General features: G+C 39.3%; 48 protein-coding genes, 4 tRNA genes and 2 pseudogenes (2 of these 54 running past the window's edge). 3 read left to right on the plus strand and 51 right to left on the minus strand.

All coding sequences use genetic code 11. From position 1 onward, the window contains the following. Together J1899_RS21900 and J1899_RS21905 are read right to left on the minus strand one after the other, a co-directional pair. Nucleotides 1-496 carry the 5' portion of a sucrose-specific PTS transporter subunit IIBC gene (locus tag J1899_RS21900; RefSeq protein ID WP_214476749.1) on the minus strand. Its footprint begins 914 nt before the window's first position, so 496 of the gene's 1,410 nt are visible here — the first part of the coding sequence; it begins with the start codon at nucleotides 494-496; the stop codon falls past the left edge of the window. A gap of 151 nt (nucleotides 497-647) precedes the next feature. Continuing rightward, the gene (locus tag J1899_RS21905) at nucleotides 648-1,637 is read right to left on the minus strand and encodes a LacI family DNA-binding transcriptional regulator (protein ID WP_066442005.1); all 990 of its coding nucleotides are present in this window, start codon (nucleotides 1,635-1,637) and stop codon (nucleotides 648-650) included. A 171-nt stretch (nucleotides 1,638-1,808) separates the two neighbouring features. On the opposite strand from J1899_RS21905, the gene J1899_RS21910 reads away from it, so the two are divergent. After that, nucleotides 1,809-2,291, plus strand: a complete 483-nt coding sequence (locus J1899_RS21910) for a YusW family protein (protein ID WP_214476751.1) — start codon at nucleotides 1,809-1,811, stop codon at nucleotides 2,289-2,291. A 123-nt stretch (nucleotides 2,292-2,414) separates the two neighbouring features. On the opposite strand, the gene J1899_RS21915 is transcribed toward J1899_RS21910, so the two are convergent. The 6 genes from J1899_RS21915 to J1899_RS21940 form a co-directional block, all read right to left on the minus strand. Continuing rightward, entirely contained in the window at nucleotides 2,415-7,964 is a 5,550-nt protein-coding gene (locus tag J1899_RS21915; protein WP_214476753.1) for a pullulanase, read from the minus strand. 513 nt (nucleotides 7,965-8,477) lie between these two features. Continuing rightward, nucleotides 8,478-9,311, minus strand: a complete 834-nt coding sequence (locus J1899_RS21920) for a hypothetical protein (protein ID WP_214476755.1) — start codon at nucleotides 9,309-9,311, stop codon at nucleotides 8,478-8,480. Nucleotide 9,312: 1 nt separating this feature from the next. Further along, nucleotides 9,313-10,716 carry a glycosyltransferase family 2 protein gene (locus J1899_RS21925; RefSeq protein WP_214476757.1) on the minus strand — a complete coding sequence of 468 codons (1,404 nt, stop codon included), beginning with the start codon at nucleotides 10,714-10,716 and terminating at the stop codon, nucleotides 9,313-9,315. Then, on the minus strand, nucleotides 10,709-11,530 hold the full coding sequence (locus J1899_RS21930) for a hypothetical protein (RefSeq protein ID WP_214476760.1): 822 nt from the start codon (nucleotides 11,528-11,530) through the stop codon (nucleotides 10,709-10,711). The genes J1899_RS21925 and J1899_RS21930 overlap by 8 nt, the downstream gene beginning before the upstream one ends. A gap of 301 nt (nucleotides 11,531-11,831) precedes the next feature. Beyond that, on the minus strand, nucleotides 11,832-12,821 hold the full coding sequence (gene galE, locus J1899_RS21935; protein ID WP_214476762.1) for a UDP-glucose 4-epimerase GalE: 990 nt from the start codon (nucleotides 12,819-12,821) through the stop codon (nucleotides 11,832-11,834). 570 nt (nucleotides 12,822-13,391) lie between these two features. Further along, a complete protein-coding gene (locus J1899_RS21940; RefSeq protein ID WP_214476765.1) occupies nucleotides 13,392-14,228 on the minus strand; it encodes a DMT family transporter in 837 nt (278 codons plus the stop codon). Between the two features lie 389 nt (nucleotides 14,229-14,617). Between J1899_RS21940 and J1899_RS21945 the strand changes: the two genes are divergently transcribed. Further along, on the plus strand, nucleotides 14,618-14,989 hold the full coding sequence (locus tag J1899_RS21945) for a VOC family protein (protein ID WP_246586544.1): 372 nt from the start codon (nucleotides 14,618-14,620) through the stop codon (nucleotides 14,987-14,989). A 121-nt stretch (nucleotides 14,990-15,110) separates the two neighbouring features. Here the strand turns inward: J1899_RS21945 and J1899_RS21950 are convergent, their stop codons facing one another. From J1899_RS21950 to J1899_RS22110, 32 genes and pseudogenes are all read right to left on the minus strand, one after another. Next, nucleotides 15,111-16,526 carry a reverse transcriptase domain-containing protein gene (locus J1899_RS21950; protein WP_214476771.1) on the minus strand — a complete coding sequence of 472 codons (1,416 nt, stop codon included), beginning with the start codon at nucleotides 16,524-16,526 and terminating at the stop codon, nucleotides 15,111-15,113. A 15-nt stretch (nucleotides 16,527-16,541) separates the two neighbouring features. Beyond that, nucleotides 16,542-17,171: an SLATT domain-containing protein gene (locus J1899_RS21955; RefSeq protein WP_214476774.1), complete on the minus strand. Its 630-nt coding sequence runs from the start codon at nucleotides 17,169-17,171 to the stop codon at nucleotides 16,542-16,544. A 97-nt stretch (nucleotides 17,172-17,268) separates the two neighbouring features. Then, nucleotides 17,269-17,748, minus strand: a complete 480-nt coding sequence (rlmH, locus tag J1899_RS21960) for a 23S rRNA (pseudouridine(1915)-N(3))-methyltransferase RlmH (protein ID WP_214476776.1) — start codon at nucleotides 17,746-17,748, stop codon at nucleotides 17,269-17,271. Between the two features lie 66 nt (nucleotides 17,749-17,814). Beyond that, nucleotides 17,815-19,146, minus strand: coding sequence for a right-handed parallel beta-helix repeat-containing protein (locus tag J1899_RS21965; RefSeq protein WP_214476779.1), 1,332 nt, complete (start codon nucleotides 19,144-19,146; stop codon nucleotides 17,815-17,817). Nucleotides 19,147-19,170: 24 nt separating this feature from the next. After that, entirely contained in the window at nucleotides 19,171-19,512 is a 342-nt protein-coding gene (locus J1899_RS21970; RefSeq protein WP_214476783.1) for a zinc ribbon domain-containing protein YjdM, read from the minus strand. 177 nt (nucleotides 19,513-19,689) lie between these two features. After that, entirely contained in the window at nucleotides 19,690-21,222 is a 1,533-nt protein-coding gene (gene dacB / locus J1899_RS21975) for a D-alanyl-D-alanine carboxypeptidase/D-alanyl-D-alanine endopeptidase (RefSeq protein WP_214476786.1), read from the minus strand. Between the two features lie 205 nt (nucleotides 21,223-21,427). Further along, the gene (locus J1899_RS21980) at nucleotides 21,428-21,592 is read right to left on the minus strand and encodes a CxxH/CxxC protein (protein ID WP_371806952.1); all 165 of its coding nucleotides are present in this window, start codon (nucleotides 21,590-21,592) and stop codon (nucleotides 21,428-21,430) included. Nucleotides 21,593-21,822: 230 nt separating this feature from the next. Further along, entirely contained in the window at nucleotides 21,823-23,037 is a 1,215-nt protein-coding gene (locus tag J1899_RS21985; RefSeq protein ID WP_066441936.1) for a S1C family serine protease, read from the minus strand. Nucleotides 23,038-23,277: 240 nt separating this feature from the next. After that, on the minus strand, nucleotides 23,278-24,072 hold the full coding sequence (locus J1899_RS21990) for an MBL fold metallo-hydrolase (protein WP_066441934.1): 795 nt from the start codon (nucleotides 24,070-24,072) through the stop codon (nucleotides 23,278-23,280). A 13-nt stretch (nucleotides 24,073-24,085) separates the two neighbouring features. Further along, nucleotides 24,086-24,874, minus strand: coding sequence for a two-component system regulatory protein YycI (locus tag J1899_RS21995; RefSeq protein WP_066441932.1), 789 nt, complete (start codon nucleotides 24,872-24,874; stop codon nucleotides 24,086-24,088). Further along, complete coding sequence (locus J1899_RS22000) at nucleotides 24,861-26,192, minus strand: YycH family regulatory protein (protein WP_214476789.1); 1,332 nt, start codon at nucleotides 26,190-26,192, stop codon at nucleotides 24,861-24,863. Before J1899_RS22000 ends, J1899_RS21995 begins: the two co-directional genes overlap by 14 nt. Continuing rightward, complete coding sequence (gene walK / locus J1899_RS22005) at nucleotides 26,189-28,021, minus strand: cell wall metabolism sensor histidine kinase WalK (protein ID WP_066451237.1); 1,833 nt, start codon at nucleotides 28,019-28,021, stop codon at nucleotides 26,189-26,191. Before walK ends, J1899_RS22000 begins: the two co-directional genes overlap by 4 nt. Nucleotides 28,022-28,030: 9 nt before the next feature. After that, nucleotides 28,031-28,741 carry a response regulator YycF gene (gene yycF / locus J1899_RS22010; protein WP_066441928.1) on the minus strand — a complete coding sequence of 237 codons (711 nt, stop codon included), beginning with the start codon at nucleotides 28,739-28,741 and terminating at the stop codon, nucleotides 28,031-28,033. A gap of 341 nt (nucleotides 28,742-29,082) precedes the next feature. Further along, entirely contained in the window at nucleotides 29,083-30,555 is a 1,473-nt protein-coding gene (locus tag J1899_RS22015) for a peptidoglycan DD-metalloendopeptidase family protein (protein WP_214476791.1), read from the minus strand. Nucleotides 30,556-30,874: 319 nt separating this feature from the next. Then, nucleotides 30,875-30,947: transfer RNA gene (locus J1899_RS22020), tRNA-Phe, on the minus strand. Nucleotides 30,948-31,099: 152 nt separating this feature from the next. Continuing rightward, a tRNA-Asp gene (locus J1899_RS22025) sits at nucleotides 31,100-31,176 on the minus strand. Nucleotides 31,177-31,245: 69 nt separating this feature from the next. Further along, nucleotides 31,246-31,317 (minus strand) — tRNA-Glu (locus J1899_RS22030). 16 nt (nucleotides 31,318-31,333) lie between these two features. Continuing rightward, nucleotides 31,334-31,409, minus strand: a tRNA-Lys gene (locus J1899_RS22035). A 473-nt stretch (nucleotides 31,410-31,882) separates the two neighbouring features. After that, nucleotides 31,883-33,175 (minus strand): annotated as a pseudogene (locus tag J1899_RS22040) (adenylosuccinate synthase). Between the two features lie 170 nt (nucleotides 33,176-33,345). After that, nucleotides 33,346-34,710, minus strand: a complete 1,365-nt coding sequence (gene dnaB, locus J1899_RS22045; protein ID WP_066441924.1) for a replicative DNA helicase — start codon at nucleotides 34,708-34,710, stop codon at nucleotides 33,346-33,348. A 200-nt stretch (nucleotides 34,711-34,910) separates the two neighbouring features. Next, nucleotides 34,911-35,360, minus strand: coding sequence for a 50S ribosomal protein L9 (rplI, locus tag J1899_RS22050; RefSeq protein WP_066441922.1), 450 nt, complete (start codon nucleotides 35,358-35,360; stop codon nucleotides 34,911-34,913). Further along, nucleotides 35,357-37,330, minus strand: coding sequence for a DHH family phosphoesterase (locus J1899_RS22055; RefSeq protein ID WP_214476794.1), 1,974 nt, complete (start codon nucleotides 37,328-37,330; stop codon nucleotides 35,357-35,359). Before J1899_RS22055 ends, rplI begins: the two co-directional genes overlap by 4 nt. A gap of 11 nt (nucleotides 37,331-37,341) precedes the next feature. Further along, the gene (locus J1899_RS22060; RefSeq protein WP_214476795.1) at nucleotides 37,342-38,283 is read right to left on the minus strand and encodes a YybS family protein; all 942 of its coding nucleotides are present in this window, start codon (nucleotides 38,281-38,283) and stop codon (nucleotides 37,342-37,344) included. A gap of 170 nt (nucleotides 38,284-38,453) precedes the next feature. Beyond that, on the minus strand, nucleotides 38,454-40,460 hold the full coding sequence (locus J1899_RS22065; RefSeq protein WP_214476797.1) for a methyl-accepting chemotaxis protein: 2,007 nt from the start codon (nucleotides 40,458-40,460) through the stop codon (nucleotides 38,454-38,456). A gap of 212 nt (nucleotides 40,461-40,672) precedes the next feature. After that, complete coding sequence (gene rpsR, locus J1899_RS22070; protein WP_066188608.1) at nucleotides 40,673-40,912, minus strand: 30S ribosomal protein S18; 240 nt, start codon at nucleotides 40,910-40,912, stop codon at nucleotides 40,673-40,675. Nucleotides 40,913-40,960: 48 nt separating this feature from the next. Next, nucleotides 40,961-41,488, minus strand: a complete 528-nt coding sequence (gene ssb / locus J1899_RS22075; protein ID WP_066441915.1) for a single-stranded DNA-binding protein — start codon at nucleotides 41,486-41,488, stop codon at nucleotides 40,961-40,963. 37 nt (nucleotides 41,489-41,525) lie between these two features. Further along, on the minus strand, nucleotides 41,526-41,813 hold the full coding sequence (rpsF, locus tag J1899_RS22080; RefSeq protein ID WP_066441913.1) for a 30S ribosomal protein S6: 288 nt from the start codon (nucleotides 41,811-41,813) through the stop codon (nucleotides 41,526-41,528). Nucleotides 41,814-41,946: 133 nt separating this feature from the next. Beyond that, a complete protein-coding gene (locus tag J1899_RS22085) occupies nucleotides 41,947-42,843 on the minus strand; it encodes an ABC transporter permease (protein ID WP_214476799.1) in 897 nt (298 codons plus the stop codon). Nucleotides 42,844-42,856: 13 nt separating this feature from the next. Next, nucleotides 42,857-43,776 (minus strand): annotated as a pseudogene (locus J1899_RS22095) (ABC transporter permease subunit). A 154-nt stretch (nucleotides 43,777-43,930) separates the two neighbouring features. Continuing rightward, nucleotides 43,931-45,031 carry a redox-regulated ATPase YchF gene (gene ychF, locus J1899_RS22100; protein WP_214476804.1) on the minus strand — a complete coding sequence of 367 codons (1,101 nt, stop codon included), beginning with the start codon at nucleotides 45,029-45,031 and terminating at the stop codon, nucleotides 43,931-43,933. Nucleotides 45,032-45,276: 245 nt separating this feature from the next. Continuing rightward, on the minus strand, nucleotides 45,277-45,462 hold the full coding sequence (locus J1899_RS22105; protein WP_066441904.1) for a DUF951 domain-containing protein: 186 nt from the start codon (nucleotides 45,460-45,462) through the stop codon (nucleotides 45,277-45,279). A gap of 2 nt (nucleotides 45,463-45,464) precedes the next feature. Next, the gene (locus J1899_RS22110; protein ID WP_214476806.1) at nucleotides 45,465-46,358 is read right to left on the minus strand and encodes a mechanosensitive ion channel family protein; all 894 of its coding nucleotides are present in this window, start codon (nucleotides 46,356-46,358) and stop codon (nucleotides 45,465-45,467) included. A gap of 341 nt (nucleotides 46,359-46,699) precedes the next feature. Here J1899_RS22110 and yyaC point away from each other — a divergent pair, with 341 nt between their 5' ends. Continuing rightward, nucleotides 46,700-47,329, plus strand: a complete 630-nt coding sequence (yyaC, locus tag J1899_RS22115) for a spore protease YyaC (protein WP_214476808.1) — start codon at nucleotides 46,700-46,702, stop codon at nucleotides 47,327-47,329. A 108-nt stretch (nucleotides 47,330-47,437) separates the two neighbouring features. Here the strand turns inward: yyaC and J1899_RS22120 are convergent, their stop codons facing one another. The 11 genes from J1899_RS22120 to jag all read right to left on the minus strand — a co-directional run. Then, nucleotides 47,438-48,142 (minus strand): DUF554 domain-containing protein, encoded by a 705-nt coding sequence (locus J1899_RS22120; protein ID WP_214476809.1) that lies wholly within the window; start codon nucleotides 48,140-48,142, stop codon nucleotides 47,438-47,440. Nucleotides 48,143-48,210: 68 nt separating this feature from the next. After that, the gene (locus J1899_RS22125) at nucleotides 48,211-49,071 is read right to left on the minus strand and encodes a ParB/RepB/Spo0J family partition protein (RefSeq protein WP_066441898.1); all 861 of its coding nucleotides are present in this window, start codon (nucleotides 49,069-49,071) and stop codon (nucleotides 48,211-48,213) included. After that, nucleotides 49,064-49,825 (minus strand): ParA family protein, encoded by a 762-nt coding sequence (locus tag J1899_RS22130; protein ID WP_066441896.1) that lies wholly within the window; start codon nucleotides 49,823-49,825, stop codon nucleotides 49,064-49,066. The genes J1899_RS22125 and J1899_RS22130 overlap by 8 nt, the downstream gene beginning before the upstream one ends. Before the next feature lie 425 nt (nucleotides 49,826-50,250). Then, nucleotides 50,251-51,075, minus strand: a complete 825-nt coding sequence (locus tag J1899_RS22135; protein ID WP_214476811.1) for a DUF817 domain-containing protein — start codon at nucleotides 51,073-51,075, stop codon at nucleotides 50,251-50,253. Nucleotides 51,076-51,112: 37 nt separating this feature from the next. Beyond that, nucleotides 51,113-51,340, minus strand: a complete 228-nt coding sequence (locus tag J1899_RS22140) for a helix-turn-helix domain-containing protein (protein WP_066441889.1) — start codon at nucleotides 51,338-51,340, stop codon at nucleotides 51,113-51,115. 10 nt (nucleotides 51,341-51,350) lie between these two features. Beyond that, the gene (locus tag J1899_RS22145; protein WP_066441887.1) at nucleotides 51,351-51,833 is read right to left on the minus strand and encodes a DUF2975 domain-containing protein; all 483 of its coding nucleotides are present in this window, start codon (nucleotides 51,831-51,833) and stop codon (nucleotides 51,351-51,353) included. A 209-nt stretch (nucleotides 51,834-52,042) separates the two neighbouring features. Then, nucleotides 52,043-52,912 carry a nucleoid occlusion protein gene (gene noc, locus J1899_RS22150; RefSeq protein WP_066441881.1) on the minus strand — a complete coding sequence of 290 codons (870 nt, stop codon included), beginning with the start codon at nucleotides 52,910-52,912 and terminating at the stop codon, nucleotides 52,043-52,045. Nucleotides 52,913-53,043: 131 nt separating this feature from the next. After that, nucleotides 53,044-53,760: a 16S rRNA (guanine(527)-N(7))-methyltransferase RsmG gene (rsmG, locus tag J1899_RS22155; protein WP_066441880.1), complete on the minus strand. Its 717-nt coding sequence runs from the start codon at nucleotides 53,758-53,760 to the stop codon at nucleotides 53,044-53,046. Nucleotides 53,761-53,788: 28 nt separating this feature from the next. After that, the gene (gene mnmG, locus J1899_RS22160) at nucleotides 53,789-55,678 is read right to left on the minus strand and encodes a tRNA uridine-5-carboxymethylaminomethyl(34) synthesis enzyme MnmG (RefSeq protein ID WP_214476813.1); all 1,890 of its coding nucleotides are present in this window, start codon (nucleotides 55,676-55,678) and stop codon (nucleotides 53,789-53,791) included. Between the two features lie 112 nt (nucleotides 55,679-55,790). Continuing rightward, nucleotides 55,791-57,176 (minus strand): tRNA uridine-5-carboxymethylaminomethyl(34) synthesis GTPase MnmE, encoded by a 1,386-nt coding sequence (mnmE, locus tag J1899_RS22165; RefSeq protein ID WP_066441877.1) that lies wholly within the window; start codon nucleotides 57,174-57,176, stop codon nucleotides 55,791-55,793. Between the two features lie 349 nt (nucleotides 57,177-57,525). Continuing rightward, nucleotides 57,526-57,671 carry the 3' end of an RNA-binding cell elongation regulator Jag/EloR gene (jag, locus tag J1899_RS22170; RefSeq protein ID WP_214476815.1) on the minus strand. It continues 481 nt past the right edge of the window, so the window shows 146 of its 627 coding nt (coding positions 482-627); its start codon lies beyond the right edge, outside the window; it ends in the stop codon at nucleotides 57,526-57,528.

Genomic DNA, 57,671 nt, shown 5'->3' on the forward strand with positions numbered 1-57,671 from the left:
CAAATGCTGTATCTGTTAAAACCTGTGTGAACAGCAAAAAGTTTTCTGAGATATCATCCGGCTGCATGCCAAAGAGGTCTAATATTTGTTCTTGCATAACCAAGCCGCGGATCCCCATAAATAATCCGGTTGCGACTAACACAGGAATAATGGGTACAAAAACATCTCCAAAAGTACGGATTGCCCGTTGAAATTTCGATCCGCTTTTGATTGCTTCTTGTTTCTGTTCGGAAGCAGATGTCGTATCAAGCCCCAAACTTGTTATCTCTTCATAAATTCGATTAACTGTGCCAGTGCCAAAGATAATCTGGTATTGACCAGAGTTATAGAACGCTCCTTTTACTTTATTGATTTGTTCTACTTGTTCCTGATCAACTTTTTCCTTATCGATGACCATAATTCTTAATCTTGTTGCACAATGGGCTACTGATTGAATATTATCCTTGCCGCCAACAGCCTCCATTACATCTTGTGCAATTTTGCGATTTTCCGACATTTTAATCACCCCTGTTTGTTTGTGGAATCGATTCCATATAACTAAGAGTACACTAACTTTTTAGAATATTCAACTTTATGGTATCGATTCCATGTTTGACAAAAATAAAGTGTAATCAAAATCCGCAATAATGAAATCGATTACACCGTCATTATATACTTGAACGTTCAATAAGTCTATATTCTACTTTCCTGATTTTTTCATGAGTATTTCTACCATTTATTTGATCTAATAATAAATCAGCTGCTTCAAGTCCCACTTCTTCCATTGAGAAATCAATGGTCGTTAAGGACGGAGAAACGAATCTGGATAGTTCTGATGCCCCCATTCCTGCTACGGCGATATCATCTGGTATGGATAAACCTGCTTCTTTAATATATTGCATAGCGCCAATAGCAAGCCGGTCTGTTACAGCAAGCACCGCATCAGGCTTTTGTTTAGAATTTTTGACGATTTCTCTCATTGAATGATAGCCAGAGTCCACATCAAAAATCCCCTGTTGAACCCAGCAGTCTTCAATCGGCAGGTTAATTTCTTTCATTGCATCCAAGTAGCCAGCTTTTCTTAAATAGCCAACCGAGCGGTCCTCTTCGTGTACGCCTATAAACGCAATATGCTTGTACCCTTTTTTAATCATAAGGTTAACCAAATCTTTAGAGGCCTGATAATCATCAAAAAGCACATTGGAAATTTTCGATATCTGCTGCCCTACTGTTACAAATGGGATTTTCAGCTGGCTGATTTCCTCAACTAAAGGCTGATTAATAATTGTCGTAGATAAAATAATTCCATCCACATGCCTGCTTTTCAATAGCCTTAAATACTCGATCTCCTTTTCAGGAACAAGATTTGTATTGGTTAAAAGAATCTGATAGCCTTCTTTTGCAAACACTTCGTCCAAACCTTTTACAAGACGGCTCGATGTTTCAGTGCTGATTTTAGGAAGAATAACACCAATCACCTTCGTTTTTTTCGTCCGTAAAGATTTAGCATTTTCGCTGGGTATATACCCTGTCTCCTTGATTACCTTTAAAACTCTCTTCTTAACATCTTCACTCACGTAACCATTATTATTGAGAACTCTTGAAACGGTTGTGCGCGAAACACTTGCCCTTTCAGCTATTTCTTTAATCGTTATCATGAATAGACCTCCTGGGCACCAAATAACCGTATAGTTTGTCATATGTATTTTAACAAAAAATATCTGGAGATTAAAATTTTTTCCTGTCCCTTACATGTATAAGGGTAAATGGTTTACCCTGCATCTCATTTGGCAATAATGAAAACAACGAAAATGAAGGAGTGATGTCCAGTGAAAAAAAATATACTATGGGTGGGTATTTTACTGGTTTTATCCATCGTTCTTGCTGCTTGTGGTGATAATGATGAAGTAGAAAACCCTCCAGAGAACGCTGCAGAGAGCAATCAGCAGCAGACAGAAGAAAATAATACAGCTAACGAAAGCACTGACAATACTGGATATAATTTTACACACTTTGATCTTGATGCAGATTATCAAGATCATAATGATGCTCTTGATGTTGACTATGAAAATGAAACAAATGACCAAATGGAGGCATCCTACCGTGATCAATCACAGGATATCGATTTAAATGGTGACGCAGCGATGGAAGAACTAGACAGTATGTTTTCTTCTTTTAACTTTGATGAAAATACACCAGATGAAGAAGTTTTAACTACAGTAAGTGAGGCATTCAGCATACCTGAAGACGCGCAAAATATTGAGTTAGAGATTCAATTTAGCGGTGGAGCTGAGAAGGAATATCGGAAGTAGATTGGTGGGAGGCTTGGGGTTCAAGTCTTCCTTCAATTTTTGAAAGGCAAAGAGAAAAACCCAAACTACTAATAAGCCTAGTAGTTCGGGTTTATAAATATGCCTCTGCCTTTTCAAGCTTTGTTAATGTTTCTTTTTCTTTCCGCGTTTTTTCTCTCCGCCTACTTTCATAATCACGGCAGTTAGAGCATCAATTGTAATGGTATCTTTGGATAATTCAAATCCAGATGGGTCTTTCACCTCTTTAATCCCTGCTTCATCACTGTCTACTATTACTTTGCCGCCGCTTAAATCGTAGTCATCAAGCGTAAGTGTCCGTTCTTGATCGTCGGCATTAATGAATACATAATACGATTCCTTCTCGGACTCTTTGGCGTGATAGCCAATAATTAAATCCTGCTCCTGTATTTCTGGGGCGTCGATAAGAGTTACGTTATTGTTTACTTCATCTCTCGTACCCAATGTAAAGGCATCCGTGGAGCGGCGCAGTTCAATAAGTCCCTCTGTATAGTTCTTTGTCTCTGTTTGGACAGGATATTTTTTTGCATTTGTGGCTTTTTCCCAATCAAACTTATTCACGGCATCACTTGAATCATAGGAATCATGGATGAAATATGGGTATTCAAATGGATTGCCGTCTTTATCCGTCATAAACGTTGATTTGTATGGCGGATTGTCTACAGGATTCTTGAAATCCTCGTGCCGGAATTGCTTTGTTCGGCCATATTCCTGACCAGAATGCAGGAAGGCTGTTCCCTGTGATGTCAGCACCAGGGTATTTCCAAGTCGAATGCGCTTATGAATTTCTTCTTCATGAGCTTTCGGATCTTTTTTAATCGACTGTGCGATTACGTCATGAAGAGTTAAATTGTCATGTGCAGCAATGTAAGTTAGAACATCGCCAGGGTCATCTGCCAGGAAATTATGCGGATTGGCAGTCACATTATCGAAAATCTGCTGAATATTCCTTGCTCCGCCCGTTAAAAAGCGAGGTTCCCCTTCTGAACCGAAACCAGATTTCAGCTCATTTCTAATTTCATCAGAGAATGACGCAACGCTATCTGTATGCTGCATCCAATCCTGATCCGCCGGCATCACCTCTCCGCCAGTCTCATCGCCCGCGTATGTTCTCCATCCTTCTCCAACCATAATGATGTTGGGATTCAGTTCTTTTGCTTTGTCATAGGCGATTTGGATGGTCTCGGCATCATGGTCTCCCATCATGTCGAAGCGGAATCCATCCACTTTAAACTCATCCACCCAATACGTGATCGAATCAACAAGGACTTTTCTGGCCATTTCATGTGTCGTGCCTAAACGCCCGCCGCCAAAACTCTCTCTTGGCGTCCCATCTGCATCCATAAAGTGATAGTAATTCGGTTCGAGATTTTCAAAAATTTCTACCTTTGCTGTATGGTTGTACACGACATCAAGGACGACGCCCATATCACGCTTGTGAATTTCCTTAATTAACTTTTTAAATTCCTTTATCCTTTTCTCGGCGTCATCCGGATCTTCCGAATACATGCCTGTTAATGAAAAATAGCTATGCGGATCATAACCCCAGTTATAATTGTTGTCACTGGATGAATACTCTAGAAGCCTTTTACGATCATATTCATTTACATTGTAAAAGTTCATGACCGGAAGCAGCTGAATATGAGTAACGCCTAAATCCTCCAAATAATCCAGCTTCTCAATGAATGCAGAAAATGTTCCATAATCGGATTTCAAATCATCTGCAATACTCGGATCTGATGTAAAGTCACGGACATGTGCCTCATAAATTATGGCATCTTCCCGTTCTTCAAATCCGTCAATATCTGCATAACGAAGTTTCGGGCCAATTTTCGATGGATCAACTATCGCTGCTTTTCCAACTGGAAATTCACTTACTTCTTCCACATTCCATGCTGCCATTGATTTTGCATACGGATCGAGGGCGAGCACTTTTTCTCCATCCCGATCGATTTCATAATGATAATAATATCCCTTAAGGTTAGAAACACCCGTATTGCGTTTGTTTAGCGTAACCTCCCAGACTCCATGATCACCTTTCTTCATCGGAACAGGCTTGCCAATCACTTTGTCCTGATCTTTTTTATCATATAAAATAACGGAGACATGATCAGCACTAGGCGACCAAACCTTTAACGTCGCAGATTTATTCTTGTTTAACGTTGCTCCGAGATCATCGCCATCATAGCTAAATAACTTATCGGTAAGCTTATAGCTTTTATTCACCTGTACCGACCGATTCATAAAGGCAGCATTGTATGGCGCAAGTTCCACATCAAAAGTACCTTTCAGATGAACGGTCTTGCCATCTTCATTCTTTACAGCCGAGCTTATATTCACAGCATTTCCATCTTTGTCTTTCAGCTCAATATTTTCGAGGAGTTCCTGCTCTGTAAAATCTCCTGTTGATGAAAAAGTCAGTTCAATCTCGTCTAATGCAACCAGTTCGCCATACTCAATTCCTTGTTCAAATTGATAATAGGGATTAGTATAGACGGTGTTGTCGCCCTCTCTGATGAAAATTTGATTATGCTCTTCAAAATCGGAGAAAACCATATCTCCAGTCTGACTGCCTCCATTTTGTCTTTCTACTAATAGAAAGCCCATTTCTTCCGCATTTTCAGCGAGTTTTACATCTACATATGCACCATATTTTCCTGCTTGCTCATTTGAAAATGCCTGTGCACCCATAGGCCAGTTCGTACTAGGCTCCGCTACATCGCCCCATGACCATAATCCCCAAGGTTCATAGACACCGCTCTCACTATAATAATGAATCCGCAGTGAATTTGGATCGAGGTCAGCTGGTTCAAATAGTGAAACGTTTCCATCCTCGGATAGCCAAATTTCATTCATTTCAGGTGATAGAATATCGACTGAAATGTCCCCTGTTATGTTGGCCCCATTGGAATGATTAACAAGCATCTCAACTGTCTCTGCAGCTTCTGTCAGCTTGATATCCACATAGGCACCATAGTCGGTTAGAGGGTTTTCTGTAAACGCCGTTGCTCCATTAGGCCAGCTTCCATTTTGTTCCGACGGCTTTTCTACATCTCCCCAGAACCATAATCCTAATCCTGTAAAGTCATTGTCTGATCGTTCATAATGAACTCTTAGTGTACCCTCGGGAATCTCTGCTTCCTCTTGCTTCTCTTTTTCGATGATTGCACCATTTTCTGCAGTCAGCAGTACAGTTCCGCCATCAGCCATGGATGGAAGTTTAATCGTAATCTGATCACCATCTGCTTTATATTCGCTGCCCGAATAATGGTCCGTCACCACAGTTTCAGCTGAGTCTACAGATAAAGTTACTTCTTTTTCACCGTTAGAAACATTCAAGCCTACATACACAGACTCATCCTTGTGCTTGCGTTCAACCAGCAGAAATTGCTCCGCATCTGATCCTGCAATAGCAGCTCGTGTTCCTCGGGATAGTGTCTCTGAAAATTCTTCCCGGAAATTCAATACCTTTTCATAATGATTTAAAATCGCATTGTCATTGGCCCGTTCCCAGTCCATGTTGTACCGATTATCCTGGATTGGGTAGTTATTCGCTCCGCTTAAGCCAAGTTCCTCGCCATAATAGATCACTGGCTGTCCCTTTGCTGTCAGCTGCAGTGTGGCTGCTGCCTTTAACTTTCCTTCATCATTGCCGAGGGAATATAAGAAACCATCTTCATCATGACTGCCAAGGAATTGCCCGAGCGTTGCTGTATTGGAGAGACTGCTATTTCTGCTTTCAAGGAGCTCATTCGCATGTTCGATATTGCCATTAACAAAATCTCTGGCAATTTCTTTAAACTGAAAATCAAGCAATGAATCCATTTCACCTGTCTGCAGGAAATCAAAATCTTCATACTGATTGGCTCCCCAAGCTTCGCCAATCATCTTGAAAGAAGGATCTGCATTTGTCATGGCATTTTTAAATGCTTTCCATGTGGTATGTTCAGCATGCTTAACCGTATCTACCCGAAAATAAGAGATAGCATTGCCATTTTCCGTCCGCGATTTTTCGATCCAGTCTTTTTGCCATTGTATGACCTGGTCACGAACCTCTGGATCTTCTGTGATAAAATCCGGAAGACCTGCAAGCTCCCCAATAACCTCATCACTGCCTACATTACTTCCCTGTCTTACCAAAGAACTGTACGCCGACCGTTCTTCATCCGTTGGATATCCCGGAGGCTGTTCAGCTTCAGGAAGTTCACCATCAACCTCTTTCAAGCCGTACCCAGCGTGATTAAGGACCACATCGACCATGATTTTCATATCACGGGCTGCTGCTTCATCAATCAGCTCATGCAGGTCTTCGATATCTCCAAAATGCGGATTTAAATTCTCGAAATCACTTCCCCAATATCCATGGTATCCGTAAAAAGGCTGATCAGGAAAAGCATCCTGGGTATTGTGACGGACATCATATTTGATATTTTCTACAATAGGGCTAATCCAAATCGTATTGACCCCAAGGTTATCGAGATAATTCAACTTCTCGGTAATCCCCTTTAAATCTCCACCCTGATAGGTCCCCGGCTTACTCTTATTGTAATTTAAATCATAGGGATCATTATTCGCTGTATCTCCATCAAAAAATCTGTCTGTTAAAAGAAAGTAAATAACAGCTTCGTCCCAGTCAAAGTCTTCTCCTTCAGCAAGTTCACGCGTTTTCACTTCAACTGTCGCTGTCCCGTTATGTTCATTGCCGAATTCATCCACGATCGTGAGTGGAATTTCTTTTACGCCAGCAGGCACTTCCTCTTTGACAGCGATCGTTCCTTCCTTTAATTCAGGATCAATTGCTAATTTCTCTGGTCCGCCGAGCGCTGACGCATCAGCAAAAATTTCCCTAATTCCCGCACCGCTCTCATTTTCGATATTCAGAGAAAGAACGGCATTTTCGTTATAATGAATGCTTTGAGGATTTACTGTCGCTGATACTGCTATATCTACTTTCAGATTTTTGATGACAGACTCCTCATCATACGGATCTGTTACTTCTTCCGTTTGACCGTCCTTCGTTACAAGGAATAAATAAGGATAGGTTCCTTCTGGAAAATCCTCATATACATATTCAAAGCGCTCATTTGCTTCATCATAGACCATCTCAAACGTATCATTCGCAATCTTTAATTCTACTTTTTCCAGGCTATCCATCTCGTCATTCTTATACAAAGCGGAATCACGATAATAGAATGCTGCTGCCCCATTATTAATCTGTGCTTGTGGAATTTCAGGGACGATATGAACATCTTCGTTCCCTTGCTGTACAGTTGCTTTGGTGACTGATTCCTGCTGATTGATCTGGATGAACCGATCAATTTGCTGATTATTCGGTTCACGATCACTCCAATCTTGTTTTCGAATGATAAAGCCTATTTCCTTTGTAGTCGGAGCTACCTCAATAAAAGCAGTAGCTGCACCATTTTCAAATTTCGTAAAATCAATATTATCGTCCTTAACTCCCGTATTCCAAACCCAAACATCCCAGCCATCATAATTCCCATCTTCACGTTCATACGTCAGACGAACCGTACGGTTATCGGTACTCGATTCTGCATGTACCTCCTGATGTGGAACAAACGGCAAAGTAACACTTAGCTGCATCACGAAAATTAAGACTAATACAGTAAACCGCCGGCCTAATCTTTTTTGCATAAAATTCTTCTCTCCCTTCCTATTTGAGTAGTTTCAACTGTATAACAGCTAACAGTGGAAACGTTTGCATAAATAGGCAAAGTAAAATAAGTGAATGAATTTCTCATGGAGTTTCATATTTGCGCAAACGCTTTCATTCAGTATCACATAGCGAAATACTATTAATCAATATGAATTAATGCGTATTTTAGGCTTATTTGGATAGATCAATAGGCTTATTTTCATTCTATTTGATATCTAATACCAATACTTTAGGTAACATTTTAGTTTCATTTAAAGATTGTTATACAAACCCACGAAGGAACAACAACCTAGTAAAATTAAATTTAGCTAATATGATAGTCAAAATACAATGAATGAAAGTGTTTTAAAGATAGTGAGGACAATAAGCTTTAATGAGTGAGTAGGGAGGTTAGGAGAGAAGAATTGAAAGGAGACCTTTCATACTATAGGTCTCCTTTCGTTTAAACTCACTTCAATTTTCAAAATTGACTGGTCGGTTACATTCGAATATTATCTCAATTGATGCCAACCTGGAGTTAATCCGTCATAGTTAAAGTAATCATCCATTTCATCAAAAACAGTCTGTGCCGCTTCAGGACCTTGATCATAATAAGAATTTTGTTCAAATATGGCTTCATTATCTGGTTTATCAAATTCAAAGATCGTCATGATCGGTTTGTTGTATTCCTTTGCAATCTCAACTTCTGTTTTTATATGATCGATTTCTTTTCCTCGGTAATAATTCATAACAGCTATTTCATCTGATCCATCTTTTATAAGCCTTCTTAATTCTGCCAGATGATCCTCATCATACCAATATGTGATACAAACCACGACAACTAGACCCTTATTAGAAGCATATTCGTAGGCTTTAATCATATTGTCTGTAAAATGTTTCATAATCTGGCTTTCATTCTCTTTCCAGTTTTCATCTTGTGCAGGTTCGACATCAAAAACAATTCCCTTTATTGCCATTTCTTCATCCTGCTTAGAATTGAATTCAGCTACTTGGTCGACGAAGTTTGTCATCTCATCATAACCATAATCGGTTGTTCCCCAATAATATCCGCCATCCATCGCATATACTGACACATTTTTTTTATTCTGTTCACGGATAAATGCTGTGAGGGTGCCATCGTTAAATCCTTGTGGATTGATATACTGAAATACACGATCGATCCTTAATGATTTTTGATAATTGTTGATCAATTTTTCAGTTTTATTTTCTATTGACCAAGAGAATAAAGTACTTGTTTTCTTGCTGCGCTGAATGAGTCCGAAAGTTGAGACCAGGACAATAGAACAAAAAAGTATAATCAGTAATGTAATCCTTTTTGATTTCATTCTAATTCTCCTCTAGTTTTTCTCTGCCAATGGAGCTCCAGCTGTGCAGCTTGCTCTTATAAGATAATGTTGCATACATTCTTATAAAAAATAAAACTGGTCTGAAGTAAAGTACCTCCGCAAAGGACATAAAAATAGTCCATGCAAGATCACCTTTATAAATCCTATCTTCTCTTTGTAAGGACTTGCTCATATATAATAGGAGCGTTTGCAGGACAGAAAAACATAAATATAGCAACGTGATCATAATAGCAAAGGATACATTCAGCTTATCTGTCATAAAAGCAACGCCTATTACGATAATCCCCAGTAATTCAACAAAAGGAGCCATTAATTCGTATAAAAAGTAATACGTATAGGAAAGCAGACTAATGGATTTATACTTAGGATTCAAAAACATGACTCGATAATTCCACATACACTGAATTAACCCGCGATGCCACCTTGCTCTTTGTTTGCCCAAGTCTTTTAGTGTGAAAGGCGCCTGCGTCCAGCAGACAGCTTCTGGTGTGTATTTTATAGCGTATGGAAATTTATTCGTCTGAAAATGTAAATGCAATCTCAGTACAAGATCCATATCTTCACCTACGCTGTTTGGATCATATCCTCCCACAGCAATAACCGCATCCTTTTTGAACAAACCAAATCCACCGGATATATTTAAATTTCCATTAAAGGTATCGTGAAAAATCCGGGATGGAATAAATGCCCGGATATATTCAAGTATTTGTATACTGACGATCGGATTTCTTTTCATCCTTGTGTTCACCGGCATCGCTTTTTCAAATTCCACTCCATTTGCAATGCGGATTTGACCGCCTACAGCGATGACCTTATCATCCTCAAGGAAAAGTCTTGTGGAATACTTTAAAGCATCCGCTTGTAAAATCTCATCGGCATCCATGCTGACAAAATAAGGGAATGAGGAAACATTTATGCCTGCATTAATCGCGTCTGCTTTATTGCCGCCATTGTTCTTTCTTACTAACACAATAGGTTTACCATTGATCTTGCCGCTATAGATTTCGAGAATTTCTTTTGATGGCACTTGAAGACGAATGGGTCTGTTGTCTTTTTTCAGATCAAAATGATCAATGACGAGCTGTGCTGTTTCATCCTTTGAACCATCATCAACTACCACAATTTCAAAGAGCTTATAATCCATTTCTAACAAATTATTAACGGTTGTTAATATCGTTTTTTCTTCATTATAAGCTGGTACGAGAATAGAAATGGGGAAAAAGAAGTCAAGATCCAATTCATTCTCCATTCTCTCCCTTAGTCTATACTTACGAAGGCTCCAAATAGAAATAGATCCTCCAATCGTTAGATATGCAGCATAGCCAAACAAATAAAGGGCAAAAAACACTCCTGCAACGGTTAAAAACAAATCAACATTATCCATTTTGTAACCTTATTTCTTTTCTATTTTTAATATGATAGATTAATTGTTCCTTTGCATAAGAATCTTGTCCTTCTAGAATATCCATGAGTTCATCCTCCCCAGGATATTTCCCCAGTGCTAATGCAGCTGCTGAAACGCATTCCCAATCCTTCTCATTAGGTATCGTTAAATAAGATAGGATTGTATCCTTATACTCTTGTACTGGATACTTCGCATAATAGCGGAGAATGGCACATACCAGGTCCTTATCCGCATCGCCTTGCTTTAATATCTTAATTAGTTTGTTCTTTAATGGTTCACCTGAAAAGCGGAAAAAATCGACCATGGCAACTTGGTATTCAGATTTAAATTGATCAAGATGATCATAAAGGGATTCTGCTAATGCCTTTTGGTCCCCCTTAAACTCAAGTAAACCATCTGTTACTAATTTGCGGTGATTTATACTATTATTTCTAGTAAGTTTTATAAATACTTCTACAACTGCATCGATATTTCCAAAGGCATATAAAGCTTTAAGGGCATTTTCGCGGCAATAGATAGAAGGTTCCAGGGCATATTCCTGCATGATTTTTGTCATCTCATCATATTCTTCAGGAGTATTTATACATAATTGTTCACATATAAATGCGAAATATGCTTTTTCGATGGGCCTTTTTTTCGCATATACATGTCCTAAACTCACCCATAAGCTTTTATTTTCACGAATGAACTGCCGAAACTCTCTTTGAGCGGAATCTTTATATTCTAATAATGCTGCGTAAAATGCCATCAGTTCCTCAATTGACTGCAGTTTGTTATAGTGCTTCTGCTGCATCTTAAGATCTTCTGCGTTTTCGTCAGTAAGAACAGAACCTAGATATTCTCTCCACCTATTGGTCAGCTTAATATGCTTTTTATCTTTTCTTTTTTGATTTACTTTATAAAAAGAGATACCTACCATTATGATTAGTGTGATGACTATTAAAATGTATAAAAAATACCAAATGATAATATCCCTCCACCTTTCCTGCAAGCTGTTATAACATAGTTTTTTAATTTACAAGGTTCTCTATCACTCTATCTGATCGGGAAAATCAATTTAAAATATAAACAAGCTGATTATATTTTTTGCCGGCTCAATTAATCATCTCAAATCTCCATGCATCTCTGCACATATCCGATAGATTCCGTTTTGACTTCCAGCCTAATTCTCTCTGGGCTTTAGTAACGTCGGCATAACAGAAAGCAATATCGCCTGGTCTGCGGTCTACTACTTCATAAGGAACATGGATACTGTTAATTTCTTCAAAAGCTTTCACTAAAGTTAGAACACTTGTACCGCTTCCAGTACCTAAATTAAGAGTATGCACACCTTCAACGAGGTTTTCTAATGCTGCAACATGGCCCTCTGCAAGATCAACTACATGAATGTAGTCGCGAATTCCAGTACCATCGGATGTCGAATAGTCGTTGCCAAATATACGCAGTTTGTCCAATTTACCTTTAGCAACCTGTGTAATATAAGGCATAAGATTATTGGGTACTCCATTAGGCACCTCGCCAATTAATCCACTCTCATGAGCTCCAATTGGGTTGAAATATCTGAGAATCGAGACCGAAAATGCCGGGTTTGCATGTGCAAGATCTGTTAGTATTCGCTCACACATGACCTTTGTTTCACCATATGGATTTGTCGCTGGCAGAAGAGTCATGGTTTCTCTAAACGGAGCAGTATTATCCCCGTATACTGTTGCTGATGAGCTAAAGACAAATGAATTAACACCATACTTTAAACAAACATTAGCAAGAGTCAATGTACTGACAGTATTATTAAAATAGTATTTTAGCGGGTTTTGCACAGACTCACTTACTGATTTAAAGCCCGCAAAATGCATGACAGCGTCTATAGTATGCTTACTAAAAACAGATTCCACAGCTTCCTCTTCTGTTACATCAATTTTATAAAAGACAACGTCCTTGCCCGTAATACTCTGGATTTTCCTGATTGTATCAACATTACTATTGCATAAATTATCAGCAACAATCACTGAATGTCCAGCTTCCAATAAAGCGACAGCAGTGTGCGAACCAATATATCCAGCGCCACCGGTAACTAATATATTCATGAATCAACTCACATCCAAATGATTAATTCTAAGATTTTGGCACATTCAGTTCATTCTCTCTAGCTATATAACCTTTATCGTTCCTCATTCATCTTTTATTCAACTAGCACTAGGTGAACAGTTAAAATGGTTTCATTATATACTGGCGATTGAAACTCAATAGTAATGAAAGTATATGATCCATATTAAAGATGGTAAGGGTATTCATACAATACAAGGAATATGACAGAAAATGATATAATTTCCTGTGCTACTTATACTCCCTTGTTCATTTTAGTGAAGCATCAACAAAGAATGATACTAGTCTTAGATCCGGCGGGCTCTAATAAAAAAATGCTGTAGTTTACAATAACCGATATATAAAAGCTGTAAACTTGCAGGAAGAGGTCGTATCTTTAACACAATTCCTAACTGAACGGGTTTTGAAAGAAGGAAAATTTTAAAATGTGAGGAAAATAAATTTACTGATCAGAAAGCAAAAGTTGTAGAAGCCTAACTCAAAACATAAGCGCCTAAGAAGCATGGCTCCTTAGGCGCTTATCTTATCCTCTATATTCTTTATCTTATAGCCTATATTTTCGTTAGCACAATTCCAGCTAATGCAGATATAACTCCGATGACTTGATATCGTTTAAGCCTTTCTTTATATAGCCAACAGCTGCTGAGAACGACAACTAAACAACTTAAACTGACGATTGGAAAGACGATACTCGCAACTCCTGTATCAAGAGCAAAAAAGTAGCAACTATAACCGATAACACTAAAACAGCCAATAATGCTGCCAAATTTCAATTCTGTGCTCTGCCACTTCTCCTTCTTCATAAAGCTATTAATGATTAAATAAGCAGCACCGCCGCCATACATACAAATAAGTGTATTAATTGAATCAATATGTAAATGCGAAGATGTCTTCATAAGCACACCGAGTACACCAAACGATAAAACAGATAATAAAACGCGGTACATCCAAGGCTTATAATGCACTTTCGCACCACTGCCTGGTACATATTGAATGACAGCCGCTGATGCCATCATTACAATAATGCCACCCCATTGAATAAGTGTAATATGCTCATGAAAGATCAGTGCCGCACTTAGTATCGGAATAACCGTATTTGTACTAATAAGCGGCGATGTTATACTTGCAGGTCCTTTTTCAAACGCCTTTGACATTTGAATATTGCCGTTTGCATTTAATATCCCGATCAATGCACCTAATACCATTGTCAATATATTAAACGAAGCAAACCCTGCAACCGTTCCATAACCAATCATTAATAAAAATGCGATAAGGTAAAAGTAAAACTGCATATGCACCTTTGATAGCCCTTTACCTGCAGTCACTTTAAAAATCATATTATTTATGCCAAAACATAACATCGTTAATACTGCTGCTAGAATCCACACGGAAAATCCTTCTCTCTGGTTGATAGAGTTATTTTAATATAGATTTTTAGGATTTTGAATTGTTTTTTGAAAGGTTGTTATTGATTTAATAGGGAGCATCACTAAATAGAAACTTGGGTTTCTTTCTAAGGAATGCACTTTTTAATCTCTCTTTACTATTAATTATCCTTAAGTCCGGCAGAGGCAAATGCTTTAGCAGACAGGATTATTGTGACTACTTACCGAACATTAATGACTATAGGGCAGATAGGCTGCTTTGTATTTGTACAGATCGTGGATAGTATTTAAAGAACATTTGAATGGATCAGATATATAAGAGGGTTTGTTGCCGAGATCCGGCCTGATTGCTGAGGAGTGCGGAGAATATTAGAAGTATTATTGAAAGGGGAATGAATATGATTCAAAAAGTCGGGCAAATTGGTATACCTGTTAAGGATTTAGATAGAGCTACTGAATTCTATGAACAGAAACTAGGGTTAACTCTTTTATTTAATACGGGTAATATGGCATTTTTTGAAAGTAATGGGTTGAGACTTTTGCTGTCGCTTCCAGAGAAAGAGGAATTTGCATATGCAAGCTCAGTTATTTATTTTCAAGTGAGTGATATTAGGGATTCTTATGAGCGATTAGTAGCTAAAGATGTTCGCTTTATTGATGAACCCCATATGGTGGCTAAAATGGGAGAAACCGAGACTTGGATGGTGTTTTTTGAGGATGGTGAGGGGAATAGGCATGCTTTGATGAGTGAAGTGGAGATTTAATAGAGTTTGACAGAGACCGTTATGTGCTAACGGTCTCTGATAGTTTTAATTAAAGAATGATTATGCTTTACTTCTGCTCTCTGATATTCCTTTATTTATGGTACGGTTCTCCGTAATATAGCTAAGTGCGATTTTTCAAAATTACATATTTATAAATAAAATCCGTAAATTTAGAGTCAGATTCATTAATTTTATTTAATATCTCATTTTCTTTAAATTCTGTTTGTAAAAGATAAGTTACAGCTATAATTAAATCTCTAAATGTTAATGTATTATTAGACATTAAGTAATCTATAATCTCTTTAATTTTATTTTCATTGTCGAAGTCTAAATCTTTAAGATAGTTTTTTATCATGATATAAAGTACTGTAAAATGCAGTGGATTAAATAAAATAAATTTCCAATTATCAGATATATCTTCCAATTCCCCAAAATCCATACCTTTCCATTTAAAAGTATAAATTATATCCTTAAGAACCTTATTAGTATAATCACCATCAATTGATAAATATTTATTTATTATTTCCTCATATTGCATCATATCAATACCCAATTCTTCTTCGACCTTACATAAATCCATAATCATATTATAAAAATTTCCCTCATCTACTACATTTGAGGATTTCTCATCAATTAGTTTTATGTAATGTGAATTAGTTTCTTTACCATATGTATTTTCAGGTAATTGAATGTGTATCTGATAATCTTCTTCTGAAAGAATTCTTGTTTTATTTGTATTTATATGTAAATCGCCTTCCCATAAAAAATGGATTATATTATTCATCCATGCATTAAACTCTTTTAAATCTTCCTCTAACGTGTTAATAAAGTACATATCATCCACATACCTAATATAGACTGCTGTTTTAGGTAAATATTCTTCAATCTTTCTATCAAAATCCTGCAAATAAATCTGTGATAAAATAGATGAAGCTATGGAATAGTTAAATTGTGGTAATACTTCAAATCCACAATATTTAAGTAGATACTCTAAATCTTTCACAAATTTTTTATTATTAACCGTTCTATATAATTTAGAAAATAAATTACTAAGTTTAATTGAGTCAAAAAAGTCCTTTATATCAATTTTTAAAGCAGATTTACCTAAATACTCTTCTCTCTTTTCTTGGAAATTTCTATAACTATCATAATATCGAGTGAAATTTTTATCAATTTTATTATTAGTATAGAATCCTGCATAAAATATATTTAAATTATTTCTTGAAAAATCTAGCATACCCTCTTTATTAAAATACTCTTCCGAAATACAAAAAACTAAATACGTATAATATAAATAATATAATGGATTTATTAAATAAGCATTTCTAGGTGTTAAAAAATCATTTTTATACATATAGTCTTTAGTAATATTTGGACTATTTTCTTTACAAAATTCTTCTACAGGCATAGAGAGTATTTCAAAACATTTTTCTATTCCAAAATCTTCCAACATCATAGTAGTTGCTAGAGTTTGAACTGTATAATTACTTTTAGATGATTCTAATACATATTTATAAGCAGCTTTTTTAATATCCATTATATTCCTCCGTCATTATGTAAAAATAAGTACAATAATTATTATTAACGGAATTAATACGCAAAAAATTAAATTTGAATAAATCATTACATTATCCTTTGTAAAATCTTTTGGCAATAATTTTGACCCTGTTTCTTCTTCACTAGCTAATAAAAAATCTATCGGAGAATGGTTTTCATTATTTTTAAGTATAGTTTGATATTCATAAATTAATCTATTAAATTCATTTGTTAAGTAACTACCTTTTAATTCTATCTCTATAGAATTATTCATTATTAAAAGATTTTTTAGAGATAAGATTAAATCTTCTATATGAAGTTGTTGATAATGTGCTTTTAATGCTCGTTCACCATATCTTTGCTCACTTATATAATATTGAATTAAAATTACATAAATCGAGAAAACGCTTGAAATAATTACAAAATAATCATTATCAAAAACACTATCATTCTTAGCTCCAATAGATAAAATCACAAAAATTACGGCTTCTATATTTAATATAAAAGTAATTAATTTCCACATTTCAGTGTATTTTTCTAAACGAAGACTTTGTTTAATTTTATTGTTCCTAGTTTTATTAAAAGTATAAATCTTATGGTCTATTTCAAATAAAATATCTCTTTCTTTGTATGGAATTTTATTCATTTTATTATTCCTTTCAATTGAAAAAAACCTTCTCCATTATTAATTATATAATAATAGAGAAACTTTAAGGAAATATTTAACTTATAAAAAATCTTATTTATTTATGGTACGGTTCCCCCCGATTAATCCGAAAACTCCGATAAACCTGCTCAACCAACACTAACCGCATAAGCTGATGCGGAAACGTCATCTTCGAAAAAGATAGTGCAAACTTGCTGGTAGCCTTGACTTCATCACTAAGTCCAAGCGATCCGCCAATAATAAAGGCAATTTTGCTGTTCCCATATGTAGCAAGGCTATCAAGTTTTTCAGCAAGTTGTTCGGAGGTTAGCATTTTCCCGCCTATTTCCAGGGTAATAACGTAGGTGTCTTGGCTGATGTGTGAGAGGATTTTTTTGCCTTCTTTGTTTTTGACTTCTTCTTCTTCGGCTGGGCTCATGTTTTCTGGTGCTTTTTCGTCAGGGACTTCGATGATGTTGACGTTGGCGTAGGCTGTGAGGCGTTTTAAGTATTCGTCTATGCCTTGTTTTAGGTATTTTTCTTTTAGTTTCCCGACGGATATGATGGTAATTTTCATAGTGTGCTGCTTCCTTTTCTTTGCGTTTTTTATAGTGTAGCAAATGGTGGAGAGTTTTTGAAAAACCTATTTCACTTTAAGCTCCCCAACAGAACCGTCTCCCTGGTATGCATCTTTAAATTCTTCAAAGGACATATACTCTTCATCCTTCCAAATCCAAATGCCGTCTTCTCCTTCTTCTTTTTGAAACACATTATCGCTTAGGATTGTATTTTCGTTGGTCGTGAAGAAGTTTGCGATATAGATACTGGATGGACCTACTGTTAGAGTGTTTTTTTCAATCGTATTATCTTTTACATCATGCTGGATCATTAGCTGTCCGCCGGCAAGATCTAGGGTATCATTTCGGAAAAGGATGTTGTGTCCGATATAAGAATTGATTGTACCGCCGCGATTTTCGTCGTATCCGCCAATGGAAATGCCTGTGTAAAAGTTTTCATAGATATTATTGTTGATGATCTCAATGTTTTCCGCGTATTGATCAGCGTGTTCGGAAGTGGCTTCGATGCCGATATCACTGCCATAGATGGTATTTTCTTCGATTGTGATCTCTTTTCCGCCATCAACGTAGATGCCGGCCGCGTTATATTCCTCGCCATACGCTGGGTTTCCATAAGTAGAGATGTCATGAACTGTGTTACGAGCTACCATTCCATTGCGCACATAATCTGCATCTTGATCTGCAGCGACTCCTTCATAGCCGATCAGATCAATGCCGATATTGTCATTGCGACGCACAGTGTTATCTGCAATTTTAAAACCATCAATATTGCCATTGAGGACAAGTGCTTCACTTGCACCCAGCTTGAGGTCTTGTACAGTGTTATTGGTCACTATAATGTCCTCCATGGGCTCCGTTCCATAAAATGCAATGCCATGGCCATTTCCATCGTCTGCATGTGTTTCAATATGCTGAATGCGGTTGCTGTCCAATGTAATATGGCTGCTGGAGCCTGTCACAAAAATGCCCATGACGGTTTCATCCGTTAAATCTGTCGTTAAATCCTGAATCGTGAGGCCCTTAATCGTCACATAGTCTTTGCTGTCGATCGTAATGAGGGCGGTATCGCCTTCCTCACTCGGTATGTTTGCACCACTCAGAATCACTTCTTCATCATGATAGGGCTGAAAAATAACTCCATTTGTTTTTGTGCCGCTATGCTGGATGACCAGCTGCTCTTCGTAAATTCCTTCATGGATATGTACAGTTGTGCCGGCGTCCGCTTCTGAAGCAGCTTTAGGCAGAGTGCGAAAAGGCTTTGTTATGGATCCATCATTTTCATCATTTCCATCTGTTGCTACATATAAATCCTGTTTTTGTTCTTTGGGTTCGTTCATGTTCAGTAAGAAAAAGATCATTGCTGCAGCTACAGCAATAATCAAAAGTAGTCTTTTCATGGTGGCTCCTGCCTGTTTATTTTCTTAGATTTTCTTCACAAATTCGGATTTTAATTTCATGGCACCAAATCCAGTGATTTTGCAATCAATATCATGATCTCCGTCCACTAAGCGGATTCCTTTCACTTTCGTACCTTGTTTCAGTACAGATGAACTGCCTTTAACTTTCAGATCTTTTATCACACTTACGGTATCGCCGTCATTTAAAATATTTCCGTTAGCATCTTTTACTACCTTCGTATCTCCAGCAGCTGCTGTTTCCTCATTCGCACTCCACTCGTAACCACACTCCGGGCAAACAAGAAAAGTCCCATCATCGTAAGTATATGCAGATTGGCATTTTGGGCAATTCGGGTATTGGCTCATTAATATAGTTCCTCCGCTCGTTCAATTTATCTATTCTATTATAACAATAATGATGATCTTTGTTTTTGAGTAAATAATGAAACTTGCATCTGCAGGCAAAAAAATCCCGGCGACACAATCGCCAGGATTTTATGTTCATTTATTTATCTGATCTTGGACTGACGGTTTCCCGCTAGTTCACTGCTTCGCCAGTGTCTCCACAATCCTGTCTTGGATTTCCGTCATCGACCCGCTGATATAGTTGTTCATCATAATCGAGAAGATGAACTTCTCGCCACTTTTTGTTGTGACGTAGCCGGAGAGAGTATTGGCACCAGTAAGGGAGCCGGTTTTTGCTTTGACGTTTCCTTGTGTGTTCTCACCCTTAAGTCGGTTGCGCAATGTGCCTCCTACTAGCCGGTCTGAAATTCCTGCGACAGGCAGGGAATGTTCAAATTGCGGATACCATGGTTCATCTTGTATTTCATAAAGCAGCTTTGTTAGCTGCTCTGCTGGAATAAGATTTTTATGAGACATGCCAGATCCGTCCCGGAGCAGGATTGATTCCATGCTCAGTCCAAATGAGGCGAGCTGGCTTTCAACTACGTCGAGCCCCTTCTCCCAAGTGCCTTCCGCATGAATCTCTTTGCCCATAGCTTTAACGATCATTTCCGCATGGCCATTGTTGCTGAGCTTCATAAATGGCATGAACAATTCTTTTAATGGCATGGATTGTTTGGTGGCCAGCAGTACTGCATCCTTAGCTGTTACACCACGTTTTACTTCGTTTTTGCCAATCTGCTTAATTCCTTGTTCTTGCAGTGACTTCGCAAACACATCCAGCACATAACCTGTTGGTTCCCATACAGACACCCATGATCTCGATGCTGAACCTTCTAGCGGGATTTTTCCTTTAATGACAATATCATTGGTGCCGTGTTCTCTGCTGATCGAGATGCTTTTTGATTCGCCTTTTGCAACAGTAGCTGCCTCGGTTACGATGTTCACATAGTCCGTTGCTGGGGTAACGGAGACCTGTGCCTGATCGCCGGCCTTTTTCCCTGCTGTCACTTCTACGATGACTGTTCCCATATCATAATCTTCATTAGGAGATAAGGTAAGAGCTGAGACCTGTGCACCTGTGTAGTTCGATTCGTCATCCCAGTTCAAGTCAGTCGATAGGCGCACATCATCATACCAGCTGTCGTCTCCGATGATATCTCCATTGATTTTTTCAATGCCTTTTGCTTTCAGTTCTTTAGCAAATGCATCTAGATCCTTTTTTAAAAGGGTTGGATCACCTTTGCCTTTTATGTATAAGTTTCCTTGAAGTACTTTCCCTCTTACTACTCCATCTGTTAAAATCTCCGTTGAAAATTGATAGTCACCGCCAAGTGTTGCTAATGCTGCTGCTCCTGTGAGAATTTTTTGGTTGGAGGCCGGATGAAGTCGTATATCCTCGTTATGGGCATACACTATTTCTCCGTTATCAGCATTTCTTACGCTAACACCTGTTAATGCACCGGCAAGTCGTTCATCTTGAAGAATGGCATTTAATTCTTCTGTCAATGATGTCTGCTCTGTGGATGTCGTTTCTGTCGATTCTTCTGCTGTCGAGTTTTTTTGCACATCATTTGTTGCTCCAGCATGCTCTCCAACTGTAAATGGCAGGATCAGCATTAAAGCTAAAACAGCAAGAAAAGCTCTCGATCTGTAAAACCTTTGAATCATCACAGCTCACATCCTTTATGGAAATTTATAATAGTATATCGGAAAATTCCAGAAAAAGAATATAGGGTTTCAGTAAATTCATTCTGATGGCCTACCGTTTATGTAGAAAAATAGCTAGATATTCACAGGCAATCCTCAGGTACAAACAACATATCCACAGTAGTTATCCACATGTCCACATTTTCTATCCACATATGGTATGGAATCACTTGTTCGCCACAACATATATTGCGGTATTTCGACAATATTCACAGGCTGTTGATAAATTTTGTTCGTCTTCCATTTGTGTTAATTGCGGGAAAGTTTCCAGCTCATCCACAATTATATCAATGGCTAGCTCTACATGTTCCTCACAGCAGTAAATTTTCACTTTTAAAACGCTCCTCTTTTTTACATCAATTTATTAACAATGTGGATAAACTCTGTAAAACCTCGTATCTTCCAGTTATCCACACTACATCTTAACATACTGACACCTTTTATGTGTTTTGAATTTTGCACAGAAAAAAACAGGAGTGCGTTATATGCTCTCCTGTTTAGTATTTCTAGCTTCCACCTATTTTAGACAAATGGAGATTGCTTGATTGCTGAATGCCTTGCCTAAAAAGTAGAGGCGTCACTCAGCTTTACCGTTACTTCTTGCTTCTCACCGTTGCGATAAATGACAACTTGCATTTGGTCACCGACTTTTTTCTGGTTATACAAATGCTTTCGCAAGCCAATGACATCATCTATTACTTCTCCATCCATTTCAACGATCACGTCAAATTCCTGCAGTCCAGCTTGTGCAGCTGGTGAATTTGGTTCTACTTGAGTAATCGCTACTCCCGTTGTAATATCCCGCGGCAGCTGTAATGTTTGCTGCTGATGATAGCCTGGGATTTCTGTAACGGACTGTAACCCAACGCCTAAATACGGGCGTTTTACTTCACCAAATTGCTCAAGATCGTCAATAATCGGCCTTGCATAGTTAATTGGTATCGCCAATCCAATTCCCTCCACCGCTGACTCAGCAATTTTCATGGAGTTGATTCCGATTAGCTGGCCGCCAATGTTTACAAGGGCTCCACCACTATTTCCCGGATTAATGGCTGCATCTGTCTGCAGTACTTCTGCCTGCCAATCCACTGTTCCATTCTGATCAATATCAACCGGCACAGTCCGCTCTAAACCCGAAATGATTCCTTGTGTGACAGATCCTTCAAATGTACCGAGCGGATTTCCGATTGCAATGACAGGTTCCCCTGTTTTTAAGGTATCTGAATCACCAAACTCAACAACCGTATCGATTTCGTTACCTTCTACTTCAATTACAGCTAAATCCGTCCACACATCACTGCCAACTAGAGTGGCAGGAATTTTTGTTCCATTCGCCAGGCTCACTTCAAGCTGCTGTGCTCCGTCCACTACATGGTGATTTGTGACAATAAATGCTTTATTGCCGTCTTTTTTATAAATAACGCCAGATCCTGTTCCAGCTGGAGCACTTCCAGTTTCCTCTCCCCAGAAGCTGGTCGATTGCAGGTTTGTAATACTGACAACCGCATCACCGGCTTTATCAACTGCCTGTGTTACATCTGTGACCACATCAAGGGAGAGATTTTGCGTCTCAACATTTGATGAGTTATTATTTGTGCGCTGTTCCGTTTCTTCCGCAGAGTATGGAAGAACATTATAATCAATTAATTTTGGCAGTGCTATGACAACAAGCAGTGCACCAAGAATAAGCCCCACCAGGCTCGCTAAAAAATAACCGCTCTTTTTGCCTTTTTGGCGGCTTGAGCGATTTTCATAATCCTGATCATAATAGCCCATATGCATACACCCTTTCCCTTTTTAAATTATAGGTTTCTTTGTATAAGATGATGGCTATCATTTATTTTACCTCTATACCCATTATTATACTCAGCCTAAAATAAAATTCTAAAAAAAACACTTATCTTCTGTTAATCTTACGAGTTTGTTCATAATTTGTTTGCCTTTTATTAAAATACCGAACATCTATATAAAAAAAGCAGCAAAGGATTCAATAGCTCCTCTGCTGCTTTCTATTCTTTAAACTGCCGTTAAAATCGTAGGTGTTTTCGGATCGGTGTCATAAAGGGTAAACTGTTCTCCAACCATAATACCCTGTGTTTCAAGTGTTTGAGCGACAGACATGCGTGCTAAATCTTTAATGTTGTTATCTTGGCTTAAGTGAGCAAGGTAGATGCTTTTCGTGCGATCACCTGCTACTTCACCCATCGCAATCGCTGCATCCTCATTAGAGACATGGCCAACGTCGCTTAAAATGCGGCGCTTGATGCTCCAAGGATAACGTCCCATTCTCAGCATCTGTACATCATGGTTGCTTTCAAACACATAGGCATCTGCATTGGAGATTAACCCTTTCATCCGGTCACTGACATAGCCTGTGTCGGTAATTAAGACAAGCTTTTTTTCACCGCTATGGAATACATAAAACATCGGATCTGCCGCATCATGTGAAACGCCAAATGACTCAATATCCAGGCTTCCGAATGATTTCACTGTTTCCATTCCAAAGGTGAATTTTTGCTCCACTGGAATCTGGCCGATTAAGTTGTCCATTGCCAGCCATGTTTTTTCATTTGCATAAATAGGCAGCTTATACTTGCGGGCAATAATGCCGACGCCTTTTATATGATCACTATGTTCATGTGTCACGAGGATGCCGGACAGCTTCCCCATATCTCGGTCAATCTGCTGAAATAAGGTTTCCATTTGCTTGCCGCTTAGTCCTGCGTCAACCAAAAAAGAATGCTCCCCGTTTTCCACATAAATGGCGTTCCCCGTACTGCCGCTTGCCAGAACGCTGAATTGCATGGACATAATTTCTCCCCCATTAATTATTCTCTATATTACTTAAATCGATGATATCGCCATACTTCACATTTACATATAAACTTCCCTGGTCTTTTACTACAAAACGCCATACCGGAGTGAGTGTATAGGTAGTCGTATTTTCACTTAGGAATGTATAATAACCGATCTCCACATCCGTAATAACGGAGTTTGGAAGCAGCTTTCCGTTTTGATACAGTGTCTCCATTGCACTTAGCGGAGGAACCGGATCTTCAACTTCTACACGATCTTCAATGCTGGTGAGCAGTGTTTGTGTATATGAAACAATTTCACCTTCTGGATTCAGAAACAGCGTCAATCGGCCATTATTGTTTTTGTAAAACATTTTTCCTTCGAATGTCTGATAGAACGTAATCGTTGTTTCTCCTTTTTCCCAGAATGCATATTGATCCGCATATATGATATAAGCATCTAAAAAGGTGTTTAATTCTTCAAGATCAGCATCTTCATCTATTGCATATGGTTCATCTAAACTGACGACTAATTCTTTTCCTCTATTAATTTCGGCGGATTGTTCATCAAACTTTGCATCTTCAAGATCTTCCTCTGTGAATTCCGCCCGTTCAGCATTAATTAAATTCACTTCATTATTATCATTTTTCAGTTCTGGAAACTCGATGCCATCAGCTCTTAATCTGTTTTCTACAGAAGCTTCCGATTCAAGCGCTAATTGGCTTGCATCCCTCAGCTTTGAGAATTCATAGATGAGATACACATCCAGTACGAGAAACGCGATAATAAAAATCGTTTTAATTTTACTCCAATCCACGGTTGATCCCTCCTGTCTCCTCCATGGACAACATAATCCAATTCCCGCCATATAAGTAGTACCAGGAAGGGTCAAGATAAATTAATTTGGTTTGTGGATCCTTGGTCATTTTATAGCCAATTGCAATATCCTCAAGCTGATCTAATTCTAATCCTTCCAGACTCTCTAAATGATTAACGACTGATTCTCCAGATGGAAGATCAACCTTTATATGATCTGAAAGAGGTGCATCGAAAGAAAAATTGCTTCTTCGATATTCGCGGAATTTCCCTTGACTCCAGCTTACCTGAACGGTTGACTTACTAGAGCTATCACTAAAAATGGGATATCCGTTTAATTCATACTGTCGGAAGACAACTCGATTACTGGCTTGATCAAATGAATCATAGCGGTAATTATCTGTCCATCCGCCATGACTATTGACATAATCAATGCTTTCGGATAATAAACTGCTGTCTACCGGAGACCATTCCGTACTTGTATCAAAATTAATATAGGAAATCGTATTTGAATCATGCATAACCCTCAGCAGACTTGAGCTGTCCGTGAATTCTTCCATTGTAGACTGAACATTTTTCTGCACAATCGTTGGTTCACTAAAAAGAAGGTTCTTAAATCGATCTGATTCGAATTCCTCTGATAAATATTGATATTTAACAAGCTGCCTTTCACCTGAAGGAATAAAAATGGTCGTTCCAGCAGATGGCTGGTAGCGAAAATACTTGGAAAAATTCTCATTGAATATTGAGTTCTCAAAATACTTATCTTTAAATGATTGAACAAGTGAAGCTCTTACATGACTCTGATAAACGGTATTGGACTTTTTCGAAATAAAATAGACAATCCCATCTTCCCTGTCCAGATTATTTGAGTTAATGACAATATGATCAAAATCGAATGTGAGCGCAATCTCTTCATCAATGGCAATGACATTTTGATATTGCTCAATCGGTACATTATCTGGATAAGTGATAACCGTATTTCCTGGTTCATACATGGAAGAGATTAATACATCTGCTTCACTGCTCCGATCCTCGAAATCGGTTAAATTCCATTCTTTTATTTCATTAATTGTTTTGTTGATTTCCCCGATGTCAACCGTTCCGTAATGTTCATTATTCGGATAATGGTAGACTACCTTCTCAGGCAAGACAAGCTTGCTGAACTCGTTAGTAGGACCTATTGGCTCTTCCTTCAGCGTTTTTAGATTTTCAAGCAGTTCCAAGTTAGGCTGATATGTCCATAGAGTCCAAGTTAAAACTCCACTAAGGACAACTAAAATGACTAATATGATATTTTTAATATTTTCATATGTCATTCCCACTCATCCTCTTCTGTCCGGTCATAAGGCAGACTGAATGAAACGGTCGTCCCTTTGCCTTCTACACTATCGGCCCAAATTTTCCCTCCATGCGCTTCGACCATTTCCTTCGCGATGGCAAGTCCTAATCCAGTGCCGCCAAGCTTTCTTGTTCTAGCTTTATCAACTCTATAGAATCGCTCAAAAATCTTGCTGAGATTTTCTTTCGGAATTCCAACTCCCTGGTCAGAGATACTGATTACAATAAAGCCTTCCTGATCTTCAATCTGGAATGCTACTTTCCCGCCTTCTGGGGAATACTTTAAGGCATTTGAAATAATATTATCCAGCACCTGTGTCAGTTTATCTTCATCAATCTCCACAAATATCGAATGATCTGGCAGGTTTCGTTCGAAGATCACATTTTGGCTTTTTGTAAAGTCAAAGCGATCAATAATTCGGTTGTAAAACGGAATAAAATCAATCCATTCCTTCGTTAAACGATAATCCTTACTGTCCATTTTAGAAAGCTGCAGAAGATCATTCACCAGGCGAATCATTCGCTCTGTTTCAGTTTGGGTGACATTTAAGAAATGCGGCGCAATTTCTTGGTCTTCCCATGCTCCTTCTGCCAGTGCTTCTAAATAACTTCTCATCGTCGTCAATGGCGTTCTCAATTCATGAGAAACGTTGGCCACAAATTCTCTGCGCTCCATATCAATTTTTTCCTGCTCGGTAATATCGTGCAGTACCGTAATCAAGCCGTTTACAAAGCCAGTTTCCTTTTGAATGACTGAAAAGTTAGCACGTAAAATCAATGGATTAGGCTGATCACTATAGTCTAAAATGACCGAATCCTGTTCGTCTAGAAGGGCTTCAAATGTATATTCATCTTCTAATTCAAGCAGAGAAACAATAGAGGATGACAACACTGTTTCACGTGAAACATTCAGCATTTTTGCGGCAGGATCATTGATTAAAATAACTCGTCCCTTTCGATCTGTTGCGATTACTCCGTCAGTCATATAGGAAAGAACGGAAGACAGTTTTCTGCGTTCTCCCTCTGTCGTCGCATGGGCTTCCTGCAGCTTCTTCGTTAAATTGTTAAATGTCATCGCAAGCTGCCCAATCTCGTCTTGACCATAAATTTTAACCTTACGGGAGAAGTTCCCTTTCGCCATCGCCAAAGCCTGCTTACGCATATCAGAAATAGGCTTGGTAATCGTTTGGGAAAGCAAAACACCTAGAATAGCGGTGATGACCAATGCGATCGCTGTACCTGAAGCAAAGATTTTATTTATCTGCTTCATTTGTTCATACACATTTTCAATTTTGCCTTCTAAGTAAATTACTCCAACGATCTCTCCATTTGTTTCAATTGGCGTCACAAGTCGCCAGATTCGGTTGCCTGTTGACCGATCAATTCGTTCTTCATTAGCTGGCTGGCTCGTTGCCAGTGTTTTATTAATGATCGTGTCAATGGCCGTCTGTCCCACTAAATACTGATTATCAGGATCAGATGAACCAAGAATTCGCTTATTGTCATCAATAACCCGTACCTCTGTCACATCATCAGAATAGTAATCACGCAATAAGCGATAAATGTCAGCCTGCAGTGTCGGAGTGCTTTCATCCTCTACATTCCGATCCTTAGACAGCTGTTCCTCTAAATAATAAGCTAGCAAGTCTACACGATCTTCAATCGTTGCTTTAAAGTTATCCTTCAAGGTTGTTTCCAGCTGACGGACAAAATAGACCCCAATGGTTTGAATGGCAATAAAAATCAGCAATACATAGATGATTACGAACTTTAAATGAATCGAGCGAAAGAACCCAACCTTGTTCATCAATTTTCTTTACTCCTGTTCGGGATTACGCAGATAGTACCCCACTCCTCGTCGTGTAACGATCCATGTTGGATGACTTGGATTGTCCTCGATCTTTTCACGAAGTCTTCTTACGGTTACATCGACCGTTCTGACATCCCCATAATAATCATAGCCCCAAACGGTCTGCAGCAGGTGCTCTCTCGTCATGACTTGTCCGATATGTCTTGCCAGGTAATGAAGCAGTTCAAATTCGCGGTGTGTTAATTCAATTTGCTCCCCGCGTTTAGATACAATATAAGCATCCGGGTGAATGGTTAAGGCACCAACTTCAATTTCATTGGTTTCCTCTTCTTCAACCGCACGATCCGAGATCTGCTGATGTCTTCTTAAGTTTGCTTTCACACGTGCGATAAGCTCTCTCGTACTGAAAGGTTTTGTTACGTAGTCATCCGCACCAAGCTCCAAGCCTAGTACTTTATCGATTTCCGAATCTTTTGCTGTCAGCATGATAATCGGCATATCATATTTTTTGCGTACCTCACGGCAAACTTCAATACCGTCTCTTTGCGGAAGCATAATATCTAAAAGAATCATATCCGGCTTAATTTCCTCTACCATTTCAATCGCAGAGTTGCCATCATAAGCACAGTGTACGTCAAAGCCTTCTTTTTTCAGGTTAAATTGTAATATATCTGCAATTGGTTTTTCATCGTCTACTACTAGAATTTTCTTATCCATATATGTCCCCTTCTCTTGAAAAAATGATGAGAGTTTCTATTTGTATGTTCTGCACAATTTCTGTGGTTTATATCATTTTTACATTTAATGTTTTCAGGTGCAAATTTGAGAAGCGATTACTTGGCTCCATTCTTGCATCATCCGCTTTTCTTTGACCAGCTGCAGGCGCTAGGAGCTCGAGTTCTTCCGCTTTCCTATATAAAATTTTATCATTTTAGAGGCTTGAATTCATCTTTTAGCCGCTTTCATACTTAATTTACCACATTTTCAGTGCACCGGATTGGTCTGTTTAATAGAAAAAGTCTCTAGCAGCCAATGACTAGAGACTTTTTCAGTTAAACTTAGCGAACGTAATTTAGCGGGTCTTGAAGACTGCCGTTTTTGTATAGCTCAAAGTGCAGATGGATACCTGTTGAATGTCCTGTAGAGCCCATTACACCAATGCCGGATCCCTTTTGGACTGTTTGCCCCGAACTTACGCTCATTGAATCTAAGTGTGCATAAACTGTACGGTAGCCATTTTGATGGTCAATGATAATTTTATTGCCATAGCCGCCGTCCCAGCCAGCTGATACGACAATGCCATTGTCTGCGGCTTTAATCGTGCGATTGCTTGGTCTGGCAATGTCGATTCCTTTATGCAGCTTACCCCATCTGTAGCCAAGCTTGCTTGATACATAGCCGCCTGATGCAGGCCATACAAAGCTGCCGTCACCGCGTGATGGGATGACCTTGGTTCCTTTTACTACAATATGTTTAACAGGCTTTGTAATAATCTCTTCACTTACTTCTTCTTTTGCTGTTTGTTTGCCATTTTGCTCTGTTATAGCATATGTAACATTTCTGGAGCCTTCTTTTCCTTCTTGCTTCACCTTTGTGTCGCCTTTGAACATGGAAGAATCCTCAATGACTTCTTTTTCATAGTCAATCTTCTCTTTGCGCAAGGCTTCTTTCTCTACCACAACATCAACATAAGGCTTTAACACCGTTACATTTAATTGCTGACCAATATCTAAAATCGAATCCTCTTTTAGTACTGGGTTTAATTCGAGAAGCTGTTTAGTCGTCAGGTCATATGCTCCAGCAATACTGCCAAGCACATCCCCTTCCTTTACTGTGTACTTTTTATCTTCTAATGTTCCTTTTTTCAGCAAAGTGACCGCTTCTTTTACGGTCATTAATTCATCCGGAGTAATGGATTCTGCTGAGACAGAAACATTTTCTGTAAAAGAAACATCCACAACTCGTGTTTGATTGACTTCTAAAGCGGGTAAAGGCTCACTAGACGCTTTGTTTACTTCTACTGCTCGTAAAAGCGCATCTGATACATAACTGAGCTTTATTTGCTTAAGTACTTCTTCCGCTTGCTTCTCATCTGCTAAATAAGCAATTTGTTTCCCATCAATCACAATGGCCGATGCCTCAGCCTTAATCGCTAAAGACGATTTGATCTTGTCTGCTGTTTCTTCATCATAGGTATTGGCATTAGCAGCAAATACTTGTTCTGGAACAAAAGAGACTTGTGACTTCAGAATTGCATCTAAATTTCTATACTCATTTTCTAAGCTTTCCAGCTGCTTTTTCACTTTTTCTTCTATTAAGTTTTTATCAGAAACGGTTCCAATATATTCATCATCCATGTATACGTAATAAACGGTTGTTAACTCACTTCCATCTGCATATGCAGCAGAACCCGCAGCCAATGTAATTGCTCCTGCGGCTAAAGCAGTCATACAAACCCGTTTTAGCTGTTTTATCATTCTCTCTGTTGTTTGTACTGTATATGTAGTTATGGATTCCTTCCAATTAAACATTGTGACTCCTCCTAGACTACTGTAACAAATCTCCAAACATATAGTTCTATTTATCTACTAAAATTTCACACCCCTATACTTTACCATATGATTCTTCTTAATAAAGAATAGAAGTGATAATGTAACAAAATTGTATAATAACTGACATTTTATTACTTTTAACAAGCGGAAAGGCTTGTCGAAAAGACGGTTTAGATAGTATTTCGTGATAAATTTGAAGATTTTATGCATTATTCAGCTGGGCTGCAATAAATACATTAGTTGAACTTTGTAAAAAGAAAAAAGCTGCCTTGATTATTTTCAAGACAGCTTTTTGAGATGGCTCAGGACGGAATCGAACCGCCGACACAAGGATTTTCAGTCCTTTGCTCTACCGACTGAGCTACTGAGCCATAATTAATTTTCATTCCTAAATCGTAAATCTGCTAGTCCTTTGTGAAAAAAACCTTCGATTTTTTTCACAGATTGCCGCTGAAGTATTTCCAGGGTGTTAGCAATCTGCTCTACCGACTGAGCTACTGAGCCATTCAATTTATTATGTAAATGGCGGTCCGGACGGGACTCGAACCCGCGACCTCCTGCGTGACAGGCAGGCATTCTAACCAACTGAACTACCGGACCATTTAATTATATATGGCGTCTGAGAGACTGACCGCTCTTGTCGATCTGCTCTCAGCTGCCAAATGCCGATGACCCCTACGGGATTCGAACCCGTGTTACCGCCGTGAAAGGGCGGTGTCTTAACCGCTTGACCAAGGGGCCATTTTATTAGTGAAGATGGTGAGCCATGAAGGACTCGAACCTTCGACCCTCTGATTAAAAGTCAGATGCTCTACCGACTGAGCTAATGGCTCATGAATATTGCTCATTGGCGACGCTTTTTATAATATCATAGCATTGCACATTGTACAATAGTTTTTTAAAAACTTTTTTGTTAACCACACAGTTTATGTTGTTTACGGAAAAAGATAGAGTATTTACATCATAAGAGCGTACTATTTTTACAGATAAAATACTTTTTTAAAGATATTTCGTAAAAATAACGGATACCACTTCAGTTCTGCATTGTTTTGAACTCATTCTCTCGCATTTTAATCCCTATTACCCTAATTTAACCGGATTTTAAACTGCTGGCGCTGAAATAAATCTGTATATCCGCCGTCCAGGAAATTTATCCGCCATAAAACACAATATTTCCGCCGTTATTTTGATATATATCCGCCAAACCTCCAACCAGAGTGACGATCCCATCCCGCAGAAGTCTCCAAATACCTCACAAAAAAGACCAGAGAGAAAATCCCTCTGGCCTTAACGAACATATCTGTTATTAGTTTTGTCTCCAAGGGCTTCTGACTACGTTTGTTTGCGAACGGTCAGGGCCAACAGAGAAGATTGATAATGGAATACCTGTCAGCTATGCAATGCGCTCTAAATAGTGGCGTGCATTTGCAGGAAGCTCATCAAGTGATTTGCAGCCTGTGATATCTTCTGTCCAGCCTGGAAGCTCTTCAAATACAGGCTCACATTCAGAAAGGACTTTTAGGCTTGCTGGGAATTCTTCAATTACTTCGCCTTTGTACTTGTATGCTGTACAAATTTTTAATGTATCAATGCCTGTTAATACGTCAATAGAGTTAAGAGAAAGATCAGTAATTCCGCTCACACGGCGCGCATGACGAACCACTACGCTGTCAAACCAGCCAACACGGCGCGCACGACCAGTTGTTGTACCATATTCGCGTCCTACTTCACGGATTTGATCGCCAATTTCGTTATTTAATTCAGTTGGGAAAGGACCGTCACCTACACGAGTCGTATAAGCTTTAGAAACTCCAACTACATGAGTAATCTTAGTTGGACCTACACCAGATCCAATTGCTACACCGCCAGCGACTGGGTTTGAAGATGTTACAAACGGATATGTGCCTTGGTCAATATCCAGCATAACTCCTTGTGCACCTTCAAATAATACACGGCGTCCATCATCTAATGAGTCGTTTAAGACAACTGACGTATCACATACATAATGCTTAAACTGCTGTCCGTATTCGTAATACTCATCAAGAATATCTTCTAACTTGAAGCCTTCTGTTTCATAAATGCGCTCAAGAAGACGATTTTTCTCATCCAGGTTACGAGACAATTTTTCTTCAAACACTTCTTTGTCCAGCAAGTCCGCAATACGGATCCCCACGCGGGCTGCTTTATCCATGTATGCTGGGCCAATTCCTTTTTTCGTTGTTCCGATTTTGTTGGCACCTTTGCGCTCTTCTTCTACTTCATCCAGCTTTAAGTGATAAGGCAGAATAACATGAGCACGGTTGCTGATGCGAAGGTTGTCTGTTGATACGCCCTTTTCATGCAAATATGCAAGCTCTTTTAAAAGAGCCTTTGGATCAACAACCATTCCATTGCCGATGACACAAATTTTATCATTATAAAAAATCCCTGATGGAATTAAGTGCAGCTTATACGTTTCACCGTTGAATTTAATTGTATGTCCGGCATTATTACCGCCTTGATAACGGGCGATGACTTCTGCATTTTCAGAAAGGAAGTCTGTAATCTTTCCTTTTCCTTCATCTCCCCATTGTGTTCCAACTACTACTACTGATGACATTTAACATGCACCTCCGAGGTTAACTTAAATCCCTTTTCAAACAAACTAATTTTATCAATAATGAAGGATGAAAGTCAACAAAACACGAACATTTCTTATAAAAATATTAAAATATGTTCGTAATATATGAAAATAGTAAAGAAAAAGGGATCAGTTTTGAACTGATCCCCTTATGCACCAGGCGGCGCGTATGCATCATCATAGCGTTTCTCTAAGTTTACGAATTTATTATACTCTTTCACGAACGCGAGCTGAACGGTTCCGACTGGGCCGTTACGCTGTTTAGCGATTATGATTTCGATAATATTTTTGTCTTCAGATTCTTTATCATAATAGTCATCACGATATAAGAAGGCAACAATATCGGCATCCTGCTCAATACTTCCTGATTCACGGATATCGGACATCATTGGCCGTTTATCCTGACGCTGCTCCACACCACGGGAGAGCTGTGATAAGGCAATAACAGGCACTTGCAGCTCACGCGCTAAAGCCTTTAGGGAACGGGAAATTTCAGAAACTTCCTGCTGGCGGTTCTCGCCTGAGCGGCCGCTTCCTAAGATAAGCTGAAGGTAATCAATTAGAATCATTCCAAGACCGTGTTCCTGCTTTAAGCGGCGGCATTTTGAACGAATTTCTGTAATACGCACACCAGGAGTATCATCAATAAAAATACCTGCATTTGATAAACTCCCCATCGCCATCGTCAGCTTGCCCCAGTCATCATCAGTAAGTGATCCTGTTCTTAAGCGCTGTGCGTCAATATTCCCTTCGGCACATAGCATACGCATAACAAGCTGCTCAGCACCCATCTCGAGACTAAAGATCGCTACATTTTCCTGCGTCTTCACAGCAACGTTCTGAGCGATATTCAAGGCAAAGGCTGTTTTACCAACGGAAGGACGTGCTCCCACAATGATTAAGTCATTGCGCTGGAACCCGGCTGTCATTTTATCCAGCTCTGCGAAGCCGGTGGCGATCCCGGTAATATCGCCTTTTCGGTTATGCATGACTTCAATATTATCGTAAGTACGGACAAGAACATCTTTAATATTATGAAAGGCGCCTGCATTTTTGCGCTGTGCCACTTCAAGAATGCTTTTTTCTGCTTCACCTAATAAAGATTCAACTTCATCCTCACGGGAATAGCCGTCTTGTGCAATCGTAGTAGCTGTACGAATCAGTCTTCGCAGCAGCGATTTTTCTTCAACAATTTTTGCATAATACTCCATGTTTGCCGCTGTTGGAACAGAGCCGGCAAGCTCACTTAAATAACTGACACCGCCTGTATCCTCAAGCAGCTTGGCTGCGTTCAATTCCTCTGTTACGGTGACGAGGTCAACTGCTTTACCTGCATCGTTCAGCTTCAGCATGACATTGAATATTTTCTGATGTGATGCCCGGTAAAAATCTTCTGGAATTAGTATTTCAGATGCTAAAGTAAGGGAGGAAGGCTCCAAAAAAATGGCTCCTAATACAGCCTGTTCGGCCTCCATATTCTGCGGAGGAAGACGATCAGCATATGCTTCATTCATAATAAAACCCCCTAATTTGAAATGCGGAAGGCGCTTGCTCAGCCCTGCATGGCGAACGAAACGCTAAAACTAGACAAATATATATATAAAGGACATAAATAACTATTTTAAGTCCTAAAAAATGTGACCAGCCGGAACCGATCACATTTAATAGGACTTATCTATTGTAACATGTTTATTTCATTTCTGTATTTCCAATATTAGTTTGCTTCTTTTACATGAACATTTAGAGTTGCTGTTACTTCTGTATGAAGCTTAACAGGAACCTTTGTATATCCTAATGAACGAATAGCGTCATTCAGCTCAATTTTACGCTTATCAATTTTGATTTTATGTTTTTTCTGCAGTTCTTCTGCAATTTGCTTGCTTGTGATTGAACCGAATAAGCGGCCGCCTTCACCAGCTTTTGTTGAAAATTCAACAGTCAGTTTTTCAATCGTTTCTTTTAGCTCTTTTGCACTTTCTAATTCTTCAGCAGCCACCTTTTCTTCTTTTTTCTTCTGAGCATTTAGTGTGCTGACAGCTGATTGGTTCGCTTCAACTGCAAGACCATTTTTAATTAAGAAGTTATGCGCATAACCATCTGCAACATTTTTCACTTCGCCTTTTTTGCCTTTGCCTTTTACATCTTTTAAAAATATAACTTTCATTCGTTCTTTCTCCCTTCAAAGTAATCATCAATTGCTTCTTTTAGTTTGATTTCAACATCATCAATCGAAATATCCTGAAGCTGTGTAGCTGCGTTTGTCAGATGGCCGCCGCCCTCTAGGTTCTCCATAATAACTTGTACATTCACGTCGCCAAGCGAACGAGCGCTGACCCCAATAATATGATCAGAACGATACGAGATGACGAAGGAAGCAATGACTCCATCCATTGTCAGCAGGGTGTCTGCTGCCTGGGCTATGAGCACCTGATCAAATTCCTGGTTTGGATCACCCTTTGCAATGGCAAGGCCATCCCGGTAAAACGAAACGGTCTCAATTAATTTAGCACGTTTAATATACGTATCGACATCTTCTTTTAAGAACTTTTGAACGAGAACGGTATCTGCTCCCAGGGCCCGCAAATAGGAGGCAGCATCAAAGGTACGAGAACCTGTACGCAGTGAAAAGCTCTTCGTATCCACAATGATGCCAGCCAATAAAGCGGTCGCTTCAAGCATTTCAATTTTGCTGTTTTTTGGCTGATATTCTAGCAGTTCTGTTACGAGCTCAGCGGTGGAAGAGGCATATGGCTCCATATATACAAGAAGCGGGTTGGCTATGAACTCTTCTCCTCGGCGGTGATGGTCAATGACAACAACATGGTCGATTTTCGCCAGCAGCTTTTCTTCAATGACTAAAGAAGGCTTATGCGTGTCAACTACAACCAATAATGTGTCATCTGTAGCCATTTCCATCGCTTGCTCAGGTGTAATGAATTTAGAAAACAAAGTTTCATTTTTTTCAATTTCACCCATCAGCCTGCGCACACTCATGTCGATTTCTTGAGCATTCATAACGATATAGCCTTCACGCTGGTTCATTTGTGCTACCTTCTGAATGCCTATAGCCGCGCCGATCGCATCCATATCAGGCCGTTTATGCCCCATTATGATTACCTTATCACTTTCGGCAATCAGCTCTTTTAACGCATGTGAGATGACTCTCGCACGCACCCTTGTTCTTTTTTCAATCGGATTGGTTTTCCCTCCGAAGAATTTTACTTTCCCATTCGGCTGCTTAATTGCTGCCTGATCGCCGCCTCTTCCTAAAGCAAGATCCAAGCTGGACTGTGCCAGTGTACCCAGTTCAGGCAAGCTTGAGACGCCTGTACCAACTCCTATACTAAGCGTAAGCGGCACATTCTGTTTTGCTGTCGTTTCCCTGACCTCGTCTAAAATCGTAAATTTCCCTTTTTCTAAAAGGCGCAGGATGTTTTCATTAAAAACAGCAATGAAACGTTCAGAAGACACGCGCTTTAAAAATACTCCATTTTCCGTTGCCCAATGATTCAAAATGGACGTAACAAGATTGTTTAAACTGCTTCTTGTCGGATCATCCATTGCTTGAGTAAGATCATCATAATTATCTAAAAAGATGATGGCTATAACCGTTCTTTCCGCCTCATACATCTTCTCAATTTCTGTCTGTTCTGTTACATCAAAAAAATACAGCAGCCGTTCCTCTGGCTTATGAATGACACGGAACTTCCGGTCATGAAGTGTAATCACTTCGCTCTCTACTTCTTGCTTCACAATAGAAACAAGTGAATCCGCTACATCATAAAGCGACCTGCCCACAAGCGTATCTTCATCAAAACAAGTAGCAAGGAATGGATTGGTCCACTCAACAAAATAATCATCATTAATGAGCATAATGCCAATAGGCATTTCCATTAATGCTTCTTCCCCAACTTTTTTTACCCGATAAGATAGAGTTGAAATATATTCCTCTGTTTCTTTGATCTGTTCATTATTAAGCTTGAACAGAAAGTAAAAAGGAAGTACAGCAATAAGTAATGCTATAAGACCGATGATCCAATTGTAATATGCTAATACCCCAAGAAGCACCGCTGTTACGCCCATTAATCCGAAAATCGGATAGCGGATGGACCGCTTTTCTAAATATGAAGGCATTCTTTCAGCTCCTAAACATCTCTGCTTTCTACTCTTTGTCTTAATCCAAACCCTAAGTCAATTATACCTAATAATCTCACAATATAAAGGAGAATCGGCAATAATAACGAAAGTACGAGCGCTATTATCGGGAAAGCTTTTGGAAGCCCCTTCTTATAACTAAAATAAAAAATGAGAGAGAACCCTTGAATGACCATAAAGATCTGAAGAATATAGGTTAAGTTTACTAGTGCGAGAAACCAATAGCTTCCTTCTTCAGGCTGAAGAAGCAATGAAGCAATGATAGAAAGCAAATAGTACCATAAGATGCTTTTCGGAAATGACAGCTCTCTAAATGGCTTCGATTTGCTGACTTCTACACCGAATCTTTTGATAATCGGCAAGGCAATAAGCTGCAGGAAAAATACAGTTAGAAATGAAGACATAATTAAAAGAGTCGGGATCAATGTCTGGATCATTTCAACTCCTGCATCAAGCTGTTCAAAAAGCTCGTCTCCTCCTTGCCCCATTGCAGCCATCATATCTTTTGCCATCGCAATCGATTCTTTCATGACCAATATACTTTCTTCCACAAAATTGATATCCATTACGAGAACAGAAACCGCATATACCCCCAGCGTAGCCAGCAGGAATGCCAATGAACCAGCAATATACGTTTCTAAACGACTTTTCTTCTCTCTAAGAAAATCCCCAATCACAAGTCCTGTTAAACCAAATAAAAGCGTGACAGGCACAGCAAATATGGTTCCTGTTATAAAGGAGATTAGGACTGCAGCTACGAAGAACAAAAGAGCGTCCTTTCTGGCGTGCTTTGCGGCAATCATCATAAACGGCACCGGCAGCACAAAATTGACAACGGCTCCAATTACCGGCACATAAATGGTAATCATTAATAAAACGGCGAAGATCGCCAAAAATACGGCACCCTCTGTTAGCTTATGTACATTTTTCAATTATTTCACCTCATCAGACAGCTATTCCATAAGGACTATTGTAGCTACATTTATGCTCGCATTCAACCATACCGACCTAATACAAGATTTGTCCAAGGGTGAACAGGCTATATTGTATAACTGAACAAAAGGAACACCTTATGATCTAAGGTGTTCCTTTTGTATTATCTTTATGAATCATGCAGTTCAAACTTATTGACAGCAATTTGCAGATCATTACTGAGTTCTGTCAATTGTTCAGCAGATTTTGAAACAGATTGGAGTGCAAGCACTTGTTCATCAGTAGAAGCACTTACCTGTTCACAGGAAGCTGCTGATTGCTGTGCCATTGCCGCCATATTATGAATACTATTCAAAACATCTTCCTTACTACTGGAAACTTGATCCACTTCACGATGAATATAAAAAATCGATTCCTTCATTTTATTCACAAGTTCAGAAATCTCCCGGAAGCTGCCTTCTGTTTCTTGCACAGCGTTCGACTGCTGATAAAAGTTATCTTTTGTTCTATTCATGGAATCAACAGCTAGGAGGGATCCCTGCTGAATGTCCATGATTGTTTGCTTCACTTCATCTGTTGCTTTTACAGACTGCTCAGCAAGCTTTCTGACTTCATCAGCAACAACAGCAAAGCCTTTTCCATGTTCCCCTGCCCGAGCTGCCTCTATGCTTGCATTCAGTGCGAGTAAGTTTGTTTGTGAGCTTATATCTGTAATGGTCGTCATTACATTCTCAATCATCTTTATTTTGCTCTCGAGTTCATGAATGACATTCTCTGTAGCTCCCATAAACTCTTTTGATGTCGCAAAGGAATTTTTCAATTCAGTCATCTGGTTAATCCCTGCAGAATTCACTGTATCCGCCTGCTCTGCCAGCTTCGTCATCTCCATGGTCTGTGATGTAATATCATTGATTTGAGTACTCAATCTTGAAGACATTTGATTGGCGTGCTCGCCATCCTCTGCAGCCTGCGCAGCTCCATTAGCAATTTCATTAATCGCAGCCGCCACTTGTTCACTGGATGCATTTGTTTCCTCTGAAACGGCGCTTAAACTTTCAGCCGACAGCTTCACATCATTAACAGAACTTTCTACCACCGTAAGTAATGACCGCATATTATCCACCATGTCATTAAATTGACCAGCTAACATTCCAATTTCATCTTTTGAAACAATAGCTGCTTTTACTCGCAAATCTCCATTTGCCACTTCACTTACGGCTTTTTTCAAGTGGAGGATCGGCTTTGTCATTCGGTCAGCCACAAAATAAATGATCATGAGGGCAAAGATAAGAGCAATTGCAGATACTAAAATAATATTAAATTGAATAGATTTAGCGCTAGCCATTAAATCATCTTCAGAATAAGAAGTACCAATCTTCCAATTTGTCCCTGGAACAGTATCAAACATGAGCATACGATTCTCATTTTCATACACATAATGAATAGTGCCTTGTTTTCCTTCACGATTATACATTTCTTGGATAAAAGGAAGGTTTTCTATATTTTCTTGATCACTTTTAGGATATACAATTGGCGTACCCGCCTCAGAGAGGATGAATGGATATCCTTCATGACTAATTTCAATGTTGTTAATCATTTCTGTCAGCTGAGTTAATTTAAAATCAAGCCCCATCACTCCTACTGTACTGGCATTTTCCTTAATAGCATAAGCTGCTGTGACCACAATCTCATTTGTCGCAACATCTTCATAAGGCTCACTCCAAACAACTTCATCAGATGAAGCCACTGCCTTTTGATACCATTCACGAGTCGTTGGATCAAAATCAGCAGGAAGTTCCACTATTGGCATAATATTAAGGTTTTTGCTTTCTGCGGCTGCAGCATAAATAGAAGTTACTTCACTATTAATCTCATTATAGTCAGCCAAAATCTTTTCAAGCCCAGCTGTATTGTATTCTTCTTCAGCGTTTGAGGCTTGAATATAATTCAGAACTTCTTGAGAAGATGCAATGTGCTGTAAGCTTGTTGCGTATCTTTCCATAAAAAGCTGCAGCGTATTGTTCATCTGCGAGACGATTCCTTCAGTCTGAATGACAACATCCTCTTCAATTTTATTTTTAGTCTGTTCATTTACAGCGAAACCAACAGCTGCCAATATTGCAAAGAGGAGGAAAACAAACAAGATGACTAATTTCACTTTAATAGACTTCAGCATGCGATCGCCCCTTACTCAATCATTTGTACGACAATAGTACCACATTCGACAAAATTCTACTATATATTATTTTGAAAATTAGAATTTTTATGAATACTATTGAAGGGACTATCATACAATGACCCATACATAAAGAATCACCTAATGTGAAATAGATATAAAAATAAAAAAGCAGCATAGAGATCGAGTCTCCACACTGCTTTGACATACAATTATTCTCCTGCAACGAATGGCAATAATGCCATTTGACGTGAACGCTTGATAGCAATCGTTAATTTACGTTGGTATTTAGCGTTCGTGCCAGTTACACGACGTGGTAAAATTTTACCGCGCTCAGAGATGAATTTTTTAAGAAGATCCACATCTTTGTAATCGATGTGAGTGATTCCGTTTGCTGTGAAATAGCAAACCTTACGGCGCTTCGCGCGTCCGCCTCTGCGTCCTCCAGCCATGTTCATTTCCCTCCTTGCTGAATAAGTTTTACTGCATGTAAGGTTATATTAGAATGGAAGATCATCATCCGAAATATCGATTTGACCGTCATTTGCGAATGGATCCTGATCCACACGAGTATAACCTTGGTTATTATTTCGATTATCCTGCTGACGTTGATTCTGATTTCCAAATGGGAAATCCTGCTGTTCCCTTGGGCTGTTGCCATATCCGCCGCCATATTGCTCGGATCTGCCGCCACCGCCGCCTGAGCTATTTTTGGGCTCAAGAAACTGCACACTTTCTGCCTGAACTTCTGTGATATAAACACGTTTTCCATCCTGGCCTTCAAAGTTACGCGTCTGAATACGCCCATCTACTCCAGCTAAACTTCCTTTTTTAAGGAAATTCGCTACATTTTCAGCTGGCTTTCTCCAGACAACGCAATTGATAAAGTCTGCTTCCCGCTCACCTTGCTGATTCGTAAAAGCACGATTCACTGCAAGAGTAAACGTGGCAACTGGAACACCATTCGGCGTATAGCGTAAGTCCGGATCCTTTGTCAACCGTCCGACAAGAACAACTCGGTTCATCATCAGAATCAACTCCCTTCAGCAAAATATAATTTATCTATTACTTTTCATCTCTAACAACGATTTGACGAATGATGTCTTCGCTGATTTTAGCAAGACGAGTGAACTCATCAACTGCTGGTGTTTCAGCATTAACAGTCAATAATTGGTAGTATCCATCGCGGAAATCATTGATTTCGTATGCAAGACGGCGTTTACCCCAATCTTTTGATTCGATTACTTCCGCACCATTGTCAGTTAAGATTGAGTCGAAACGCTCAACAAGCGCTTTCTTAGCCTCATCTTCAATGTTTGGGCGGATGATGTACATGATTTCGTACTTTCTCATCACATTTGCACCTCCTTTTGGTCTAAGCGGCCCATATAGGGCAAGGAGCAATTATTCATTACTCACAAGTTGAAATTATACCACATTCAGCTTCTTAATGCAACGAGCTTATTCATAACTGCAAATATCCAACCTATGACGGCATATGCCTGTTAAAATGCTTTCGGAATCCTTCACCAAGTATATTAAATGTTAAGGCAGCGACAACAATCGCCAGCATCGGGTAGAAGGGAATCCATATGGCCGTCACAAAATCGGCTCTTGCATCCTTAATAAGCGTCGCCCAATCATGACTTAAATTTTCAACAGAAAAACTGCCATAGCCTGTTTGCACAAAACCTTGGCTTATAAAAACACTTAAAACAGCTAATTGCCCAATGAGCATTGCCACACGAGCCGCTTCACTAAAGAAATTCACAATCACTTCCGGCAAAAGGTTCGGGAAATAATAATGATAAAGCATTTTTAAAGGGTTATTTCCAATCGTAACTCCTGCCTCAACAAATGGTTTCTTTGAAAGCTCATGTGCCTGCTTTTGAATAATAAAAGCCACACGGCCAACATCAACAAGAGCAATAACTGCTATGGCAATGAAAAAGCGCGATTCGTGAAACAAGAGCGGAGGCAGGCATAGTATAAGTGCTACTGTTATAACGACCGGCAGACTTGAAAAAAGCTGACTCCAGCCGCGGACAAGCCATGCAAAAAAACCTTTATCCTTCGCCCCCAGTAAACCGAGCGGAAGAGCGATTGCATAACGAAGAATGACAATGAGGAATATAAGCAAAAAGGTATCCTTCGCTCCTACTACCAGCAAGCTCAGCATATCTCTTCCTTCACGATCAGATCCTAAAATAAACTCATCTGATGGCGGAAAGGGAGCAACCTTAATCTCACCTGAGGAAGGAAATAAAATCCTTTCTCCTCCCAAATCCTTATCAATAAAAGGAAGATGCGGACCAGCAAATGTAATAAGTGCAAGAACAGCAGCCATAAGGAATCCGATGATTAGATAATAGTTTTGCTTCATTTTGATCAGCCTCCTATACAATCCGCATACTTCTTTTAATGATAAAACTGGTCAGCTGTGCCAGCATTACAAGCAGCATAATAATGAGTCCAATGCCAATAATCACTCCATGTTCAAATAACCCAATACTAAGTCCCTCATTTGTATTGGTATATCCGAGAGCAGTAAACAACCGGTAAGACATGCCTTCATACCCCAGTAAATACTCCACTATTAGAAGGCTGGTCATCAAATGAACCATGATGGAGGTCATATGTGCTAACACTGGCTTTAAAGCGTTTGGAAGAATATGCGATATACAACCTTTTTTTGCGTAAATCCTTTAGAGCGAGCCACCTGTATGTAATATTGACCGTCTTCATTTAAAAGCGAGGTTGAAGTAATTCTAGCAATGTACATCATTGGATAGATGGCTACTAAAATCGTCGGCAGCAGAAAACTATAAGAAGTATTTTGACTTAGAAGCTTTAGGTCAGGAACAAACATGGTGACTCCCCAGATCATACAAACGGCAATAAAAAAATCTGGAATCGACTGCAGCATCCAGGTTAATCCATTTCCAAACACACTGAGCTTTGTTCCCTTGCGGCGGTAATCAAAAATCCCTTTAAATATCCCTAGAAAGACACTGAGAAAAAAAGCGGGAAAAATAATCTTCAGGCTTGCGGGCACATATCTCAGCAATTCATCTTCAACTGTTACCCTTTCATGTCTTGTATCACCTAAACTTTTATCATTCCAAACCGTTTCAAAATAGTGAGTTAGATTATTTTTGTATTCAGACCATGAAAATTGGTATTCCAGCATCATTTCAGCGGTTCCGCTAACGGTTGCCACTGTTAAATTCCGCGGAAACAAAACAATTAAAACAAGCGCACAAATAATAAGAAAATAGAGCAGCACCTGTTTTAGAAAAGCTCTAGTAATCTCCATAACTCCTCCCCCGAATTTCTTTTTTTATCTAATCATATCAAAGGCAGGAATTATTTTCTATAAATTTAGTATTTTCATAAAATTTTTATTGCCGGCAGCTCAGCTTGAAAATGGACAAAAAAGAAAGACTGCCAAATGACTGGCAGCCTGCTTCTTATACATTGAAACGGAAATGCATGACATCTCCATCTTTTACGATATATTCTTTTCCTTCTAAACGAACCTTGCCCGCTTCTTTCGCTGCTGTCATTGTTCCTGCATCTAACAGGTCCTCATATGCAACAGTTTCTGCACGAATAAATCCTTTTTCAAAATCACTGTGAATAACACCAGCACATTGTGGAGCTTTCATGCCTTTGCGGAACGTCCATGCTCTTACTTCTTGAACACCAGCTGTAAAATAAGTAGCTAGACCTAATAAATGGTAGGCAGCACGAATCAGCTGATCAAGACCAGATTCTTCGATTCCAAGCTCTTGAAGGAACATTTCTTTTTCCTCACCCTCAAGCTCTGCAATCTCAGATTCAATTTTTGCACAGATCACAATCACTTCTGCGTTATCTTTTGCTGCAAATTCTCTTACTTGCTGAACATACTCGTTGCTAGAAGGATCTGCAACATCATCTTCAGATACATTTGCTACATAAAGGACTGGCTTAATTGTCAGCAAATGCATGCTTTTAGCAATTTTCATTTGTTCTTCTGTAAATTCAACTGTACGTGCAGGCTTGTCCGACTCAAATGCTTCTTTAAGCATTTCTAGTACTTCTAATTCAAAAACAGCTTCCTTATCCTTCTGTTTTGCTAATTTGCCGACACGGCCAATTCGCTTTTCAACTGATTCAAGGTCTGCTAAGATTAGTTCTAAGTTAATCGTCTCAATATCATCAATCGGATCCACTTTCCCTGCAACGTGTGTAATATTGTCATCAGCGAAACATCTGACAACCTGGCAAATTGCATCTACTTCACGAATATGAGACAAGAACTTATTTCCTAAGCCTTCCCCTTTGCTCGCACCTTTTACAATTCCAGCAATATCCGTAAATTCAAAAGCAGTTGGCACAGTCTTCTTTGGCTGAACAAGTTCCGTTAGCTTTGTTAAACGGTGGTCAGGCACTTCAACAATACCGACATTCGGATCAATCGTACAAAACGGGTAGTTGGCAGACTCTGCTCCTGCCTGTGTAATTGCATTAAATAAAGTAGATTTACCGACATTCGGCAAACCGACAATCCCAGCTGTTAAAGCCATTCAAAGGTCACTCCTCTAATCTTCATAATCTATACTCAAAAACAATTCCATTCCTAATCAATTAACCTCCCACAATTATAGAGAGGTAATCCGAAAAGCGCAAGCGCCTTGGTCAGCCCCGACAAGCATAAGACAAGATGGCTAGAAGGTTGATCTTTACCTTCTGGACAGATTGGCTTATGACCTCGAGGGGCTAGGCGCTGAAGCTGGAATCTTAGAAAAACACATCCTCTAGCTCGTTTGTATTATTCTGATAGGATTTTCTTCAGTTTACGGGCAAATTCTCTTCTTGGGATCATGACACTATGACCGCAGCCTTCACATTTAATGCGGATATCAGCGCCCATGCGAATGATTTTCCAGCGATTTGTTCCACATGGATGCTGTTTTTTCATTTCTACTATATCGTTTAATTCAAATTCCTTTTCCATACTTATCCTCCCATATTCATTTTGCCGCTATTTATTTCAGGTTCTCTGCTGTACGTAACCATTCTTGGAAATGGAACATCAAAGCCATTCTGCTCTAAACAAAATTTAATTTCTTTTCTTAATATGCGGGCAATATAAAAGTGACGCATTGGCAATGTTTCGGACGTAACCCGAATGGCAACATCTGCTCCCGCCATCGTTTGAATTCCTAATATCTCAGGTCGTTTTACCATATCACTATACTTTTCAGGCAGCGTGAGAAAAAGCTCCTGCAGCACTTCTTCTGCTTTTGTGAAATCTGCATCGTAAGTAAGACTGACATCCACAAAGGCAACACTATTATTCAACGAAAAGTTCGTCACTTGAATAATGCTTCCGTTCGGCAGAATATGAAGCTCTCCTGTCCAGTTTTTAATTTTCGTCGTCCGAAGACCAATCTCCTCTACGGTGCCCTCAAACTGATCAATTCGAACGTAATCGCCAACGGAAAACTGATCTTCAAAGATTATAAAAAAACCGGTGATAATATCCTTTACTAGGTTTTGAGCGCCAAATCCAACTGCCAAGCCAACAATTCCTGCTCCTGCAAGCAAAGCTCCTACATTAATCGTTAAAGCCTGAAGGATCATCATTAAAGCAATAAAGGATGTGACATACGTCAAGACATTTTCCAGAAGCTTCATTAATGTGGCTTCGCGCCTCTCTGTAATTCTAATTGCCGACCGTGTTCGCACCGTAAACAATTTGTGAATTAAGATTTTGCCTGACTTAATGATAAATCGAGTGATTATGATAATAAGTAAAATTCTTAAGGCACCTTCGCCAATTTTCCACCATAAGGCTTCATTAAATAAATGCTCTTTTATCTCTAATATAAGGCTATCCAGACCGTTCATGGGTTTCACCTGCTTTAATTTTGTTAATTATACATTGTATACGATCTATATTAGCAACTTTTCTCTCTACATTGTAGCAGAGAGCACTACACTTTATCTCTTCAAAAAAAACTGGCACATGAACATTGATGGAACATTGTTCAGATATACAAATCCTTTACCATAATAAGTTCATTTTTTAGCAGTTCTTCGCAAGACATACGTATAGATTTTTAAAAAATTCCGTATACTGTTACTACTCAGAAAAATACAGGGTGTCTGCAAGAGGCACAAAATGATTTAACAAGCCAAATACCGCAGAAAAACAGCGATACAGCAGAAATTTTGAAGGAGAGAAGCCGATGAATTTTAAAACAAACCTTTTTGATAAAAAAACTGGCGGAACAAAACGGATCGAGCATGATGAGCAAAGTGCAGAAGAAAAGTTGGCAATTGAATTAAAGGCTAAACTGCCTGCAAGATTAGGCATCCGTCCTGTTGTTTTTGTTTGCATCGGCACTGATCGTTCAACCGGCGACTCTTTAGGACCACTTGTTGGGACACTGCTTGAGGAAAAAAAGATGGAATCCTTTTATGTGTACGGTACTTTAGAAGATCCCATTCATGCGGTCAATCTTCAAGATAAATTAGCTGAGATCCGCAAAAAGCACTTTAATCCTTTCATCATTGGCATTGATGCCTGTTTAGGAAGGGTTAAATCTGTCGGCATTATCCAAGTTGGTGACGGTCCTGTTAAACCTGGGGCAGGCGTTAATAAAGATTTGCCTGAAGTGGGAGATATGCATATAACGGGCATCGTTAATGTGAGCGGCTTTATGGAATTTTTTGTTTTACAAAATACCAGATTGCATTTGGTTATGAAAATGGCCCAAATGATTGCGGGCGGTATTTATGAAGCGAGTCTGGAATTTCCCCGGCATCCAACTTGGTCTGCAATTAAGTGGCCAGTTGAAACAGAACAAACACAGTAATAAGAAGAGCATCGAGGCTTAATACGGATACAGGGCTATAAAACTTTTACTTTCTGAAAGAATAACGAAAAATGAGGCAGTGATTTCTTTTCACCGCCTCATTTTCTTTTATCCCCACATATATAATATGGTCACAATAATGGCTGTCACGATAATACCCGGCAGCAGATTGGCCACTCTAACCTTTGTTAAACCTGTTAAATTAAGTCCAATTGCAAAAATCATAATGCCGCCTGCTGCTGTCATTTCAGTAATAAAACTATTTAATAGAGCCTCAGGGATGACATTGTTTATTCCTTTTGCAAAAAGGGCAATCAATCCTTCATACAAGACGACAGGAATAGCAGAAAAGATGACGCCGATTCCCAAGGTAGTTGCTAAAATTAGGGCGGTAAATCCATCAATAATCGATTTGGTATACAAAACCGAATGATCTCCCCTAATACCGCTATCTAATCCGCCTATAATAGCCATTGCACCAATCACAAAGATCAATGTGGCCGTCACAAAACCTTGCGAAATGCTGCCTTGCCCACTAGTTCCAATTTTCTTTTCCAGCCAATTTCCTAACTTATTAAGCTGATCTTCTAATCCTAAAAACTCTCCTATTACAGCTCCAAAAACAAGACTTAAAATGACAATTAGAAAATTGTCACTTTTCAAACCCATCTGCAGACCGAGAACCATAACACATAGGCCAATGGCATACATGACCGTTGTTTTCATATTCTCTGGAATGCGGTGAAATAATCTGCCTAAAAAAGTACCAATAATAATGCATATGCCGTTTACCGCTGCACCTAATAAAAACATGTAAATCTCCTATTCCTCTTATAAAAGATCTTTTGGAATGAAAAAAATAACCATCATGGTTGTGATGGTCACATATCTGATTCTTCAGAGCCCAGTAACTCGATAATGCGCTCTAAATCATCTTTAGAGAAAAATTCAATTTCGATTTTCCCTTTTTTCTTGTTCTTGTTTTGTTTAATAATGACATTTGTTCCAAAACGCTCACGCAGCGATGTTTCCTTCTCACGAATAAAGACATCTTTTTTCTCTGGCTTTTTTGTTTCACGTGAAACATTTTCATTGATTTGCTGAATGAAGCTCTCGAGCTGTCTTACATTCCAGCCTTCTTTGATCGTTTTTTGCACAACCGCATTCAGTTTGTCTTTATTGCGAAGTCCGAGCAATGCTCTTCCATGTCCCATGGAAATTTTCTTGTCAGTAATAAAGGCTTGAATTGCAGGCGGAAGTGATAGCAGTCGAATATGATTCGCAATATGCGGCCGGCTTTTGCCAAGTCTTTTAGCAAGCTCTTCCTGTGTCAGTTTAAGCTTGTCCAAAAGGAGCTGATAAGCAGAAGCTTCTTCAATTGGTGTTAAATCTTCCCGCTGTAAGTTTTCAAGAACAGCAAGTTCCATCATTTGCGGTTCTGATAAATCACGGATGATAACCGGTACTTTATCAAGCTTCGCTTCCTTTGCTGCGCGATAGCGTCTTTCCCCGACAACAATTTCATAGCCTTTAATGCTTTTTCGAACAATAATCGGCTGCAGGATCCCATGTTCAAGAATAGAAAGCTTCATCTCTTCAATTGAGTCTTTGTCAAAGACCTTCCGCGGCTGATACGGATTGGGGCGAAGCTCTTTTAAATTGACTTCTTGAACCATTTCCTCTTGATTTTCGTCCATATTTCCAAAGAAAGCATTGAGTCCTTTTCCTAACCCTTTAGCCATTCGCAACCACTTCCTTTGCCAAATCTAAATAAACTTCTGCTCCTCTTGACTTTGCATCATACGAAATAATCGGCTGACCATGACTTGGAGCTTCACTTAGACGTACATTTCTTGGAATGATCGTGTTATATACTTTATCTTGGAAATATTTCTTCACTTCTTCAATTACCTGAATGCCCAGGTTCGTTCTAGCATCCAGCATAGTCAGCAAGACACCTTCTATTTTAAGGTCTTGGTTCAGATGCTTTTGCACGAGGCGAACTGTATTTAATAGCTGACTTAACCCTTCTAATGCGTAATATTCACATTGAACAGGAATAATGACCGCATCTGAAGCTGTAAGAGAGTTAATGGTCAGCAAGCCTAGCGATGGCGGGCAATCTATAAGAATATAATCATACTCATTGTTAATTTCATCTAGAGCCCGTTTTAAACGTACTTCCCTTGAAATCGTCGGAACAAGTTCTATTTCCGCTCCTGCTAAAGAGATTGTTGCAGGAATAGCAAATAAATTCTCCACAGAGGTTGGCTTAATCACCTTGGAAGATTCTACATCATCTACTAAAACATCATAAATGCACTGATCAACATCGGCTTTTTCAATACCAACACCGCTGGTGGCATTCCCTTGCGGATCAATATCAACGAGCAGCACCTTATACCCCATATGAGCAAGGCATGCACCTAAGTTGACAGAGGTGGTGGTTTTCCCTACTCCGCCTTTTTGGTTCGCAATGGATATTACTTTGCCCACGATGTCACCTACCTTCATATCAAAAGTTTCTATTAATAAATGGTCTATTGGTAAAAATAGAAATCACGTATTCTATTTTATCATGAATTGATTAGGAGAATCATTTTTTATTCGGTAGTTTTGTAAGTTAGTGTGATTTCGCAGATAGTTGCTATTAATCGAGTCCGTTCCATTGCGCTGCGGACAGTCGCTTTCCGCGGGGAGGAAGCTGAGCCTCCTCGGCAAGCCTGCGGGGTCTCACCCTTTCCTCTACTTCCCGCAGGAGTCGAGTGTCCTCCGCTCCATTTCACTCATATTCAAAAAATATATCAGAGTAACAAAAAACCGAATGATTAGACATGTTTCCCCCTAATCACTCGGTCTCTTTGGATTAAATAATATGTCCCAGCCTGTTTATAGAAAGTATTATTAAAGGCGGCATTTATTTATAGCTTCTGCTCAGTTATTTTTACAGTGCTTGTTTGTTTGTCATACGTTTTGGAGTCAAATGGCTGGTTTCGTTTTACTTGTTTTAAGGTTGCGACGATGAGGAAGCTGACTATGACGAGCAGAAGCCATGAGCTGACCTTTCCTAGGTGTACAAGACTCCAGGCCTCTGTCTGGTTTGGGTATTGCCAGGCTCCAAAGAAGGTAGCAATATTTTCTGCAATCCATATAAAAAATCCGATTAAAATAAATGAAAAGACAAGCGGCATACGATAAAGAGATCCATTCACTTCGTATGTAACCGAAGATTTCCAAAAGACGATGATAACGAGAGCAGATAGCCACCAGCGGATATCCACCCAAAAATGATGTGTAAAAAAGTTCAAGTAAATGGCAGAAGCAAGAGGTACAACAGCTAAAAATGGCGGCCACTTCACTAGGTTAACATTCAGTCTTCTCCATGCCTGACAAAGATAACTGGCTACACTGGCATACATAAATCCGCTGTATAATGGTACTCCCAATATTTTAAAAAATCCTTCTTCTGGATAGGACCAAGACCCCATATGCACTTTAAAGAGTTCCAAAGCCAGCCCAATAATATGAAATAAGGTGATTACCTTCAGCTCATCACGCGTTTCAAGTCCGGAGCGCACCATCCACCATTGCATGAAAAGGCAGATGAGCAGCAGCCAGTCATATCGATACAAAAAAGGAAGCTGAACAAACTGTGTCAATGCTAATGAGGCAAAAATCACAACAGGAAAAAGACAAGATAATGCCTGTTCCCAGCCAAAATGCGTCAGCTGTTTTAGTGCCCTCATAGATTTACACCTCCATTTTTATAGCTTCATACATGCTCTAATTTTCATTTTGATCTTTTTCATCTCTTTTATATTCTAAAATATCTCCAGGCTGGCATTCTAAAGCCTGGCATATAGCTTCTAATGTTGAAAAGCGAATCGCCTTTGCCTTTCCATTTTTTAAAATTGAAAGGTTTGCCATCGTTATTCCAACACGCTCCGAAAGTTCCGTTACGCTCATTTTTCTCTTTGCCAGCATGACATCAATATTAATTATAATTGCCATTATGTTCACCTCAGACCGTTAAATCATTTTCTGATTTGATATCGATTGCTTCTTGAAGCAATTTTTGCAGTACTGCCGCAAAGACAGCAATGACCATTGATGCAAAAGGCACGAGCAATCCGACAAAGATGACACCTGGAGCATCATCCATTTCCGCAAACAGATAAAATAGCGGAAGTGCGAGAATATGCAAGCTGCTGATGATGATGGCACAATATTTGATCTTCTTTAATGCCTCTACAGAAATTTGTGAGAAAGCTTTGTTGCTGTCGATAAAGCGCAATAAGTTAAATGCCTGATATAAGGCAAAATAAAAAGGGATGGCTGAACCCCAAAAAATCATATAAACCATATATCGGATCGCAGGAAAATCAGGAAGCAATTCTGCTGCAACCTTTCCTAACTGGGGCACTAAGAAAATGCATAGTGCAAGAATTGGTATCCCAATAAAAATCACAGCGATTTTCAAGAAAAGCGTTGATACTTGTTTCATAAATACACCTCACTTTTATTATTACTTTTTCAATTTACCATGTAATTTATCGTTTTTCAATAAATATTTATTATTTATTATGTTGTTTTTATTGAAAAACAAACCAAAAAAACATCTTTTTTTTAAAATACACATAAAAAAAAGACCAAATTTCATTGGTCTCGAGATTATCTATAATAAGTTTGAATAGGTAAGATTCTAAAATAAGATCATTTCTTTTTCGGAATTTTAATGGTAATTTGATAAAACTCGTCAAATTCTTCTTCTTCTGAGTTTAAATTGATTCCGCTATCCTCTACCATTGACAGCGATTGACGGATCGTATTAACTGCGATTCGCATATCTTTGCTGAATGCTTTTCTTTTTGGCTTTGGCTTAACCTGTTTCTGCTCAAGCATTTTGACAACTCGGTCTTCTGTCTGCTTAACATTAAAATTTTTATCAATAATCTCCTGAAGAAGGAGAACCTGCTTTTCCGGATCTTTTAAAGGAATCAGTGAACGGGCATGCCGCTCCGTTATTTCTTTATTTAAGACAGCTTCCTGAACTTGCTCAGGCAGCTTTAATAAACGCAGTTTATTTGCTACAGTTGATTGTCCTTTTCCTAAACGCTGTGCAAGTGCTTCTTGTGTCAAATTATGCAGCTCTAATAGCTTCCCGTAAGCAACCGCTTCTTCAATCGGAGAAAGCTCCTCGCGCTGTAAATTTTCTATAAGTGCAACTGAAGCTGTTTCTGTATCGCTTAAGTTTCTTACGATGGCAGGCACTTCGGTCCACTCTAATTTTTTCATGGCACGCCATCTGCGTTCCCCAGCAATGATCTCGAACTGATCATCCGCATACTCACGAATAACAATAGGCTGAATAATGCCATGGATATGAATGGTACGCGCAAGCTCTTCTATTTTTTCATCGTCAAATACCGTTCTTGGCTGAAAACGGTTAGGCACAATTTTATCTATCGGTATTTTTTTCACTTCATCGTGGTCAGAAACTACATCTATTTCAAGCTTATTTTCTGTTTCCACTTCTTCTCCCTTTTCGCCTAGGCCAAAAAAGCGTGAGAAAGAATTTTTCATCACCCTGCACCACCTTTACGAAACTCCCTATTACATATTCTCTAGTGATATGACAAATCCTGCATGATAAATATAACATGTTTTGTACATTAGATGTCTTTCATTCTGAAAAATACGCCAATATTCTATTGTTATTCAATTGGTGTTTTATTTGGTGTACCAGGCTTTCTTGGGTATTTTTTCGGTGTTTGTTTTTCTTTTTCAATGATTAAAATATTTCGTTCACTTTCCTCTTGAGGCAATGTAAAGGTATGGCATTCTTTTAAGCGGCCGCCAAGAGTTGCGATTGCCTTCTTTCCAGCATCGATCTCTTCCTTTGCACTAGCACCCTTCATTGCAACAAAAGTCCCGCCCTGTTTTACAAGCGGCAGACATAGTTCACTTAGCACAGATAACCGTGCTACAGCGCGTGCAGTAACAACATCATATGACTGTCTATGGTTTGGGTTTTGTCCAAAGGTTTCCGCTCGATCATGAATAAAGCGGACATTTGTCAGGTTAAGCTCCTTGGCTAAATGCTCTAGAAACCCAATTCTTTTGTTGAGTGAATCTACAATTGTTATATGTAAATGCGGGAAAGCAATTTTTATAGGAATGCTTGGAAAACCAGCACCTGCCCCTACATCACAAAGATGCAGCGGTTCGTTAAAATCATAATAAAAGGCTGCGGAAATGGAATCGTAGAAATGTTTTAAATAAACTTCTTCCTTATCCGTAATTGCTGTTAAATTCATTTTCTCATTCCACTCAACCAGAGTAGAATAATAAATTTCATATTGTCTGATTTGCTCAGACGAAAGGGAGATCCCTTTCGCCGCAAGCATTTCAGTAAATTCGGTCGTGTTCATCGGTCAATCCTTTCTCGCTACTAGCAGATTAGTCGTTTGCTATTTTTGCAATTCTGCCTTGCTCCAAATAAACAAGTAAGATGGAGATATCCGCCGGATTGACGCCGGAAATTCTTGATGCCTGTGCAATCGAAAGCGGCCGAACTTCTTTTAATTTCTGTCTCGCCTCAGAAGCTAAACCATGAATGGCTTCATAATCAATGTTCTCAGGGATTTTCTTATTTTCCATCTTTTTCAGCCGATCTACTTGCTGAAGAGATTTTTCAATATAACCTTCATATTTAATTTGGATTTCTACCTGCTCGGTCACATCTGCATCAAGCTGTACATCTGCAGGCACAAGCTGATTGATATGGCTGTAGTTCATTTCAGGACGCTTTAGCAGGTCAGCCCCGCGGATACCATCCTTAAGCTCACTGCCGCCAAGTGATTGAATCAGCTCCTGAACTTGTGCTGTTGGTCTGATCATCACTGTTTTAAGACGTTCTTTTTCTGTTTCTACTGCTTGCTTTTTCGCTGTGAAACGAGCAAAACGATCTTCTTTAATTAATCCAACCTTATGACCCAGTTCAGTTAAGCGCAGATCCGCATTATCATGGCGCAGCAGCAGACGATATTCTGCACGTGAAGTCAATAGACGGTAAGGTTCATTTGTCCCTTTTGTCACAAGATCATCAATTAGTACACCAATATAAGCATCAGAACGGCTTAATATCACTTCTTCTTTGCCAATTGCATTTAAACCGGCGTTCATTCCTGCCATTAACCCTTGGCCAGCCGCTTCTTCATAACCCGATGTACCGTTAATTTGACCGGCCGTATATAAGTTTTTAATCTTCTTCGTTTCAAGTGTCGGCCATAGCTGTGTCGGTACAATGGAATCATATTCAATTGCATAGCCGGGACGCATCATCTGTACATTTTCAAGACCTGGGATGGTCTTAAGGATTTTATGCTGAACATCCTCAGGCAAGCTTGTTGATAATCCCTGCACATAAACCTCTTGAGTGTTTCTGCCCTCAGGCTCTAGGAAGATTTGATGGCGCGGCTTGTCGTTAAATCGGACTACCTTGTCTTCAATTGAAGGACAATAGCGCGGGCCCGTTCCTTTAATCATGCCTGAATACATCGGTGAACGATGCAGATTGTCATCAATGATCATATGTGTCTGTTCATTTGTATAAGTCAGCCAGCATGGAAGCTGATCTGTAATATATTTTGTTGTTTCAAAAGAAAAAGCACGAGGTACGTCATCACCTGGCTGTATTTCAGTTTTGCTGTAATCAATCGAGTTGCTGTTTACCCGAGGCGGTGTCCCCGTCTTAAAACGAACAAGATCGAAGCCAAGTTCCTGCAAGTGCTCTGAAAGTTTAATGGATGGCTGCTGATTGTTCGGTCCGCTTGAATATTTCAGTTCTCCTAAAATAATCTCGCCGCGCAGGAAGGTTCCTGTCGTAATAACAACTGATTTTGCCTGATAAATAGCACCTGTTTGTGTGATGACACCTTTACATACGCCATTCTCAACGATTAAACGCTCAACCATTCCTTGAATTAGCGTCAGGTTCTCTTCGTTTTCCATCGTTTTTTTCATTTCATGCTGATAGGTAAATTTATCTGCCTGTGCTCTTAATGCCCGAACGGCCGGACCTTTACCTGTATTTAACATCCGCATCTGGATATGGGTTTTGTCGATATTTCTTCCCATCTCTCCACCTAATGCGTCAATCTCTCTAACAACGATTCCTTTAGCGGGTCCACCAACCGATGGATTACACGGCATAAAGGCAACCATATCTAAATTGATTGTAACCATCAGCGTTTTAGCACCTAAACGTGCTGAAGCCAACCCAGCTTCAACACCTGCATGCCCAGCACCAATGACGATTACATCATAATTCCCTGCCTCATACGGCATGTTCTTACCTCCTATTTAGAAAAGCGCAAGCCCTTGCTCAGCCCCGACAATGGATCACTGGCTAGGTGCTGCTGCTAGACAAAGTTCTTAATTCTTATCTTTATTATGTTTCCTATTTTCCTAAGCAGAATTGAGAGAAGAGCTGATCGATCAAGCTTTCATGAACGCTGTCTCCAATGATTTCCCCAAGCAGCTCCCATGTTCTTGTCAGGTCAATTTGAACAATATCAATTGGTGTACCCATTTCAACACCTTGTATGGCCTCATTAATGGTGTTGAGTGCCTGATTTAATAATGCAATATGGCGTGTATTTGAAACATACGTCATATCGCCTGCTTCAATCGAGCCGCTGAAAAATAAACTGGCAATCGCTTCTTCTAATTCATCCACGCCCTGCTCTGCCAATAAAGAAGTCGTCACAAGTTTATGATTTCCTGCTAATGTTCGAACCTTGTCCATATCAACTTTTGCTGGCAAGTCCGTTTTATTAACAATCACAATCACATCCATGCCTTCGACAGCTTTGAAAAGATTCTCATCTTCCACACTGAGTTCATCTGAGTAATTCAAGACAAGCAGAAGTAAATCAGCTTCCTTTAAAACCTGTCTCGATTTTTCTACTCCGATTCGTTCTACAATATCCTCAGTTTCTCTAATGCCTGCTGTATCGAGCAGCCTCAATGGAACTCCCCGCACATTAACATATTCCTCAATGACATCACGGGTAGTACCAGGAATATCTGTAACAATCGCCTTGTTTTCGTGTACGAGACTATTTAGCAGGGAGGATTTACCGACATTCGGACGGCCAACGATCACTGTTGATAGGCCTTCTCTAAGAATTTTGCCCTGCTGTGAAGTTCTCAGCAGTTTTTCAATTTCCTTTTTAACAATCGCGGATTTTTCAAGCAGCATTTGATGGGTCATTTCTTCGACATCATCGTATTCCGGGTAATCAATATTGACTTCGACATGGGCCAGAATTTCTAAGATTTCTTGTCTTAACCCTCTAATCAGCTTCGATAATCTGCCTTCCATTTGTCCTAAGGCAACATTCATCGCTCTATCCGTTTTTGCGCGGATAAGATCCATAACTGCTTCAGCTTGCGACAAGTCAATCCGCCCATTTAAGAAGGCTCTTTTGGTAAATTCCCCAGGCTCCGCTAAACGGGCACCATGGTTAAGAAGCAGCTGAAGAACACGGTTGACAGATACAAGTCCGCCGTGGCAATTAATCTCAACTACGTCCTCTTTTGTAAATGTCTTTGGCCCCTTCATAACAGAGACCATCACTTCTTCGGCAACTTGTCCTGTGCCCGGATCGATGATATTGCCATAATGGATCGTGTGCGTGGGAACTTCCTTAACCTTTTTCCCGGATACACCCTTAAATAGTACATCTGCAATTTCAAAGGCCTGCGGACCGCTCAATCTGACAATCGCGATGGCGCCTTCCCCCATTGGCGTCGAAATAGCTGCAATTGTATCGAATTCCATCATTTTGTTCACCTCTCTTTATTCCTAAACTATCTATAAGATCAAATGAAATTTTATTTCCCAAAAGTTCAGCATATCATATCCATATCTATTAGAAAAGCAAACAAATTCAATTGTCCACAGAGCTACAGCTTATACTCCGTCATTTTATCCACAAATCGTCTTTTTGATATGCTCTATTTTAACTTATCCACATGTGAATAACAATAAAACGGAAATAGAATTAACAATTCCAATCATCCACAGAAATGGTTGCACGAAAAGATAGAACGCTCGTTATCAAGTGAAGTAACTAAAGCTTTATTTTCACGCAAAAAAACCTCAATCCATAAAGATTGAGGTCTGCTTTTTATTTCGTTTTAAATGGTTCAATGACAATATGACGATGCGGATCATTGCCATCTGAGTAGGTTTTAATCTTTCTATTGCCCGCCAGTGCCGAATGTATCACCTTGCGTTCATAAGAAGGCATTGGCTCCAGTGCAATTTTTTGAC

It is taken from the genome of Cytobacillus gottheilii (assembly GCF_018582665.1).
GTDB lineage: Bacteria > Bacillota > Bacilli > Bacillales > Cytobacillaceae > Cytobacillus > Cytobacillus gottheilii.

Bases quoted from the DNA above. Each gene is read 5' to 3' on its own strand.
- J1899_RS21905 (WP_066442005.1), bottom strand. From the start codon at position 1,637: ATGATAACGATTAAAGAAATAGCTGAAAGGGCAAGTGTTTCGCGCACA.
- J1899_RS21915 (WP_214476753.1), bottom strand. From the start codon at position 7,964: ATGCAAAAAAGATTAGGCCGGCGGTTTACTGTATTAGTCTTAATTTTC.
- J1899_RS21920 (WP_214476755.1), bottom strand. From the start codon at position 9,311: ATGAAATCAAAAAGGATTACATTACTGATTATACTTTTTTGTTCTATT.
- J1899_RS21925 (WP_214476757.1), bottom strand. From the start codon at position 10,716: ATGGATAATGTTGATTTGTTTTTAACCGTTGCAGGAGTGTTTTTTGCC.
- J1899_RS21930 (WP_214476760.1), bottom strand. From the start codon at position 11,530: ATGCAGCAGAAGCACTATAACAAACTGCAGTCAATTGAGGAACTGATG.
- galE (WP_214476762.1), bottom strand. From the start codon at position 12,821: ATGAATATATTAGTTACCGGTGGCGCTGGATATATTGGTTCGCACACT.
- J1899_RS21945 (WP_246586544.1), top strand. From the start codon at position 14,618: ATGAATATGATTCAAAAAGTCGGGCAAATTGGTATACCTGTTAAGGAT.
- J1899_RS21950 (WP_214476771.1), bottom strand. From the start codon at position 16,526: ATGGATATTAAAAAAGCTGCTTATAAATATGTATTAGAATCATCTAAA.
- J1899_RS21955 (WP_214476774.1), bottom strand. From the start codon at position 17,171: ATGAATAAAATTCCATACAAAGAAAGAGATATTTTATTTGAAATAGAC.
- rlmH (WP_214476776.1), bottom strand. From the start codon at position 17,748: ATGAAAATTACCATCATATCCGTCGGGAAACTAAAAGAAAAATACCTA.
- J1899_RS21965 (WP_214476779.1), bottom strand. From the start codon at position 19,146: ATGAAAAGACTACTTTTGATTATTGCTGTAGCTGCAGCAATGATCTTT.
- J1899_RS21970 (WP_214476783.1), bottom strand. From the start codon at position 19,512: ATGAGCCAATACCCGAATTGCCCAAAATGCCAATCTGCATATACTTAC.
- dacB (WP_214476786.1), bottom strand. From the start codon at position 21,222: ATGATTCAAAGGTTTTACAGATCGAGAGCTTTTCTTGCTGTTTTAGCT.
- J1899_RS21985 (WP_066441936.1), bottom strand. From the start codon at position 23,037: ATGGGCTATTATGATCAGGATTATGAAAATCGCTCAAGCCGCCAAAAA.
- J1899_RS21990 (WP_066441934.1), bottom strand. From the start codon at position 24,072: ATGTCCATGCAATTCAGCGTTCTGGCAAGCGGCAGTACGGGGAACGCC.
- J1899_RS22000 (WP_214476789.1), bottom strand. From the start codon at position 26,192: ATGACATATGAAAATATTAAAAATATCATATTAGTCATTTTAGTTGTC.
- walK (WP_066451237.1), bottom strand. From the start codon at position 28,021: ATGAACAAGGTTGGGTTCTTTCGCTCGATTCATTTAAAGTTCGTAATC.
- yycF (WP_066441928.1), bottom strand. From the start codon at position 28,741: ATGGATAAGAAAATTCTAGTAGTAGACGATGAAAAACCAATTGCAGAT.
- J1899_RS22015 (WP_214476791.1), bottom strand. From the start codon at position 30,555: ATGTTTAATTGGAAGGAATCCATAACTACATATACAGTACAAACAACA.
- dnaB (WP_066441924.1), bottom strand. From the start codon at position 34,710: ATGAATGAAGCATATGCTGATCGTCTTCCTCCGCAGAATATGGAGGCC.
- rplI (WP_066441922.1), bottom strand. From the start codon at position 35,360: ATGAAAGTTATATTTTTAAAAGATGTAAAAGGCAAAGGCAAAAAAGGC.
- J1899_RS22055 (WP_214476794.1), bottom strand. From the start codon at position 37,330: ATGCCTTCATATTTAGAAAAGCGGTCCATCCGCTATCCGATTTTCGGA.
- J1899_RS22065 (WP_214476797.1), bottom strand. From the start codon at position 40,460: ATGCTGAAGTCTATTAAAGTGAAATTAGTCATCTTGTTTGTTTTCCTC.
- rpsR (WP_066188608.1), bottom strand. From the start codon at position 40,912: ATGGCTGGAGGACGCAGAGGCGGACGCGCGAAGCGCCGTAAGGTTTGC.
- ssb (WP_066441915.1), bottom strand. From the start codon at position 41,488: ATGATGAACCGAGTTGTTCTTGTCGGACGGTTGACAAAGGATCCGGAC.
- rpsF (WP_066441913.1), bottom strand. From the start codon at position 41,813: ATGAGAAAGTACGAAATCATGTACATCATCCGCCCAAACATTGAAGAT.
- J1899_RS22085 (WP_214476799.1), bottom strand. From the start codon at position 42,843: ATGAAGCAAAACTATTATCTAATCATCGGATTCCTTATGGCTGCTGTT.
- ychF (WP_214476804.1), bottom strand. From the start codon at position 45,031: ATGGCTTTAACAGCTGGGATTGTCGGTTTGCCGAATGTCGGTAAATCT.
- J1899_RS22105 (WP_066441904.1), bottom strand. From the start codon at position 45,462: ATGGAAAAGGAATTTGAATTAAACGATATAGTAGAAATGAAAAAACAG.
- J1899_RS22110 (WP_214476806.1), bottom strand. From the start codon at position 46,358: ATGAACGGTCTGGATAGCCTTATATTAGAGATAAAAGAGCATTTATTT.
- yyaC (WP_214476808.1), top strand. From the start codon at position 46,700: ATGAATTTTAAAACAAACCTTTTTGATAAAAAAACTGGCGGAACAAAA.
- J1899_RS22120 (WP_214476809.1), bottom strand. From the start codon at position 48,142: ATGTTTTTATTAGGTGCAGCGGTAAACGGCATATGCATTATTATTGGT.
- J1899_RS22125 (WP_066441898.1), bottom strand. From the start codon at position 49,071: ATGGCTAAAGGGTTAGGAAAAGGACTCAATGCTTTCTTTGGAAATATG.
- J1899_RS22135 (WP_214476811.1), bottom strand. From the start codon at position 51,075: ATGAGGGCACTAAAACAGCTGACGCATTTTGGCTGGGAACAGGCATTA.
- J1899_RS22140 (WP_066441889.1), bottom strand. From the start codon at position 51,340: ATGGCAATTATAATTAATATTGATGTCATGCTGGCAAAGAGAAAAATG.
- J1899_RS22145 (WP_066441887.1), bottom strand. From the start codon at position 51,833: ATGAAACAAGTATCAACGCTTTTCTTGAAAATCGCTGTGATTTTTATT.
- noc (WP_066441881.1), bottom strand. From the start codon at position 52,912: ATGAAAAATTCTTTCTCACGCTTTTTTGGCCTAGGCGAAAAGGGAGAA.
- rsmG (WP_066441880.1), bottom strand. From the start codon at position 53,760: ATGAACACGACCGAATTTACTGAAATGCTTGCGGCGAAAGGGATCTCC.
- mnmG (WP_214476813.1), bottom strand. From the start codon at position 55,678: ATGCCGTATGAGGCAGGGAATTATGATGTAATCGTCATTGGTGCTGGG.
- mnmE (WP_066441877.1), bottom strand. From the start codon at position 57,176: ATGGAATTCGATACAATTGCAGCTATTTCGACGCCAATGGGGGAAGGC.